52 protein-coding genes (1 of these 52 running past the window's edge) are annotated in these 57,671 nt (G+C 71.6%); 30 read left to right on the top strand and 22 right to left on the bottom strand.

Annotation, left to right across the window (positions count from 1 at the left end; all coding sequences use genetic code 11):
• Nucleotides 1–805, bottom strand: the 5' portion of a protein-coding gene (locus KZ829_RS32555; RefSeq protein ID WP_220147667.1) for an aldo/keto reductase. It extends 173 nt beyond the left edge of the window; the window shows 805 of its 978 coding nt (coding positions 1–805); it begins with the start codon at nt 803–805; its stop codon lies beyond the left edge, outside the window.
• 64 nt (nt 806–869) lie between these two features.
• Between KZ829_RS32555 and KZ829_RS32550 the strand changes: the two genes are divergently transcribed.
• Together KZ829_RS32550 and KZ829_RS32545 are read left to right on the top strand one after the other, a co-directional pair.
• The gene (locus KZ829_RS32550; protein WP_220147666.1) at nt 870–1,610 is read left to right on the top strand and encodes a methyltransferase domain-containing protein; all 741 of its coding nucleotides are present in this window, start codon (nt 870–872) and stop codon (nt 1,608–1,610) included.
• A gap of 12 nt (nt 1,611–1,622) precedes the next feature.
• Complete coding sequence (locus KZ829_RS32545) at nt 1,623–2,645, top strand: adenosine deaminase (protein WP_220147665.1); 1,023 nt, start codon at nt 1,623–1,625, stop codon at nt 2,643–2,645.
• Here the strand turns inward: KZ829_RS32545 and KZ829_RS32540 are convergent.
• From KZ829_RS32540 to KZ829_RS32525, 4 genes are all read right to left on the bottom strand, one after another.
• Nucleotides 2,636–2,782, bottom strand: a complete 147-nt coding sequence (locus KZ829_RS32540; protein WP_220147664.1) for a hypothetical protein — start codon at nt 2,780–2,782, stop codon at nt 2,636–2,638. The genes KZ829_RS32545 and KZ829_RS32540 overlap by 10 nt on opposite strands.
• Nucleotides 2,783–2,808: 26 nt before the next feature.
• Nucleotides 2,809–5,049: an RICIN domain-containing protein gene (locus KZ829_RS32535; RefSeq protein WP_220147663.1), complete on the bottom strand. Its 2,241-nt coding sequence runs from the start codon at nt 5,047–5,049 to the stop codon at nt 2,809–2,811.
• 218 nt (nt 5,050–5,267) lie between these two features.
• Nucleotides 5,268–6,689, bottom strand: coding sequence for a HAMP domain-containing sensor histidine kinase (locus tag KZ829_RS32530; protein ID WP_220147769.1), 1,422 nt, complete (start codon nt 6,687–6,689; stop codon nt 5,268–5,270).
• A gap of 2 nt (nt 6,690–6,691) precedes the next feature.
• On the bottom strand, nt 6,692–7,381 hold the full coding sequence (locus KZ829_RS32525) for a response regulator transcription factor (RefSeq protein ID WP_043525920.1): 690 nt from the start codon (nt 7,379–7,381) through the stop codon (nt 6,692–6,694).
• Nucleotides 7,382–7,478: 97 nt separating this feature from the next.
• Between KZ829_RS32525 and KZ829_RS32520 the strand changes: the two genes are divergently transcribed.
• From KZ829_RS32520 to KZ829_RS32505, 4 genes are all read left to right on the top strand, one after another.
• A complete protein-coding gene (locus tag KZ829_RS32520) occupies nt 7,479–8,396 on the top strand; it encodes an ADP-ribosylglycohydrolase family protein (RefSeq protein ID WP_220147662.1) in 918 nt (305 codons plus the stop codon).
• Between the two features lie 99 nt (nt 8,397–8,495).
• Entirely contained in the window at nt 8,496–10,493 is a 1,998-nt protein-coding gene (gene thrS / locus KZ829_RS32515) for a threonine--tRNA ligase (protein ID WP_220147661.1), read from the top strand.
• A gap of 122 nt (nt 10,494–10,615) precedes the next feature.
• The gene (locus tag KZ829_RS32510; RefSeq protein ID WP_220147768.1) at nt 10,616–11,086 is read left to right on the top strand and encodes an HIT family protein; all 471 of its coding nucleotides are present in this window, start codon (nt 10,616–10,618) and stop codon (nt 11,084–11,086) included.
• Between the two features lie 131 nt (nt 11,087–11,217).
• Nucleotides 11,218–11,616, top strand: coding sequence for an FAD-dependent monooxygenase (locus KZ829_RS32505; RefSeq protein WP_246636647.1), 399 nt, complete (start codon nt 11,218–11,220; stop codon nt 11,614–11,616).
• Here KZ829_RS32505 and KZ829_RS32500 read toward each other — a convergent pair.
• Nucleotides 11,609–13,771 (bottom strand): elongation factor G-like protein EF-G2, encoded by a 2,163-nt coding sequence (locus tag KZ829_RS32500; protein ID WP_220147660.1) that lies wholly within the window; start codon nt 13,769–13,771, stop codon nt 11,609–11,611. The two genes, KZ829_RS32505 and KZ829_RS32500, sit on opposite strands and share 8 nt — an antisense overlap.
• A gap of 176 nt (nt 13,772–13,947) precedes the next feature.
• Between KZ829_RS32500 and pgsA the strand changes: the two genes are divergently transcribed.
• The 4 genes from pgsA to KZ829_RS32480 are packed head-to-tail and all read left to right on the top strand — an operon-like array spanning nt 13,948 to nt 17,119.
• Complete coding sequence (gene pgsA, locus KZ829_RS32495) at nt 13,948–14,568, top strand: phosphatidylinositol phosphate synthase (protein ID WP_220147659.1); 621 nt, start codon at nt 13,948–13,950, stop codon at nt 14,566–14,568.
• Nucleotides 14,565–15,431 (top strand): phosphatidylinositol mannoside acyltransferase, encoded by an 867-nt coding sequence (locus KZ829_RS32490; protein ID WP_220147658.1) that lies wholly within the window; start codon nt 14,565–14,567, stop codon nt 15,429–15,431. The genes pgsA and KZ829_RS32490 overlap by 4 nt, the downstream gene beginning before the upstream one ends.
• An 8-nt stretch (nt 15,432–15,439) precedes the next feature.
• Nucleotides 15,440–16,576 carry a glycosyltransferase family 4 protein gene (locus KZ829_RS32485; protein ID WP_220147657.1) on the top strand — a complete coding sequence of 379 codons (1,137 nt, stop codon included), beginning with the start codon at nt 15,440–15,442 and terminating at the stop codon, nt 16,574–16,576.
• A 30-nt stretch (nt 16,577–16,606) separates the two neighbouring features.
• Entirely contained in the window at nt 16,607–17,119 is a 513-nt protein-coding gene (locus tag KZ829_RS32480; protein ID WP_220147656.1) for a hypothetical protein, read from the top strand.
• Nucleotides 17,120–17,165: 46 nt separating this feature from the next.
• On the opposite strand, the gene pdxS is transcribed toward KZ829_RS32480, so the two are convergent.
• Both pdxS and fliQ read right to left on the bottom strand, forming a co-directional pair.
• Nucleotides 17,166–18,062 carry a pyridoxal 5'-phosphate synthase lyase subunit PdxS gene (pdxS, locus tag KZ829_RS32475; protein ID WP_220147655.1) on the bottom strand — a complete coding sequence of 299 codons (897 nt, stop codon included), beginning with the start codon at nt 18,060–18,062 and terminating at the stop codon, nt 17,166–17,168.
• A 99-nt stretch (nt 18,063–18,161) separates the two neighbouring features.
• Entirely contained in the window at nt 18,162–18,431 is a 270-nt protein-coding gene (gene fliQ, locus KZ829_RS32470) for a flagellar biosynthesis protein FliQ (protein WP_183215336.1), read from the bottom strand.
• A gap of 116 nt (nt 18,432–18,547) precedes the next feature.
• On the opposite strand from fliQ, the gene pdxT reads away from it, so the two are divergent.
• Together pdxT and KZ829_RS32460 are read left to right on the top strand one after the other, a co-directional pair.
• Nucleotides 18,548–19,153: a pyridoxal 5'-phosphate synthase glutaminase subunit PdxT gene (gene pdxT / locus KZ829_RS32465; RefSeq protein ID WP_220147654.1), complete on the top strand. Its 606-nt coding sequence runs from the start codon at nt 18,548–18,550 to the stop codon at nt 19,151–19,153.
• A 15-nt stretch (nt 19,154–19,168) separates the two neighbouring features.
• On the top strand, nt 19,169–19,921 hold the full coding sequence (locus tag KZ829_RS32460) for a YebC/PmpR family DNA-binding transcriptional regulator (RefSeq protein ID WP_204295514.1): 753 nt from the start codon (nt 19,169–19,171) through the stop codon (nt 19,919–19,921).
• Nucleotides 19,922–19,970: 49 nt separating this feature from the next.
• Here the strand turns inward: KZ829_RS32460 and KZ829_RS32455 are convergent, their stop codons facing one another.
• Nucleotides 19,971–20,489 carry a SigE family RNA polymerase sigma factor gene (locus KZ829_RS32455; RefSeq protein WP_220147653.1) on the bottom strand — a complete coding sequence of 173 codons (519 nt, stop codon included), beginning with the start codon at nt 20,487–20,489 and terminating at the stop codon, nt 19,971–19,973.
• A 100-nt stretch (nt 20,490–20,589) separates the two neighbouring features.
• Between KZ829_RS32455 and ruvC the strand changes: the two genes are divergently transcribed.
• From ruvC to KZ829_RS32415, 8 genes are all read left to right on the top strand, one after another.
• The gene (gene ruvC / locus KZ829_RS32450; RefSeq protein WP_220147652.1) at nt 20,590–21,108 is read left to right on the top strand and encodes a crossover junction endodeoxyribonuclease RuvC; all 519 of its coding nucleotides are present in this window, start codon (nt 20,590–20,592) and stop codon (nt 21,106–21,108) included.
• Entirely contained in the window at nt 21,105–21,707 is a 603-nt protein-coding gene (gene ruvA / locus KZ829_RS32445) for a Holliday junction branch migration protein RuvA (protein ID WP_220147651.1), read from the top strand. The genes ruvC and ruvA overlap by 4 nt, the downstream gene beginning before the upstream one ends.
• Nucleotides 21,704–22,759, top strand: coding sequence for a Holliday junction branch migration DNA helicase RuvB (ruvB, locus tag KZ829_RS32440; protein WP_220147650.1), 1,056 nt, complete (start codon nt 21,704–21,706; stop codon nt 22,757–22,759). The genes ruvA and ruvB overlap by 4 nt, the downstream gene beginning before the upstream one ends.
• A 148-nt stretch (nt 22,760–22,907) precedes the next feature.
• Nucleotides 22,908–23,285, top strand: a complete 378-nt coding sequence (gene yajC, locus KZ829_RS32435) for a preprotein translocase subunit YajC (protein WP_308285751.1) — start codon at nt 22,908–22,910, stop codon at nt 23,283–23,285.
• A gap of 163 nt (nt 23,286–23,448) precedes the next feature.
• Nucleotides 23,449–25,359, top strand: coding sequence for a protein translocase subunit SecD (secD, locus tag KZ829_RS32430; RefSeq protein WP_220147649.1), 1,911 nt, complete (start codon nt 23,449–23,451; stop codon nt 25,357–25,359).
• A 1-nt stretch (nt 25,360) separates the two neighbouring features.
• The gene (gene secF, locus KZ829_RS32425) at nt 25,361–26,518 is read left to right on the top strand and encodes a protein translocase subunit SecF (RefSeq protein ID WP_220147648.1); all 1,158 of its coding nucleotides are present in this window, start codon (nt 25,361–25,363) and stop codon (nt 26,516–26,518) included.
• Between the two features lie 106 nt (nt 26,519–26,624).
• Nucleotides 26,625–27,188, top strand: a complete 564-nt coding sequence (locus KZ829_RS32420; RefSeq protein WP_183215318.1) for an adenine phosphoribosyltransferase — start codon at nt 26,625–26,627, stop codon at nt 27,186–27,188.
• 195 nt (nt 27,189–27,383) lie between these two features.
• Entirely contained in the window at nt 27,384–29,795 is a 2,412-nt protein-coding gene (locus KZ829_RS32415; protein WP_220147647.1) for a RelA/SpoT family protein, read from the top strand.
• A gap of 61 nt (nt 29,796–29,856) precedes the next feature.
• Here KZ829_RS32415 and KZ829_RS32410 read toward each other — a convergent pair whose 3' ends face one another.
• Nucleotides 29,857–30,681, bottom strand: coding sequence for a peptidylprolyl isomerase (locus KZ829_RS32410; protein WP_220147766.1), 825 nt, complete (start codon nt 30,679–30,681; stop codon nt 29,857–29,859).
• 35 nt (nt 30,682–30,716) lie between these two features.
• The gene (locus KZ829_RS32405) at nt 30,717–31,574 is read right to left on the bottom strand and encodes a peptidylprolyl isomerase (RefSeq protein ID WP_220147646.1); all 858 of its coding nucleotides are present in this window, start codon (nt 31,572–31,574) and stop codon (nt 30,717–30,719) included.
• Nucleotides 31,575–31,722: 148 nt separating this feature from the next.
• Here KZ829_RS32405 and KZ829_RS32400 point away from each other — a divergent pair, with 148 nt between their 5' ends.
• The 8 genes from KZ829_RS32400 to KZ829_RS32365 all read left to right on the top strand — a co-directional run bounded on the left by KZ829_RS32400 (nt 31,723) and on the right by KZ829_RS32365 (nt 42,343).
• Nucleotides 31,723–32,409 carry an MBL fold metallo-hydrolase gene (locus KZ829_RS32400; RefSeq protein WP_183215312.1) on the top strand — a complete coding sequence of 229 codons (687 nt, stop codon included), beginning with the start codon at nt 31,723–31,725 and terminating at the stop codon, nt 32,407–32,409.
• Between the two features lie 11 nt (nt 32,410–32,420).
• A complete protein-coding gene (hisS, locus tag KZ829_RS32395; RefSeq protein ID WP_220147645.1) occupies nt 32,421–33,731 on the top strand; it encodes a histidine--tRNA ligase in 1,311 nt (436 codons plus the stop codon).
• Nucleotides 33,732–33,773: 42 nt separating this feature from the next.
• Nucleotides 33,774–34,697: an acyl-ACP desaturase gene (locus KZ829_RS32390; RefSeq protein WP_220147644.1), complete on the top strand. Its 924-nt coding sequence runs from the start codon at nt 33,774–33,776 to the stop codon at nt 34,695–34,697.
• A gap of 82 nt (nt 34,698–34,779) precedes the next feature.
• Nucleotides 34,780–35,598 (top strand): cyanophycinase, encoded by an 819-nt coding sequence (locus tag KZ829_RS32385; protein WP_308285750.1) that lies wholly within the window; start codon nt 34,780–34,782, stop codon nt 35,596–35,598.
• Nucleotides 35,595–38,342, top strand: coding sequence for a cyanophycin synthetase (gene cphA, locus KZ829_RS32380; RefSeq protein ID WP_220147643.1), 2,748 nt, complete (start codon nt 35,595–35,597; stop codon nt 38,340–38,342). Before KZ829_RS32385 ends, cphA begins: the two co-directional genes overlap by 4 nt.
• Before the next feature lie 402 nt (nt 38,343–38,744).
• Nucleotides 38,745–40,727 (top strand): serine/threonine-protein kinase, encoded by a 1,983-nt coding sequence (locus KZ829_RS32375; RefSeq protein WP_246636644.1) that lies wholly within the window; start codon nt 38,745–38,747, stop codon nt 40,725–40,727.
• A gap of 243 nt (nt 40,728–40,970) precedes the next feature.
• Nucleotides 40,971–41,225 carry a hypothetical protein gene (locus KZ829_RS32370; RefSeq protein WP_183217104.1) on the top strand — a complete coding sequence of 85 codons (255 nt, stop codon included), beginning with the start codon at nt 40,971–40,973 and terminating at the stop codon, nt 41,223–41,225.
• A gap of 215 nt (nt 41,226–41,440) precedes the next feature.
• Entirely contained in the window at nt 41,441–42,343 is a 903-nt protein-coding gene (locus tag KZ829_RS32365) for a sigma-70 family RNA polymerase sigma factor (RefSeq protein WP_220147642.1), read from the top strand.
• A 181-nt stretch (nt 42,344–42,524) separates the two neighbouring features.
• Here the strand turns inward: KZ829_RS32365 and KZ829_RS32360 are convergent, their stop codons facing one another.
• Nucleotides 42,525–43,271 (bottom strand): DUF4386 domain-containing protein, encoded by a 747-nt coding sequence (locus KZ829_RS32360; protein ID WP_220147641.1) that lies wholly within the window; start codon nt 43,269–43,271, stop codon nt 42,525–42,527.
• A 47-nt stretch (nt 43,272–43,318) separates the two neighbouring features.
• Between KZ829_RS32360 and KZ829_RS32355 the strand changes: the two genes are divergently transcribed.
• Entirely contained in the window at nt 43,319–43,990 is a 672-nt protein-coding gene (locus KZ829_RS32355; RefSeq protein WP_220147640.1) for a TetR/AcrR family transcriptional regulator, read from the top strand.
• A gap of 29 nt (nt 43,991–44,019) precedes the next feature.
• Here the strand turns inward: KZ829_RS32355 and KZ829_RS32350 are convergent, their stop codons facing one another.
• The 8 genes from KZ829_RS32350 to KZ829_RS32315 form a co-directional block, all read right to left on the bottom strand.
• Nucleotides 44,020–44,745, bottom strand: coding sequence for an urease accessory protein UreD (locus KZ829_RS32350; protein ID WP_220147639.1), 726 nt, complete (start codon nt 44,743–44,745; stop codon nt 44,020–44,022).
• A gap of 139 nt (nt 44,746–44,884) precedes the next feature.
• Nucleotides 44,885–45,622, bottom strand: coding sequence for an urease accessory protein UreG (gene ureG / locus KZ829_RS32345; protein ID WP_246636643.1), 738 nt, complete (start codon nt 45,620–45,622; stop codon nt 44,885–44,887).
• A gap of 13 nt (nt 45,623–45,635) precedes the next feature.
• Complete coding sequence (locus KZ829_RS32340) at nt 45,636–46,280, bottom strand: urease accessory protein UreF (RefSeq protein ID WP_220147638.1); 645 nt, start codon at nt 46,278–46,280, stop codon at nt 45,636–45,638.
• Between the two features lie 49 nt (nt 46,281–46,329).
• Nucleotides 46,330–48,048 carry an urease subunit alpha gene (locus KZ829_RS32335; protein WP_220147637.1) on the bottom strand — a complete coding sequence of 573 codons (1,719 nt, stop codon included), beginning with the start codon at nt 48,046–48,048 and terminating at the stop codon, nt 46,330–46,332.
• Nucleotides 48,045–48,452, bottom strand: a complete 408-nt coding sequence (locus tag KZ829_RS32330; RefSeq protein ID WP_220147636.1) for an urease subunit beta — start codon at nt 48,450–48,452, stop codon at nt 48,045–48,047. The genes KZ829_RS32335 and KZ829_RS32330 overlap by 4 nt, the downstream gene beginning before the upstream one ends.
• Nucleotides 48,449–48,751, bottom strand: a complete 303-nt coding sequence (locus KZ829_RS32325; RefSeq protein ID WP_183215291.1) for an urease subunit gamma — start codon at nt 48,749–48,751, stop codon at nt 48,449–48,451. Before KZ829_RS32325 ends, KZ829_RS32330 begins: the two co-directional genes overlap by 4 nt.
• Before the next feature lie 138 nt (nt 48,752–48,889).
• Nucleotides 48,890–50,911, bottom strand: a complete 2,022-nt coding sequence (locus tag KZ829_RS32320; protein WP_220147635.1) for an acyltransferase family protein — start codon at nt 50,909–50,911, stop codon at nt 48,890–48,892.
• Nucleotides 50,912–51,115: 204 nt separating this feature from the next.
• Nucleotides 51,116–51,700, bottom strand: coding sequence for a TetR/AcrR family transcriptional regulator (locus tag KZ829_RS32315; protein WP_220147634.1), 585 nt, complete (start codon nt 51,698–51,700; stop codon nt 51,116–51,118).
• A 47-nt stretch (nt 51,701–51,747) separates the two neighbouring features.
• Between KZ829_RS32315 and KZ829_RS44685 the strand changes: the two genes are divergently transcribed.
• Nucleotides 51,748–54,909, top strand: coding sequence for a bifunctional cytochrome P450/NADPH--P450 reductase (locus KZ829_RS44685; protein ID WP_220147633.1), 3,162 nt, complete (start codon nt 51,748–51,750; stop codon nt 54,907–54,909).
• Nucleotides 54,910–55,041: 132 nt separating this feature from the next.
• Here KZ829_RS44685 and KZ829_RS32305 read toward each other — a convergent pair whose 3' ends face one another.
• Together KZ829_RS32305 and KZ829_RS32300 are read right to left on the bottom strand one after the other, a co-directional pair.
• Nucleotides 55,042–56,316, bottom strand: a complete 1,275-nt coding sequence (locus KZ829_RS32305; RefSeq protein WP_220147632.1) for a serine/threonine-protein kinase — start codon at nt 56,314–56,316, stop codon at nt 55,042–55,044.
• A gap of 32 nt (nt 56,317–56,348) precedes the next feature.
• Nucleotides 56,349–57,671, bottom strand: a 1,323-nt coding sequence (locus tag KZ829_RS32300; RefSeq protein ID WP_281428292.1) for an acyltransferase family protein, incomplete at its 5' end; no start/stop codon positions are given.

Genomic DNA, 57,671 nt, shown 5'->3' with positions numbered 1-57,671 from the left:
AGCGGAGTGCGAATTGCGCCATGGTGACGCCGGCCGGAACCAGCGGGCGCAGTCGGCCCACCGCCTCCAGCCCGGTACGGAAGTCCACTCCGGAGAACGTCTCGCCGACGTCGAACGCCTCACCGTGCCGGTTGTAGTTGCGGTGGTCGTCGGCGCCGAACGTGGTGCTCTCGTCGTACCGTCCGGAGAGCAGCCCGCTGGCCAGCGGGACCCGGGCGATGATGCCCACCCCGGCCTCGGCGGCGGCCGGCAGCACACGCTCCAGCGGCTTCAGGCGGAACGCGTTCAGGATGATCTGGACGCTGGCCACACCGGGCCGGGCGATCGCGGTGAGCGCCTCCTCGACCCGCTCGACGCTCACCCCGTACGCCGCGATGCGCTTCTCCTCGACCAGGGTGTCGAGCGCGTCGAACACCGCGTCCGAGGAGTAGACCGGAGTCGGCGGGCAGTGCAGCTGCACCAGGTCGAGGGTGTCCACACCGAGGTTGGCGCGGGACCGGTCGGTCCAGGCCCGGAAATTGTCCAGGTGGTAGTTGCCCGGCTCCTGCGGCAGGCGGCGGCCCATCTTGGTGAAGACGGTCAGGCCCGGACGGTCCTTCAGGAACGAGCCGATGATCTGCTCGCTGCGGCCGTCACCGTACACATCGGCGGTGTCGATGAAGGTGACACCGGCGTCCACGGCGGCCCGCAGGGTCGCGTGCGCGTCGGCCTCGCTGACCTGGCCCCAGTCGGCTCCGAGCTGCCAGGCGCCGAGGCCGACCACGCCCACGGTGCGCCCCAGCTTGCGAAAGCTTCGATTTTCCACGCCGTGACACTACCGCTCGTCTGTTAGCGTCAAACAATACGTACGTACGGTTTTGGAGGTCGGTATGTGGGACCCCGCTGTCTACCGCCGGTTCGGCGCCGAACGATCACGCCCGTTCTTCGACCTCGTCGGGCGGATCGGCGCCGACCGCCCGCGTGCCGTCGCCGACCTCGGCTGCGGACCCGGTGAACTGACCCGCACGCTCGCCGAACGCTGGCCGGACGCCCGGGTCACCGGTCTCGACTCGTCACCCGAGATGATCGCCAAGGCGACCGCCGAGCCCGGCCCGGTCGAGTTCCGGCTCGCCGACATCAGCGACTGGCGGCCCGGCCCGGACACCGACGTCGTGGTCACCAACGCCGCCCTGCAGTGGGTGCCGGGACACCCGGAGATGCTCGCCCACTGGGCGCGCGAGCTGCCGTCCGGCGCCTGGCTGGCGATGCAGGTGCCGGGCAACTTCGACAGCCCGGGCCACCGTGCGGCGCGCGAGCTGTCGCCGGTCGAGCTCCGATCAGATCCGGTCTACGACGCGGCGGGCTACGCCGAGCTGCTGACCGCCGCGGGCGCCGTCGTGGACGCCTGGGAGACCACCTACGTGCACCTGCTGCCGGCCACCCCGGAGGAGCATCCGGTGCTCCGCTGGATGGAGGGCACCGCGTTGCGGCCGGTCCGGGCCGCGCTCGACGACGCCGGCTGGGCGGCGTTCCGGGCCGCGTTCTCGGAACGGCTCACCGAGGCGTATCCGGAGCGGCACGGTCTCGTGGCCCTCCCGTACCGCCGTATCTTCGTGGTGGCTTCTATTTAGGGGGAACCTTCCTTGACCGACCTGACGTCGTTCATCGCCGGCCTGCCCAAGGCCGAGCTGCACGTCCACCACGTCGGCTCGGCGTCGCCGCGGATCGTCGCCGAGCTGGCCGCCCGCCACGAGGGCACCTCGCCGGTCCCGGCCGACCCGGCACGGCTGGCCGAGTACTTCGAGTTCCGGGACTTCGCGCACTTCATCGAGATCTACCTGAGCGTGGTCGACCTGATCCGCGACGACGAGGACGTCCGGCTGCTCACCTACGAGATCGGGCGCGAGCTGGGCCGGCAGAACGTCCGGTACGCGGAACTGACCGTCACGCCGTACTCCAGCGTGCGGCGGGGCATCCCGGCGAAGGCGTTCTGCGAGGCGATCGAGGACGCCCGCTCCGGCGCCGCCCGGGACTTCGGGGTGGACCTGCGGTGGTGCTTCGACATCCCGGGGGAGGCCGGCCTGCCCGCGGCCGAGGAGACCCTGCGGGTCGCCCTCGACGAGCGGCCCGACGGCCTGGTCAGCTTCGGGCTGGGCGGCCCGGAGATCGGGGTGCCACGGCCGCAGTTCAAGCCGTACTTCGACCAGGCCCGCGCGGCCGGCCTGCACAGCGTGCCGCACGCCGGCGAGACCACCGGCCCGGAGACCATCTGGGACGCGCTCCGCGAACTCGGCGCCGAACGGATCGGGCACGGCATCGCGGCCGCCCAGGACGAGCGGCTGATGGCCCACCTCGCCGAGAACGGCATCCCGCTCGAGGTCTGCCCGACCTCCAACCTGCGCACCCGGGCGGTCACCGACCTCGACCAGCACCCGATCACCACCCTGGTGGCGGCCGGCGTGCCGGTCAGTGTGAACTCGGACGACCCGCCCATGTTCGGCACCACGCTGGAGCAGGAGTACGCCACCGCCGCCCGGCTGCTCGGCCTGGACACCGCCGGTGTGGCCGACCTGGCCCGCGCCGCGGTCCGGCACAGCTTCCGGCCCGGCGACGGGAAGGCCGCCCTGCTCGCCGAGATCGACGCCTACCAGGCGGCTCAGGGGTAGAGCGGGTCCTGCCAGCAGGCGACCATCGTCAGCGTGCCGATGGTCAGGATCGCCAGCCAGCGAACCAGCCGCCGCCGGTTGAACCGGGCCGGATCCTCCTCCGGCCCGGTCTTCGCCTTGCTCAGCACATCAGGCATCAGCCTCTCCCGTCGTCCTCCGCCGGTTAGTCGGGAACCGCCGTCCAGCTCTGGTGCCGCTGGTCGGTGTCTTTCTGCAGAACCAGCACGCGGCGCGTGCCGAAGCGCTGGGCGCCCACGCCGATCACCAGGTCACCGGTGGTGGCCCGGATGGTGAAGCCGTACGCCGAGGCACGCAGCGTCCACCGGGCCGCCGCGCCGCCGGCCTTGCAGTCGCCCTGCACCAGCGGCGCCCCGGTGACCGCGGCCCCGCCGAGCGGGACCACACAGCGGTTGCTCGCCTTGGAGACCAGCGAGTAGGCGCCGCCCTCGGCGGGCACCAGCTGCCACTGCTGCTGGGTGCCGCCCTCGTCGCTGCCGAGGACGACCGGGGTGCCGTCGGCCGCGCGGGCCGCGTACAGGTCGGCCGCGCCGCCGGTCAGCGAGTTGGTCAGCACGAACCAGGAGTTCTGCACCGGGCTGGCCGACGGCGCCGTCTCGGCGGTGCCCTTGGCGTGGTAGCCCAGCCTCCGGTTGCGGACCTCGACCCGGTACTTCGCGTCCGGCCTCAAGCCGATCAGACGGGCCCGGGTGGCGCGGGTGGTGGCCACCGGCTCGCCGTCCACCGACACTTCGTACTCGGCGTCGTCGGCGGCCGCGCTCCAGATCAGCCGGACCGAGCCGCTGGTCGCCTCGCGGATCTCCAGCACCGCCTGCACACCGTCGCCGGTCACCTCGGGCGGCGCCGCCGGGACCCCGTTGCCGCCACCGGGCTGGTCGCCGGTGCCACCCCCCTTGGGCGGTTTGGTGTGGTGGGCGACCGGGGTGATCTCCACCTGCGGCAGCCCGGCGGAGACGCTGGGCTGCGGCGCCGGTCCGGTGCTCGCCGAGACGCTGGGCCCGGGCGTGGGCGTGGAGGCGCTCGGGTTCGGCTTCGCCGCGCTCGGCGCGGGAACCGGCGCGGACGGTTTCGCCGGCGGGGGGCCGGCCGGCGTCTCGGGGTCCGGCACGGTGGCGCCCGGGGCGTCCGGGATGTCGTCGCCGCCGTCGCTGCGCAGCAGGAACTCGCTGAGCGCCACGTTCCAGTGTTTGGCCAGGTAGCTGCCCGGCTTCGGGTTGGTGCTGAAGTAGTCGTCGTGACCGCAGTCGAGGCGGATCTCGTTCTTCTTCGGGCACACGTTCTTCACCGGCTTGCCGGTCCGGTCCGGGGCGCACAGCAGGTCGGACTCGTCCAGGCAACCGCCCGCCCCGGTGGCGTTCGGCGAGTCGGTGAGGACCGCGCCGAGCGAGCGGGTGAGCTGGTGGGCGGCCATCGCGGCGCTCCAGCAGCCGGAGTCGACCCGGGCGTACGACGGGCCGCCGTTGTTGCGGTTGCCGCGGCCGGACCGGGTGTCGTTGACGTAGGTCGAGATGCCGCAGTACAGGTTCGTGTCGGCGAACATCAGGTACTTGCGGTCGGTGCGGTTGTAGCCGAGCCCGCGCAGCGCGTCGATGGTCGCGGTGAACGTGCGCAGCGAGCCGTCCGGCAGTTCCACCTCGGCCACGTCGGCGCGGCACTCGGGCGTCGTCACGTACCGGATGTGGCGGGAGCCGCCGGTCTCGCCCGCGCTGGCGTCGTAGATGGCGTCCACCCCGGCGGCCCAGGTCCGGAACGAGTTCAGGAACTTCGGGTACCGGCTGGCGCTGCCCGACTCGTGCAGGTAGAGCAACTGCACCCGCTTGCCGGTACGGCCGTCGCCGGCGCAGGCCACGTCGTCCGGGCCGAGGATGAAGTCGGCCTGTCCGGGAGCGGCGTCCGGCACCAGCGCCGGGGCGTCCGCGGTGATCGCGCTGCCGCCCTCGTCGCGGGCGATCTCGGCGTCCCCGGGCACGTTTCCGGTCTCCCGCCGGACCGGGGTGATCTGGTCGCTGCCGGCGGTCACCGGGGCGACGTCACGGCGCACCGCGAGACCGGCCGGGGCCGGGTCCGGGCCGTGCGTGCAGACCTCCTCGTACAGCTGGTACGCCCCGGCGCAGACCGAGCCGGAGGAGGCCAGTTTGAGTCCGCTGTAGACCAGCCCCTGCTCCGGGGCGTCGCTCGGCAGCGAGGTCAGCGAGAAGTCGTCGGACGGCCCGGAGCCGATCACGCTGGGGCCGATCACGCCGCCGACACCGAGCAGAGCCAGGCCGAGGGCTACCGGAAGGAGCCGGAAGGTCGCGGAGCGTGTGCGCGCCGGTTTCGGGGGGCTCGCCGCGCGGCGCCGTCCTGGCGGCGACCCGCGGAACGTCGGCCGGCGATGCGCGGACACGGCGTCTCCTCGTCGAGCTGTGTGGCGGTGGGAGGGGTCCATGGGGTGACCGCCTCCCACCGCGCGGTGGCTTCGCGGTTCGCGGCGTAGGGGACGCGCTGCGGGTTGCGATCCGGGAAGCCGGATGGGATCGAGGGGAACCCTGCCAGCCTCGCGTCCCCAGGGGAACGTTCTTAAAACAGATATAAGCCAGGGCTGTTTCGTTCGGGGGATACGGCTCATTCCCGTCCTCGTTGCCAGCGACGTCGTCCCGGATCGCGGTCGCGTGCCGGTCGGCCTCGTCCGACCAGCCCGAACCTGCTCGGCTGCTTGGGGGTGGCATCCGCGTCGGCCAGCAACATGACCACGCTGGCGCCACCCATGGCGGCCCGGTCCAGGCTGAGCGACCCGCCGGTAGCCTGCGCCACCCGGCGGGCGATGTCCAGCCCCAGACCGGTGGAACCCTGATTGCTCTGCCCGCGCCGCAGCGCCCCCTGTGGATCGGGGATGCCGGGGCCGGCGTCGTCGATCCGCAGCGCCACCCAGCCGTCGCGCCGGGACAGCCCGACCTCGAAGGCGGTGCCCTGCGGGGTGTAGCGGAAGACGTTGCCGAGCACCGCGTCCAGTGCGGCGGCCAGCTCGGCCCGGGCCACCGGCACCGGGATCCGCAGGTGCGCGCCGACCACCCGGTACTGCCGCTCCTGGTCGCCGGCGAGCGCGGACCAGAACATCATCCGCTCGCGGACCACCTCGCTGGCGTCGCACAGCCCGTCCTCGGGCGTGGCGGCGACCCGGTCGGCGACGGCCTGCCGGGTGGTGTTGATCAGGTGGTTGACCTCGTCCTCCAGGGTGGTGATCGCCTGCCGGATGCGCCGGATGCCGCGGCGGCGATCGACCTCGTCCGCGGTGAGGTCGATGATCTGGGTGTCGTCCGGGTCGAGCGCCTCGGCGTCGAGCCGCAACGCGGTCAGCGGGGTACGCAGCCGGTGCGACAGGTCGGCGACCAGTTCCCGCTCGTCGGTCCGGGAGGTTACCAAGCGGTCGGCCATCCGGTTGAAGGCGTAGCCCGCCTCGGCGAGCTCGCGCGGCCCGGACGGGCTGATCCGTACGCCGAGGTCCCCGTCCCCCACCGCGAGCGCCGCGTCGACGAGGTTGCGGGCCGAGTCCACCGCGCCCCGGGCCAGCCGGTCCACCACCACGACGGCGCCACCGACCAGCACCACGGCGAGGCCCAGCAGCAGCCACCAGTCGCGGGCGGTGTTCCGGTTCAGCGCGGAGGCGGGCACGAACGCCTCGACCACCAGGATCCGGTCGCCGACGGTGACCGGTCGCAGGTGCACCACGCCGCCGTCGACGTCCTCGACGGTCGGCTCGGGCGTGGTCGCGGCCCGGTCGATCAGCGCGCCGTCGGCCCGCCCGCCGGTGGACGGGGCGAGGCCCGGGGTGTGCACCACCGGCGCGCCGCCGGCCAGCGTGGTCGCGGCGGCCAGGCCACGTTCGCCGGTTCCGGCCGCGATGGCGCCGGCCACCGTCGAGGTACGCGCGGCGGCGTCGGCGAGAGCGGCCTCCCGGTGATCGTTGCGCAGGCCCCAGCCGAGCGGGACGAGGAAGACGAGTGCGGCGACGGCGGTGGTGGCTGCGGTGGTGTACGCCAGCCGCAGCCTCAGTCCGGCGCCACCAACCGGAATCCGACCCCCCGCACGGTGCGCAGGTAGCGGGGCTTCGCCGCGGATTCGCCCAGTTTCCGGCGAAGCCAGTACAAATGCACGTCGATGGTCTGGTCCTCGCCGACCGATGGCTGTCGCCATACCTCCTCCAACAGCTCGCGACGGGAAACCACTCGGCCCGGACGGGCGGCGAGGTAGGCCAGCAGGTCGAACTCCTTGCGGGTCAGCGCCAGCGGCTGATCGCCGAGGGTGGCGCTGCGCTCGCCGACGTCCACCCGCAGCTCGCCCACCTCGTGGACGGCGGGTTGCGCGGCCCGGCTGGCCCGGCCGACGCGGCGCAGCACGGTGGCTATGCGCGCGTCCAGGTGGGCGCCGGTGAACGGCTTGACCATGTAGTCGTCGGCGCCGGCCCGCAACAGCCGCACGACGGTCTGCTCGTCGTCGCGCGCGGTGGCGATGATGATCGGCACGTCGGTGATGCCGCGCAGCATCCGCAGCGCGTCCGATCCGTCCAGATCGGGGAGTCCGAGGTCCAGCACGACGAGGTCGGGCGTCTCCGCGGCGACCCGCCGCAACGCTTCCAGGGCGGTGCCGACGGCGTGCACGGCGTGCCCTCGATCGGCGAGCGAACGGAGCATGGCGCCGCGCACGACATGGTCGTCTTCGACGAGCAACACCGTGGCCATGCGAAGACCGTAGCGTCCATGGCAAGGCAGAACCTAAAGGGTGATCGAGCGAGAGTCTTTGATGACTCTCAGTGATGGAATACGATCCGAAGTACCGATGTCTTTCACACTCTTTCCCGATACCCGCCGCACACTCGCACTGGGGTCCCTGGCCGGCCTGAGCGTCGGCGACGCTCTCGGCGCGCAGTACTTCGTGCCCGGCAACCGCCCCTCCGACCTTCTCGAGGGACGCCTCCCGGAACCACCCTGGGAGTGGACCGACGACACCGAGCAGGCCTGCTGCCTGGTCGCCACCCTGGCCGAGGGAGACTTCGACCGGGACGCCTTCGCCACCCTGCTCGCCGCCCGCTTCGAGCCGTACCGCGGCTACGGTCCCGGCGCGGTGACCATGCTGCGCGAGATCCGGAACGGCCTGCCCTGGCCGATCGCCGCGGCCGCCGCCTTCAACGGGCAGGGCTCCTGCGGCAACGGCGCGGCGATGCGCGCCGCGCCGCTGGGCGCCTGGCACGCGGATTCCCTGGCCCACGCGGCCGTCCAGGGGGTACGAGCCGCGGAGGTCACCCACGCGCACCCGGAGGGGATCGCCGGTGGCGCGGCCGTCACCGTGGCCGCCGCGGTGGCCGCCGCCGCCCGGCTCAACGGCCACCGGCCCGAGCGCGGTCAACTGCTGCGCGCCACGGCGGGGCACACCCCGGCCGGAGTGGTCCACGACGGCCTGATCGAGGCGGCCGGTCTGACCACGACGGTCGTGGAGGCGGCCCACCGGCTCGGCTCGGGCGGGCAGGCGACGGCTCAGGACACCGTGCCGTTCGCCCTGTGGGTCGCCGACCGGTTCCTGGACGACTATCCGGCGGCCGTGGCGGCGTGCGTGGTCGCCGGCGGGGACGTCGACACCACCGCGGCGATCGCCGGGGGAGTCGTGGCGGCGTACACCGGTGTGGAGGGCGTCCCGGCGGCGTGGCTGTCGGCCCGCGAACCGCTTCCCGCCTGGTCGGCGGAGGCCGGCGGGGAATAGCCGGGGCCGGTGGGGACTGGGGAGCCGGGCGAAACGGGGCGGATAGCATCAGGGTCGGCCCGGAGCAGCCGAGGCCGACCCACACGAATGGAGATCACCGTGTCTGCACCCCGTACACCCGCTGTGGCCGACCCCCTAGTCGTCCCGGCCGGGACTACGGCGGCCGACGCGGTGGCCGCCGCGGGGCTTCCCGCGCACGGGCCGAAGGCGATCGTCGTGGTCCGTGAGGCCGACGGCCGGCTGCGCGACCTGAACTGGGCGCCGGCGGCCGACGCCGAGGTGACCCCGGTCGCCGTCGACACCCCGGACGGCCTCGACGTGCTGCGCCACTCCACCGCGCACGTGCTGGCCCAGGCCGTGCAGGACGTGTTCCCGGAGGCGAAGCTGGGCATCGGCCCGCCGATCCGGGACGGGTTCTACTACGACTTCGACGTCGAGAAGCCGTTCCAGCCCGAGGACCTGACGAAGCTCGAGAAGCGGATGCAGGAGATCATCAAGGCCGGGCAGACCTTCAACCGCCGGGAGTACGGGACCCTCGACGAGGCCAAGGCCGAGCTGCACGCCGAGCCCTTCAAGCTCGAACTGGTCGACATCAAGGGTGACGTGGACGAGGAGGCCGCCGCCGTCGGTGCGGGCGAGCTGACCCACTACGACAACCTCGACAAGGACGGCAACCGCGTCTGGGGCGACCTGTGCCGCGGCCCGCACCTGCCGTCGACCCGGCTCATCCCGGCGTTCAAGCTGATGCGGTCGGCCGCCGCCTACTGGCGCGGCTCGGAGAAGAACCCGCAGCTGCAGCGGGTCTACGGGACGGCGTGGCCGTCGCGGGACGAGCTCAAGGCGTACCTCAACCGTCTCGCCGAGGCCGAGCGCCGCGACCACCGCAAGCTGGGCACCGAGCTGGACCTCTTCTCCTTCCCCGACGAGATCGGGTCGGGTCTCGTGGTCTTCCACCCGAAGGGTGGGGTGATCAAGCGCGAGATGGAGGACTACGTCCGGGCCCGCCACATCGAGGAGGGCTTCCAGTACGTGGGCAGCCCGCACATCACCAAGGAGGGCCTGTTCCACACCTCGGGACACCTGCCCTACTACAAGGACACGATGTTCCCCCCGATGGAGCTGGAGGGGGCGAACTACTACCTCAAGGCGATGAACTGCCCGATGCACAACCTGATCTTCAGGTCGCGCGGGCGGTCCTACCGTGAGCTGCCGATGCGGCTGTTCGAGTTCGGCACGGTCTACCGCTACGAGAAGTCCGGCGTGGTGCACGGCCTGACCCGGGTGCGCGGCCTGACCCAGGACGACTCGCACTCCTACGTCACCGCCGAGCAGGCCCCGGCCGAGATCAAGCACCTGCTGAACTTCGTCCGCTCGCTGCTCGACGACTTCGGCCTGGACGACTACTACCTGGAGCTGTCGACCCGCGACCCGAAGAGCGACAAGTTCATCGGTACGGACGAGCAGTGGGAGAAGGCCACCAAGGTCCTGGAGGACGTGGCTACCGAGTCCGGCCTGGAGCTGGTGCTCGACCCGGGTGGCGCGGCCTTCTACGGCCCGAAGATCAGTGTCCAGGCGAAGGACGCGATCGGCCGTACGTGGCAGATGTCGACCATCCAGTACGACTTCAACCAGCCCGCCGGGTTCGGTCTGGAGTACCAGGCGGCCGACGGCACCCGGCAGGAGCCGGTGATGATCCACTCCGCGAAGTTCGGCTCGATCGAGCGGTTCTTCGGCGTGCTGGTCGAGCACTACGCGGGCGCGTTCCCGGCCTGGCTCGCGCCGGTGCAGGTGGTCGGCATCCCGATCCGCGACGACCACGCCTCGTACCTCGAGGAATTCGTCACGAAGCTTCGTAAGGCAGGCATCCGGGCTGAGGTGGACCACTCCACCGAGCGGATGCAGAAGAAGATCCGTACCGCCCAGCAGCAGAAGATCCCGTTCATGGCGATCGCCGGCGACGACGACGTCAACGGCGGCACCGTGTCGTTCCGCTACCGGGACGGCTCCCAGCGCAACGGCGTCTCCATCGACGAGGCGGTCGCGCACGTGGTCGAGGTGGTTCGCTCCCGGGTCAACACCGGGCCCTCGGCGGTCTGACCGCGGTCCCCGGCCTCCACCGCCCGGCGCGATGTTCGGTGGAGGCCGGTTCCGCATAGGATGCGGACGTGGACGATCTGGGTGAGCCGGACGGGCTGGAGCGGCTCTGGACGCCGCACCGGATGACCTACATCTCGGGCGAGGACCGGCCCGAGGGTGGGTACGAGAAACCGGCCGGCTGCCCGTTCTGCCTGGCGCCCGGCCGGCCCGAGGCGGAGACGCTGGTGGTGGCGCGGGGCGAGCTGGTCTTCGCGGTGCTCAACCTGTACCCGTACAACCCGGGGCACCTGCTGATCTGCCCGTACCGGCATGTGGCCGACTACACCGACCTCACCGAGCGGGAGACGGTCGAGGTGGCCGCGTTCACCCGGACGGCGATGCGGGTGATCCGGGCGAGCAGCAGCCCGCACGGCTTCAACCTGGGGATGAACCAGGGCTCGGTGGCCGGCGCCGGGATCGCCGCCCACCTGCACCAGCACGTGGTGCCGCGGTGGGGCGGCGACGCCAACTTCATGCCGGTGGTCGGCCGGACCAAGGTGCTGCCGCAGCTGCTCTACGACACCCGGGACCTACTGGCCAAGAACTGGCCCTAGGGGTCTGTGTTGTGAGGGAGGGCTGGGCTGCGGCGTGGCCCAGCGGCCAGACGACACCTGGACCTCGCCTCGCTCCTGCCCTCCATCGAGCTGATCATCGCGGCTGGCGCAGCGACGCGTTCCTGGCGGCGATGGACACCTCCGCCGACTTCTACTTCGACTCACTCAGCCAGGTGGAGCTGCCGAGCTGGTCGGCCGGGCGGGTGACGCTGCTCGGCGACGCGGCGCACTGCCCGTCACCGGCCTCCGGGCAGGGCACCAGCTTGGCCCTGACCGGGGCCTACGTGCTCGGCCGGCATCTCGGCACCCCCGGCGGGCTCGCCGCCTACGAGGCCGAGATGCGGCCGTACGTGGAGAAGAACATGGCCTTCGGCCGGAAGATGGCCCAGGACATGGTGCCCGGCAGCCGCCTCGCCATCGCCTTCCGCAACTACGGGATGCGGACCCTGCGCTTCCACCCGCGCAAGGAGCAGGTGATCGACAAGGTGCTCGCGCCGATGCACGAGGCGGCCGACGCCATCGTCATCTAGCGACCGCGTGCTCCTTGCGGACGGCCTCGGCCAGGTGTGGGGGCATCGGCTCGTGCCGGATGTAGTGCCGGGTGAAGGTGCCGGTGCCCGAGGTGAGCGCGCGCAGCTCGACGGCGTAGCGGACCAGCTCGGTGGCCGGGACCTCGGCGCGGACCAGGCTGGCCTCGCCCTCGCCGCCGGACTCGCTGCCCATCGGGCGGCCGCGGCGGCCGGACAGGTCGCTCATCACCGCGCCGACGTACGACTCCGGCACCCGCACCACGATCTCGTCCACCGGCTCGAGCAGGGTGATGTGGCCCTGTTCGGCGGCGGCCCGCAGCGCCAGCGCCCCGGCCGTCTGGAAGGCGGCGTCCGAGGAGTCGACACTGTGCGCCTTGCCGTCGTAGAGGGTGACCTTGACGTCCACCACCGGGCAGCCGGCGGCCAGGCCGCGCTCGAGCTGGGCGCGGACACCCTTCTCCACCGACGGGATGTAGTTGTGCGGCACGGCGCCGCCCACCACCCGGTCGACGAACTGGAAGCCCTCGCCGCGGGGCAGCGGCTCCACCTCGATGTCGCAGACCGCGTACTGGCCGTGGCCGCCGGACTGCTTCACGTGCCGGCCGTGGCCCTTGGCCCCGCTGCCGAACGTCTCCCGCAGCGCCACCTTGACCGGCTCGGTGTCCAGCTCCACGCCGCCCGAGCGGAGCCGGTCGAGCACCACGTCCGCGTGCGACTCGCCCATGGTCCAGAGCACCAGCTGGTGGGTCTCGGCGTTGCGCTCCAGGCGCAGCGTCGGGTCACCGGCGACCAGCTTCGCCAGGTTCTTGGCGAGGGCGTCCTCGTCCGAGCGGGTCTTGGCCACCACGGCGATCGGCAGCAGCGGCTCGGGCATCCGCCACGGCTCCATGAGCAGGGGATCGTCCTTGCCGGACAGGGTGTCGCCGGTCTCCGCCGAGCCCGACTTGGTGATCGCGCAGAGGTCGCCCGCCAGGCAGGAGGGCACCTCGCGGAGCTGGGCGCCGAGCGGGGAGTAGACGTGCGCCACCCGCTCGTCGGCGTCGTGGTCGGGGTGCCCGCGCTCGGCCATGCCGTGCCCCGAGACGTGCAGCGTCTGATCGGGGCGCAGGGTGCCGGAGAAGACCCGGACCAGGGAGACCCGGCCGACGTGCCGGTCGATCGTGGTGCGGACCACCTCGGCCACCAGCGGGCCGGACGGGTCGCAGGTCAGCGGCGGACGGGGTGAGCCGTCCACCCCGGTGACGACCGGCAGATCGTGCTCCAGCGGCGACGGGAAGCCGCTGGCGATGACGTCGAGCAGCGCGTCCAGGCCGACGCCGGTGCCGGCGCAGACCGGGACGACCGGGTAGAAGTTCCCTCGTGCGACGGCCTTCTCCAGGTCCGGGACCAGGGCGTCCGTGCTGATCATCTCGCCGCCGAGGTAGCGGTCCATGAGGGTCTCGTCCTCGCTCTCCGCGATGATGCCCTCGATCAGCGTGTTCCGGTCGTCGGCGATCGGGTTCAGGTGCTCCGGTTCGGCCTCGCCCGCCCGCGGCGGGTAGCCGGCCGAGTAGTCCAGCACCCGCAGGGTGATCAGCCCGAGCAGCCCGGCGATGGCCTGCCCGTCGTCGGCGAGCATCGGCTGGTAGATCGGCATGACGTTCTCGCCGAACGCCTCCTGGCAGTCCTGGAGCGCCTGGTCGTAGTCGGCGCGCGGGTGGTCGAGGCGGGTGATGGCCACGGCGCGCGGCATGCCGACCGCGGCGCACTCCTCCCAGAGGGACACCGTGGAGTCGTCCACGCCGTCGACCGCGGAGACCACGAACAGCGCGCCGTCCGCGGCCCGCAGCCCGGCCCGCAGCTCACCGACGAAGTCGGCGTACCCCGGGGTGTCCAACAGGTTGATCTTCACATCGCCGTGCATCAGCGGCGCGCAGGCCAGCGCCACCGAACGCTGCTGCCGGATCGCCGCCGGATCGTGATCGGTCACCGTGGTGCCCTCGGTCACCCCGCCCGCCCGCGGAATCGTCCCGCTGGCCGAGAGCAGCGCCTCGACCAGGGTCGTCTTCCCGGAACCGGAGTGGCCGACGAGCACCACGTTACGAACTCTGCCGGGGTCGGTCACCGCCGGCGCACCGGCGCCGGCAAGCCCTTTCTCCGAAGTCTTCTGCGCCATGCCGAGCGCTCCCGTCGTTTCCCGTTTGTTACGCCGCTGTTGTTTGAATCCCACACCCGGCGCGGTAGTGGTCGCAAGGACTTCAGGCCTGTAACTGTGCCGGATGGTGACGATCCGGCCAACCCGCGGCCTGAGCCGTACCACCGCTGGTCGCACCCCGTTATGGTGGGACGGCCATGGCAAAGATCGTTCAAACAACGGCCCGCGCCGTCGTCGCCTATGTCGTCGACCCCGTCGCCCGTTATCTTCTCCGGATCGGCGTCTCACCCGACGCGGTCACCATCGCAGGCACGATCGGCGTGCTGTTCGGTTCGTACCTCGGTGCGCAGGGTCACCTGTTCTGGGCCACCGTGATCGTAACCGCCTGTGCCCTCACCGACGTGCTCGACGGCACAATGGCCCGGATACGGGGTGGTTCCTCCAAGTTCGGGGCGTTGCTCGACTCGTCCATGGACCGGATCGCCGACGGCGCCGTGTTCGGGGCCGTCGCCTACTACCTCGCCACCGAGGGCAACCCGTACGGCGGTGTCGTCGCGGCCCTGATCAGCCTGGTCTTCGGGCAGGTCGTGTCGTACGTCAAGGCCCGTGCCCAGAGCCTCGGCCTGAACGCCGACGTCGGCATCGCCGAGCGCCTGGAACGGCTGCTCATCGTCGGTGCGGGCGGCCTGCTCGGCGCGGCCGGCCTGGAGTGGGGCCTGCCCGCCGCGCTCTGGGTGCTGGCCGTGCTCTCCGTGATCACCGCCTTCCAGCGGCTGCTGCACGCGCGGCGCACCGAGCCGAAGGCGCCGGCCGAGTGAAGGACCGGCTGATCGAGCTCGGCTACCTGGCCGGGTGGCGGGTGGTCCGTGCGCTCCCGCTGCCGGTCGCCCGGAGCCTGTTCCGGACGGCGGCCGACCGGGCCTGGAAGGGCGACGGCCCCGGCACCCAGCGGCTGCGGCGCAACCTGCGGCAGGTCGTCGGCGAGGACATGCCGGAGACCCTGGTCCGTGACGCGCTGCGCTCCTACGCGCGGTACTGGATGGAGGCGTTCCGCCTGCCGACGCAGGACCGTGCGCAGTTCCTCGACGGATTCTTCATGGTCCCGGAGAGCTACCAGAAGCTGAAGAAGGCGGCCACCGACGGCAATGGCGTGATCCTGGCGCTGCCGCACGTGGCGAACTGGGACGCCGCCGGCGCCTGGGTGTGCTCGCACGACTGGCCGTTGATCACGGTGGCCGAGCGGCTCAAGCCCGAGGGCGTGGCCCGGGCGTTCCTGGCGTACCGGGAGAAGCTCGGCATGAAGGTGCTCCCGCACACCGGCGGCGAACGGTCACCCCTGGAAGTGCTCACCGAGCACCTCGGGAAGGGCTGGGTGGTGGCCCTGCTCGGCGACCGGGACCTGTCCCGCTCCGGCGTCGAGGTGGAGTTCTTCGGCGGGCGGACCCGGATGCCGGGCGGGCCCGCGCTGCTCGCCATCCGTACCGGGGCGCCGCTCTTCGCGGTCGACTGCTGGTACGACGAGCGGCGGGTGATGGCCCGGATGCGCGAGATCACCCCACCCGCCGACGGGCCGCTCGACGAGCGGATCAAGCGGACCACCCAGCAGCTCGCCGACGCGTACGCGGCCGGCATCGCCGACCACCCGCAGGACTGGCACATGCTCCAGAAGCTCTGGCTCTAGGAGGCGCCGTGCGGATCGGGATCGTCTCGCCCTACTCGTTCGACGTCCCCGGCGGCGTGCAGAACCACATCATGGACCTGGCGGAGGCGCTGCTCGGCCTCGGTCACGTCGTCAGCGTGCTCGCGCCCGCCGACGACGACGCGGAACTGCCGGACTACCTGGTGCCCGCCGGGCGCGCGGTGCCGCTGCCGTACAACGGGTCGGTGGCCCGGATCGCGTTCGGGCCGGTCTCCACGGCCCGGGTCCGGCGCTGGCTCAAGAACGGCGAGTTCGACGTGCTCCACGTACACGAGCCGTTCTCGCCCAGCCTGTCGTTCCTGGCCGTGGTCTCCGCGCGCGGCCCGGTGGTGGCCACCTTCCACACCGCGATGACCCGGTCCCGGGCGCTCTCCGGGTTGCAGCCGTTCCTCCAGCCGGTGGCGGAGAAGATCACCGCCCGGATCGCGGTCAGTGAACTGGCCCGGAAGGTGCAGGTCGAGCATCTCGGTGGCGGCGCCGTCGAGATCCCCAACGGGGTCGCGGTGGTCAAGTTCGCCTCGGCTTCGCCATTGCCGGGATGGCCCGGCCAGGGTGGGACGCTGGGCTTCCTGGGCCGGTTCACCGAGCCGCGCAAGGGCTTCCCCCTTCTGCGTACGGCGTACGTGTCGCTGGCTCGCGAACGTCCCGGGCTGCGGCTGCTGGTGGCCGGCCCGGGCGACCGCGACGAGCTGTACGACGGCATCCCCGCCGACCTGCACGACCGGGTGGAGTTCCTGGGCCTGGTCTCCGAGGCGGACAAGGCCCGGATGCTGCGCAGCGTCGACGTCTACGTGGCGCCGAACACCGGCGGCGAGAGCTTCGGCATGATCCTCACCGAGGCGATGGCGGCCGGCTCGACGATCGCGGCGAGCGACCTGGACGCGTTCCGCCGGGTGCTGGACGGCGGCCGGGCCGGCGCGCTGTTCCCCAACGGCGACCAGGCCGCGCTCACCCGGCTGCTCGGCGAACTGCTGGACGACCCGGCCCGGCGGGCCGCCCTGGCCTCCTGCGCGCGTCAGGTGGTCGGGACGTTCGACTGGCCGAGTGTGGCCAACCGGGTGCTCGAGGTGTACGCGACCGCGATCGAGGCCACCGACGGGAGGGTTTTCGACGACGAGTGGTCCTGACCACCACCGCGGTGACAGACGGGCACTACGATGCCCGGCATGTGGTGGGTGGTGGGAGTCGTCGTGCTGGCCGCGATCTTCTCGGCGTACCTCGGCTGGACCGCCCAGCGGGTGGAACGCCTGCACGCGCGGGCCCGGTCGGCCGAGCGGGCGCTGGACGCGCATCTGTTGCGCCGGGCCGCGGCCGCCGCGGTGGTCGCCGAGCAGGCCGAGTCGGTGGAGCTGTACGCGGCGGCCCGGCTGGCGCTGGACGCCGAGCCCGGCGAGCGGGAGACGGCGGAGAACGACCTGACCCGCCAGTTGCAGAACGTGGCCCTGGACCCGGCCGACCCGGCGGCGCGCACCCTGGTGGCCACCAGCCGGCGTGTCGTGCTGGCCCGCCAGGTGCACACCGACCAGGTGCGGGACGCGCAGAACGCCCGCCGCCGGGTGGTCGTCCGCCTGCTCCGGCTGGCCCGCCGCTACCCGCGGCCGGAGTACTTCGACATCGTCGAGCCGGTGCTGCCCGAACTCCCCCCGGCCCCACTGCCCGCCACGATCTGAACGGGCGAGGGGCCCCGCTTTCGCGGGGCCCCTCGTCTCAGCTCATCTACCAGCCGCGCTCGGAGAGGCGGTGGGGGACCGGCTCGTCCTCGACGTTGATGCCGACCATGGCCTCGCCCAGGCCGCGGGAGACCTTGGCGATCACGTCCGGGTCGTCGTGGAAGGTGGTGGCCTTCACGATGGCGGCGGCGCGCTGGGCCGGGTTGCCGGACTTGAAGATGCCGGAGCCGACGAAGACGCCCTCGGCGCCGAGCTGCATCATCATGGCCGCGTCGGCGGGGGTGGCGATGCCGCCCGCGGTGAACAGCACGACCGGCAGCTTGCCCAGCTCGGCGACCTCCTTGACCAGCTCGTACGGCGCCTGGAGCTCCTTGGCGGCGACGTACAGCTCGTCCTCGGGCAGGGTCTGCAACCGGCGGATCTCGGCCCGGATCCTCCGCATGTGGGTGGTGGCGTTGGAGACGTCACCGGTGCCGGCCTCGCCCTTCGACCGGATCATGGCGGCGCCCTCGGTGATCCGGCGCAGCGCCTCGCCCAGGTTGGTGGCCCCGCAGACGAACGGCACGGTGAACTGCCACTTGTCGATGTGGTTGGCGAAGTCGGCGGGGGAGAGCACCTCGGACTCGTCCACGTAGTCGACGCCGAGCGCCTGGAGCACCTGGGCCTCGACGAAGTGGCCGATGCGGGCCTTGGCCATCACCGGGATGGAGACCGCGCCGATGATCCCCTCGATCATGTCGGGGTCGGACATGCGGGAGATGCCACCCTGGGCGCGGATGTCGGCCGGCACACGCTCCAGCGCCATGACCGCGACGGCGCCCGCGTCCTCGGCGATCTTCGCCTGCTCGGCGTTGACCACGTCCATGATCACGCCGCCCTTGAGCATCTCCGCCATGCCGCGCTTGACGCGGGCGGTTCCGACGGCGGGCTGGTTCTCAGACATGGGGATTCGGCTCCTCGTGCGGGTTATCGGATGAACGGGATACTACGAACGCGCAGTACGTGTTCCGATAGCCAATCGGCTCCCCGGTGGCCTGCTTTACTACGCCAGCAGGCTCGGGACCTTCTCGAAGAGCTCGGTGGTGAAGGTCATCATCGAGTGGAGCATCCAGTTGCCGGCCAGCAGCAGGGCCGCGCCGATCGCGATCGCCTTCGGGACGAAGGAGAGCGTGGCCTCCTGGATCTGGGTGACCGACTGGAAGAGGGAGACGGCGAAGCCGACCACGAGGGCGGTCAGGAGCACCGGCGCCGCCATCTTCGCCGCGATCGTCAGGGCCTGCATCGCCAGCTCAACCACCATCGTGTCCGTCATGCCCATCAGTTCGGGAACTTGAGGAAACGCCGGAGTGCGCGACGGGGGCCCCTCGGTTGCCGTCCGGTTGACGCCTCGAGTGGGCCCGGTTCCCCCTCGTGCCTATTGTGGGGGCCGTGAACATCGGAGTGCTGGCCCTGCAGGGCGACGTACGTGAACACCTGGCCGCGCTGGCCGAGTCGGACGTCCTGGCCCGGCCGGTCCGCCGGCCGGAGGAGCTCGCCGACGTCGACGGACTGGTGATCCCCGGCGGGGAGTCGACCGCGATCAGCAAACTGGCGGTCTCCTTCGGGCTGCTCGACCCGATCCGCAAGCGGATCGCCGACGGCATGCCGGTGTACGGCTCCTGCGCCGGCATGATCATGCTGGCCGGGACCGTGCTGGACGGCCGTCCGGACCAGGAGTCGTTCCACGGCATCGACATGACCGTCCGGCGCAACGCGTTCGGCCGGCAGGTCGACTCGTTCGAGGCGTCGGTGGAGATCGATGACATCGAGGGCGGCCCGTTCCACGCGGTCTTCATCCGCGCGCCGTGGGTCGAGGAGATCGGCGGCGACGTGCGGGTGCTGGGGCGCGTGGCCGAGGGGGCCGCCGCCGGTAGGATCGTGGCAGTTCGGCAGGGGAACCTGCTCGCCACGGCTTTCCACCCGGAGCTGACCGGCGACCTTCGTGTCCACCGGTACTTCGTCGAGATGGTCCGCCAGGCCGTACCCGTACGGTAGACACGGAGGTTACGCATGTCCGGCCACTCCAAGTGGGCGACGACCAAGCACAAGAAGGCCGTCATCGACGCCAAGCGCGGCAAGATGTTCGCCAAGCTGATCAAGAACATCGAGGTCGCGGCCCGGACCGGTGGTGGTGACCCGGCCGGTAACCCCACGCTTTACGACGCCATCCAGAAGGCGAAGAAGTCGTCGGTTCCGAACGACAACATCGACCGCGCGGTCAAGCGGGGCTCCGGCCTCGAGGCCGGCGGCGCCGACTGGCAGACGATCATGTACGAGGGGTACGGCGCGAACGGCACCGCCATCCTTATCGAGTGCCTCACCGACAACCGCAACCGGGCGGCCACCGAGGTGCGCACCCGGCTGACCCGCAACAACGGCACGTTCGCCGACGCCGGCTCGGTGTCGTTCCTGTTCAACCGCAAGGGCGTGGTGATCGTCCCCAAGGGTGAGCTGACCGAGGACGACATCATGCTCGCCGTGCTCGAGGCGGGCGCCGAGGAGATCAACGACCTCGGCGAGGAGTTCGAGGTGGTCAGCGAGCCCGGTGACCTGATCGCCGTGCGGACGGCGCTGCAGGGCGCCGGCATCGAGTACGACTCGGCCGAGTCCTCCCTGGTCCCGAGCATGACGGTCGAGCTGGACGAGGACGCGGCACGCAAGGTGCTCAAGCTCATCGACGCCCTGGAGGACTGCGACGACGTGCAGAACATCTACTCCAACGCCGACATCTCCGACGAGGTCATGGCGACCATCGACGCGTGAGCGATGCGCTGCGGGAGGCCGGCCCGGTCGGGCCGGCCTCCCGGCGTTCTCAGAGCGGATCGGTGCTCAGCGAGGCCATGTACTGGATCAGGCCGAGCACCAGCAGGAAGCTGCCGATCGCGTAGCCGAGCGTGCGGCGCAGCCGGCTGCGCAGGCTGGCGTGCACCCAGGCGATCTCGGCGTCGGCCAGCGCGTCCAGGGAGGCTCTCGCCGTACCCCCGATGATCGCGGCCTTGCGCAGCGCCAGGCTGCCACCGGACCGCGGAAGCGCGACCACCGGTTCCGGAGGGCGCAACACGCGCACCTCGACCTCGTAGACCTGGTCCTCGCGCCACTGCGCGGTCCGTGCCAGCAGGCGCTTGCGCACGTAGCCGCCGGTCCGGCGCAGCCAGCGCATCCGGCGCCAGTGCCCGGCCAGGTCGGTGAGCACGGCCAGATAGATCTCCTCGGACACCGGCGCGCCACCGACCAGGCGGAACGCCTCGGCGCGCAGTTCGGGGGCGTGCAGCGTGACGAAGGCGACGTACTCCGGTGGCGGCTCGTCGTCCATCGGCGGAATGAGGCGCATAGCGGACCTCCCGTCCCCATCGTCGAGGCGTGTCGGCGGAGGCCGCAAGTGGCCCGGGTACTAGGGTGTCGAACACACGTACGCGAGGGGGAGGCAGTCTGTGCGCGTGCTCGGCATCGATCCGGGGCTGACGAGATGCGGCGTCGGCGTCGTCGAAGGGGTGCCGGGACGGCTCGGGAAACTGGTCGCCTACCAGGTGGTCCGCAGCGAACCGGACGAGGACATCGCCCACCGCCTGCTGCACCTGGACCGAACGCTTGCCGAACTGGTCGAGCAATACCAGCCGGACAGCGTCGCCGTCGAGCGGGTGTTCTCCCAGCACAACGCACGGACCGTGATGGGCACGGCGCAGGCCAGCGGGGTCGCGATCCTGGCCGGGGCGCGGGCCGGGCTGCCGGTGCAGACCTACACCCCGAGCGAGGTGAAGGCGGCCGTCACCGGCTCCGGCACAGCCGACAAGGTCCAGGTCACCGCCATGGTGACCCGGTTGCTGAGACTGGCCGCGCCACCGAAGCCGGCCGACGCGGCCGACGCCATCGCCATCGCCATCTGCCACATCTGGCGCGGGGGCACCCGTGCGAAGATCGAGGCCGCAGCAGCCCGCAGGAGTAACCGATGATCGCCAGCGTGCGCGGTGTGGTCACCGCGATCCTCCATGACAGCGCCGTGGTCGAGGTCGGCGGTGTCGGCATGCGGGTGCTCTGCACGCCGAACACGCTGGCCGGGCTGCGCACCGGCACCGAGGCCCGGCTCGCGACCACGCTCATCGTCCGGGAGGACTCGCTCACCCTCTTCGGCTTCGCCGACGAGGACGAGAAACAGCTCTTCGAGCTGCTCCTGACGGCCAACGGCGTCGGTCCGCGGATCGCGCAGGCGGTGCTCGCCGTTCATCAACCCGATGTCGTACGCCGTGCGCTGTCCGGTGGCGAGGTCGCGGTCCTGACAGCCGTCCCGGGTATCGGCAAGCGCGGCGCGGAGAAGATGATCGTCGAACTCAAGGACAAGATCGGCCCGGTCGGGCCGGCCGGCGCCGGCTCGGCCGGCCTGCTCAACGGCGCGTGGCAGGAGCAGGTCCGCCAGGGTGTGCTGGCGCTCGGCTGGACGGCGTCGCAGGCCGATCAGGCGGTGACCGCGGTCGGCGAGACGATCGACGGCGAGACGCCCCCGGTCCCGGTGCTGCTGCGCCAGGCCATCCGGCTGCTGGGCAAGACCCGATGACCACCCCGGAGGACGGTCTCGTGTCGCCGGACCCGTTCGACGAGGAGCTGGACGCCGAGGCCAGCGTCCGGCCCCGCCGGCTGGCCGACTTCATCGCACAGCACCGGGTCCGCGACCAGCTGGAGCTGCTGCTGAAGGCGTCGATGGGCCGGGGCACGCCGCCCGACCACATCCTGCTGTCCGGCCCGCCCGGCCTGGGCAAGACCACCCTGGCCAACATCGTGGCCGCCGAGCTGGGCACCGGCATCCGGACCACCAGCGGCCCGGTGATCGAGCGGTCCGGCGACCTGGCCGCCATCCTGACCGGGCTGGCCCCGGGCGACGTGCTCTTCATCGACGAGATCCACCGGATCGCGAAACCGGCCGAGGAACTGCTCTACAGCGCCATGGAGGACTTCCGGGTCGACGTGGTGGTCGGCAAGGGCCCGGGCGCCACCGCCATCCCGCTGGACGTGGAGCCGTTCACCCTGGTCGGCGCCACCACCCGGGCCGGTCTGCTGTCCGGGCCGATGCGTGACCGGTTCGGTTTCGTGGCGCACCTCGACTTCTACTCCCACGAGGACCTGGACGCGCTGCTGCACCGCTCGGCCCGGATCCTCGGCGTGCGGATCACCGCGGAGGGGTCGGCGGAGATCGCCCGCCGGTCCCGGGGCACGCCGCGTATCGCCAACCGGCTGCTGCGCCGGGTCCGGGACTTCGCCGAGGTGCGGGCGGACGGCGTGATCACCGAGGAGGTGTCGAAGGCGGCCCTCCAGGTGTACGACGTCGACGCCCTCGGGCTGGACCGGCTGGACCGGGCGGTGCTGCGGGCGCTGATCGAGTCGTTCAAGGGCGGCCCGGTCGGCCTGTCGACGCTCGCCGTCGCGGTGGGCGAGCAGAGCGACACGGTCGAGGAGGTGTGTGAGCCGTTCCTGGTCCGGGCGGGACTGCTCGCCCGGACCCCGAGGGGCCGGGTCGCCACCGAGGCGGGCTGGGCGCATCTGGGCAGAACGCCACCCGCCGACGGTCGCCCGGGCGTCTTTCAGGGTGACCTGTTCGCCCGGGAAGCCTGATTCTCCCTCGTGATGCGAACGTGACGTGTGCCGCATTCGTTATCTCAAGGTTGACCGATTAGACTCGCCGCCGTTCCAACCGAACTCTCTGCATATCGCCACCGGCGCCCGCCCACGATGCGCCGGCGGCTGACGGAAGGCTTTCTAGGTGCTCAACGCAGCTGACCCAGCGAGCGGTGGCGGAAATTTCTCGTTCCTGCTGATCCTCGTCCTGCTCTTCGGGTTCATGTATTTCGTCATGATCCGTCCGCAGCAGAAGCGGCGCCGGGAAGCGGCGGACATGCAGAACTCGCTCGCCCCGGGTGACGAGATCGTCACCATCGGCGGCCTGCACGGCATCGTCACCGGGATCGTCGACGACCAGGTGGCGCTCGAGATCGCGCCTGGTGTCGAGGTCCGGTTCGCGCGTCCCGCGATCGCCCGGGTCGTTCAGAAGGCGGGCGAGGCCATCCCCGAGCCCGACGAGGCCCCACCGGTCGCGGACGAGCCGGAGAGCCCCGTCACCGAGACGCGCAAGCAGGACTGACCCGAAGCACGCCCATCGCGCCGGTCCGGGGTGACGCCCCCGGCCCGGCGCGTCCGCCCGCCGTTCGACCGTCGACGGCCGGTCACAGACAAAGAGCGCCGCGCCGTCGCGCGGCCGAAAAACAGGGAGACCTAACGCCGTGGCACGACCACCACAGGGACAGATGCATCCTGGACGCCAGCTAGGCGTGCTCGGTCTGGTCTTCGTCGTCCTGTATCTGTGTGTCTTCTTCGCCGCCGGTGCGGAGGGCAGCTGGAAGCAGCGGCTCGAGCCGAAACTCGGCCTGGACCTGATCGGTGGCACGCAGGCCACCTACATCGCCTCCCAGCAGGGCGCCCCGCCCCGCCCGGAGGACATGGAGCTGGCCCGCGAGATCATCCAGAGCCGGGTCGACGCTCTTGGCGTCTCCGAGGCCGAGGTGGTCATCCAGGGCAACAACACCATCGTCGTCTCCCTCGCCGGCAAGGCCGATGAGCAGCTCAAGGGACTGGAGCAGGCCGCGAACATGCGGTTCCGCCTGGTCACCGGCGTGACCGGGGACGTCTCGTCGGTCGCCCTCAACCCGCCGAGCCCGGCCCCGAGCGCGTCGGCCAGCGGCAGCGCCGCCCCGTCGCCGTCCGCCGGCGCCAGCAGCGCCCCGGCCCCGAAGGTCGGCGACGCGAAGCCGTCCGCCACCCCGTCGACCGGCGGTCAGGGCGGTGGCGCGGCCGCGCCGAGCCCGAGCGCCACGCCGTCGGCCACGCCGTCCGCGACCCCGTCGCCCGCCGCGTCCGCCGCGGCGCCGGCCCCGGTCAGCGCGGACATCGAGGAGCAGCGCGCGGCCATCAAGAAGAAGGTCGGCGCCGACGCCTGGGCCGCGGCCGAGAAGCTGACCGCGCCGGTGGACCTCAGCGCCGACCCCAAGGCCGGCCTGCCGTTCAAGGCGTTCGCCGACCTGAGCGGCACCGAGGTGGCCGCGCTCAGCCCGCAGATGCAGTTCAACGTCCCGACGATCGGCTGCGAGCAGCTGAACGCGCGGCCGAACGGCTCGATCGACGGCGTCGAGAGCGAGGTCGTCGCCTGCCAGGACGGCGTCTACAAGGTGATGCTGGACAAGGCCGAGGTCGTCGGCGACGACATCGACGAGGCCAGCCCGCAGCTCGACACCCAGCAGAACCAGTGGGTCGTCTCGCTCGACTTCAAGAGCGAGGGCCAGAAGAAGTGGACCGCCCTCACCAAGAAGGCGTACGAGGCCGGCCCCAGCGAGCCCTGCTACGTCGCGGTCACCTCGATGTACGCCGACGCCGACCACTGCGCGGTGGCCGTGGTCCTGGACAAGGAGATCATCTCCGCGCCGCAGATCCAGGGTGTGCTCACCGGCCAGTCGCAGATCACCGGTGACTTCAACGGGGCCAGCGCCAAGAAGCTCGCCGACCAGCTGAACTTCGGCGCCATCCCGGTGACCTTCGACGCCGGCCCGGCGCAGACCGTCTCGGCGACCGTCGGTGACCAGCAGCTGCAGGCGGGTCTGCTCGCCGCGGCGATCGGCCTCGGCCTGGTCGCGGTCTACGCGTTCTTCTACTACCGGCTGCTCGGCCTGGTGATCTTCCTGAGCCTCGGCCTCTCCGCGCTGCTCACCTTCGGCGCCCTGGTCTTCCTGGGCCGCTCGATCGGCTTCACCCTGACGCTGGCCGGCATCGTCGGCTTCATCGTCTCGCTGGGTGTCGCGGCGGACTCGTTCGTCATCTACTTCGAACGTCTCAAGGACGAGATCCACGAAGGCCGGAGCCCGCGCAGCGCGGTTCCCCGGGCATGGCAGCGGGCCAAGCGCACGATCATCTCGGCGAACGCCATCACGATCATGTGTGCCGTGGTTCTCTACATCGTGTCGATCGGTCAGGTGCAGGGCCTCGCCTTCGCGCTCGGCCTCTCGACGATGCTCGACCTGCTCGTGGTGTTCCTCTTCCGGCACCCGATCATGTCGCTGCTCGCCAGCACCCCTGCGTTCATGTCGCCCAGGGTCAGCGGCCTCGGCCGCGCCCTGCGCAGCGGCCAGACCGAGGAGTCCGGCTCCTCGCGCGTGAAGGAGGCCTGACATGGCCCGACCCGGTTTCGCGACCCGCCTGTACCAGGGCGAGGCGAACCTCAACATCGTGGGCCGCCGCAAGATGTGGTTCACCATCGCGGCGGCGCTGGTGGCGATCGCCATCGGCAGCTTCGCGATCAACCGCTTCCACCTGGGCATCGAGTTCGCCGGTGGCAGCGAGTTCAGCGTCCCGGCCCAGGTGGACGGGAAGACCCTCCAGCAGTCGGAGATCCAGCAGGCGGTGGAGACCGCGGTTCACGGGGTGGACCCGGAAGCTCAGGTCAACGCGGCGCAGCAGGTCGGCGACGGGGCCGACGCCAACTACAAGATCCGTACCTCCGAGCTCTCCGCCGCCGAGATGGCGGAGGCCAAGACCGCGCTCGCCGAGGACCTCGGCATCGAGGTGACCGCGATCAGCGACCAGCAGGTCTCCTCGGCCTGGGGCGGGGCGGTCATCGACAAGGCGATGCTCGGCCTGGTGATCTTCCTGGTGCTGGTCTCGGCGTACCTGGTGGTCCGCTTCGAGTGGCGGATGGCGGTGGCGGCGCTCACCTCGCTGCTGTTCGACCTGATCTTCACGGCCGGTGTCTACTCGCTGGTCCAGTTCGAGCTCACGCCGTACACCGTGATCGGCTTCCTGACGATCCTCGGTTATTCGCTCTACGACGTGGTGGTGGTGTTCGACAAGGTCCAGGAGAACACCCGCGGCATCACGGCGAGCAGCACCCGGACGTACGGCGAGGCCACCAACCTCGCGGTGAACCAGACCCTGATGCGCTCGCTGAACACGGGCCTGGTGGCGCTGCTGCCGGTCGGCGGCGTGCTCTTCATCGGCGCCGGCCTGCTCGGCGCCGGCACGCTCAAGGACCTGGGTCTGGTGCTCTTCGTCGGTATGGGCGTCGGTGTCATCTCCTCGATCGTGTTCGCCGCCCCGGTGCTGAGCTGGCTCAAGGACCGGGACCCGAAGATCAAGGCGCACAATGCCCGGGTGCTGGCCCGCCGGGCGCAGCGGTCGGACGACGTGGCCCGTGGCGAGCGGTCCCGCTCGGCCGGCGCCACCGAGGGCGACGAGGTGTCGGTGCTGGCCGGCACCAGCACCCCGCGGCCCGGTGCCCGTACCACGCAGAAGCGTGGCGGCACCAACCGCCCGGGGGCCAAGCGCCGCTGACGTACATCGTTGACGGAACGGCCCGCCACCCTCCGGTGGCGGGCCGTTCCTTCTGCGCCGGTTTCGGCCGGGCACCCCGTCCGGGGCAGACGCTAAGCTGTCCGCCGTGAGTAGCGAGATCCCACCGGTCACCGGTGACAGCGGACCCGAGCTGGCGGCGCTGGTGGCCGGCGGCGCGGTCGATGTGCGGGACTTCCCCAAGCCGGGCATCGTGTTCAAGGACCTGATGCCGTTCTTCGGTGACGGCCCGAGGTTCCGGCGGGTCGTCGACGGGATCGTGGCCCACTACGGGGCCGGCTCGTTCGACGTGGTGGCGGGTGTCGAGGCGCGCGGGTTCGTGGTGGCGGCGGCGATCGCGTACGCGACCGGGGTCGGTGTCGTCCCGGTGCGCAAGGCCGGCAAGCTTCCCAGGCCGGGCTTCTCCGCCTCGTACGCGCTGGAGTACGGCGAGGCCACGCTGGAGGTCAGCGAGGACGCGTTCGTGGCCGGACAGCGGGTTCTGGTGGTCGACGACGTGCTCGCCACCGGCGGCACGGCGGCCGCGACCATGGACCTGGTCGAGCGGGCCGGCGGCGTGCTCACCGGGTTCACCGTGTTGATGGAGCTGGCCTTCCTGAACGGCCGGGAGCGGCTCAGCCCGCGTAAGGTACACGCTCTGTTGACCGTTTGATCCTGCTTCGATGTTCTTCGCCCGGCCAGGCCTGCTTATTCGTAGGTTCGGCCGGGGTACTCGGTAGGGCGGTGCGGGTAGGATGGGCGTTCCAAGGTGACCAACCCTGGTTTTGATCCCGGCAAACCTCTGGATCCCGGCAAACCTTTGGATGCTGGCGAACCTTTGGATCTCGGCGATTTGGTGAGGAGGCCGGTGTCCAGCGACGTCGCCCCTCCGGCGGAGGGCACGGTGCAACCGACCCAGAATTCGGGCGATGCTACGCCCGGCGACAAGATCGCTGGTGGCGATCTGGAGAACACCCAGCCGCTCTCGCCCGTGGACGAGCCGGGCAGCGGTTTCGGCCTGGCCAGCGCTCCCACCGGGCGGCGGGTGCGGGCCCGTCTGGCCCGCTTCAACGCCCCATGGCAGAGCACGCAGGTCAGCGAGGTCCTCGAGCCGCTGATCGCGACCCACCGGGCCAGCCACCCGAAGGCGGATGCCCGGGCGCTGCAGAAGGCGTTCGACGTCGCGGCCCGCTGGCACTCCGGCCAGTACCGCAAGTCCGGCGATCCGTACATCACGCATCCGCTGGCCGTGGCGACGATCCTGGCCAACCTGGGCATGGACACCACGACGCTGGTGGCCGCCCTGCTGCACGACACCATCGAGGACACCGACTACTCGCTGGAGAACATGCGCAACGACTTCGGCGCCGAGGTGGCGCTGCTGGTCGACGGCGTGACGAAACTCGACCGGGTCAAGCTCGGTGACGCGGCCAAGGCCGAGACGATCCGCAAGATGGTCGTGGCGATGGCCAAGGACCCGCGGGTGCTCGTGATCAAACTGGCCGACCGGCTGCACAACATGCGCACCCTGACCTTCCTGCCCCGCGCCAAGCAGGAGCAGAAGGCCAAGGAGACGCTGGAGATCCTGGCTCCGCTGGCCCACCGCCTCGGTATGAACACGATCAAGTGGGAGCTGGAGGACCTGGCCTTCGGCACCCTGTTCCCCAAGCGGTTCGAGGAGATCAACCGCCTGATCGGGGAGCACCAGCCGCAGCGTGAGGCGCTGCTGCGCCAGGTGACCAACCGGGTCCAGCTGGACCTGAAGTCGGCGAAGATCAAGGCCGAGGTGACCGGCCGCCCCAAGCACCTGTACTCGATCTACCAGAAGATGATCGTCCGGGGCCGCGACTTCAACGACATCTACGACCTGGTCGGCGTCCGCATCCTGGTCGACACGGTCCGCGACTGCTATGCCGCGCTGGGCGTCATCCACGCGAACTGGCAGCCCGTGCCGGGCCGGTTCAAGGACTACATCGCGATGCCGAAGTTCAACATGTACCAGTCGTTGCACACGACGGTCATCGGCCCGACCGGCAAGCCGGTCGAGATGCAGATCCGCACCTTCGCCATGCACCGCACGGCGGAGTTCGGCATCGCCGCGCACTGGAAGTACAAGGAGCAGAAGGGCGCGACGATCGTCGGCCCGCCGGCGCACATCGACGAGATGACCTGGCTGCGGCAGTTGCTCGACTGGCAGCGCGAGGCGAGCGACCCGTCCGAGTTCCTGGACGCGCTGCGGTTCGACCTCTCCAGCCAGGAGGTCTACGTCTTCACGCCGAAGGGCGACGTGATCCCGCTGCCGACCGGCTCGACGCCGGTCGACTTCGCCTACGCGGTGCACACCGAGGTCGGGCACAAGTGCATCGGCGCCCGGGTCAACGGCAAGCTGGTGCCGCTGGAGTCCCCGCTGTCGAACGGCGACGTGATCGAGATCTTCACGTCCAAGTCCGCGACGGCCGGCCCCACGCAGGACTGGCTCGGCTTCGTGAAGAGCCCCCGCGCCCGGACCAAGATCCGGCAGTACTTCAACAAGGAGCGGCGCGAGGAGGCGATCGAGGACGGCAAGGAGGCGATCGTCAAGGCGATGCGCAAGCAGGGCCTGCCCCTGCAGCGCATGCTGACCAGCGAGAACCTCATGACGATCGCCCGCGATCTGCACCTGGCCGACGTGGCCTCGCTGTACGCCGCGGTCGGGGAGAGCGCCGTCTCCGCCCAGTCGGTCGTGCAGAAGCTGGTCGCCGGCTTCGGCGGCGAGGAGGGGGCGGTCGAGGACATCGCCGAGACCGCCGTCGCCACCCGGCCCCCGCGTAACCGCAGTTCCGCGCAGGATCCGGGCGTCGTGGTGAAGGGCGTCTCGGACGTCTGGGTGAAGCTGGCCCGCTGCTGCACCCCGGTGCCCGGCGACACGGTGTTCGGCTTCGTCACCCGCTCCGGCGGCGTGAGCGTGCACCGGGAGGACTGCGCCAACGCGGAGGACCTGCGCGAGCAGGCCGAGCGGATGGTCGAGGTCAGCTGGAAGCCGACGTCGGCGTCCACGTTCCTGGTGGCCATCCAGGTGGAGGCGCTGGACCGGCACAAGCTGCTGGCCGACGTCACCCGGGTGCTGTCCGAGGAGCGGGTGAACATCCTGTCCGCGACGGTCACCACGACCCGGGACCGGGTGGCGGTCAGCCGCTTCACCTTCGAGATGGCCGACCCGAAGCACCTGGGTCACCTGGTGGCGGCGGTCCGGAAGGTGGACGGCGTGTTCGACGCCTACCGGGTCACGTCGGGCGCGTAGCCCGTACCGAAGCAGAAAAAGGGCGACCCCCGCGGGGGCCGCCCTTTTCGCTGAGCTCAGGTCAGGAGACCGTCATGGTCTTGATGAGGAGCTCCTTCTTCGGGCGACCGCCGCCGGGGCTCGGCTCGAACTTGCCGTCGTCGCCGGCCTTGACCACGTCCTTCACGATGTCGAGGCCCTTGGTGATGGTGCCGAGCAGCGTGTAGTTCGCCGGGAGCTGGGTGTCCTCGGCGACGATGAAGAACTGGCTGCCGGTGCTGTTCGGCATGCCGGTGTTCGCCATCGCGATCGAGCCCGCCGGGTACGGCTTCTCGGTGTCGGTCGGCAGGTTCTCCTCGGCCATGGTGTAGCTCGGGCCGCCCTGGCCGTCGGTGTCGCGGTAGCCCTCGCCGGTGGCGAACGGGTCACCGCACTGGAGAACCCGGAAGCCCTCCTTGTTCACCAGGCGGTGGCACTTGGTGTTGTCGAGGAACTTCTGCTCGGCCAGGTGCTTGTAGCTGGCACCGGTGCACGGGGTCTTGGCGAGGTCGATGTCGGCCGCGATGACACCCAGGCCGGTGTCGAGGGTGAGCACGGCGGAGCCGGTGTTCGGCACGTTGGCCGGGGGCAGGCCGACGTCCTTCACCTTGCCGCCGCCGGCCTCGTCGACCGGGGTCCAGGTGCAGTTCACCGTGCCCGCCGGCGGGCCGGCCGCCTCGGTCTTCTCGTCCTTTTTCAGGGCGCGGATGACGAAGAACGCCGCTCCGGCGATGAGGATCACCGCGGCCGCCGAGCCGAAGATCGCCTGGCGCTGCCGGCGCTTGCGTGCGGCCGCCGAGCGCTCGGCCATCTCCTTCTCGAGCCGGGCCCGCGCTGCCGCGCGCTGCCGGTCCTTGATCGACGACACGGTCTCCTCCATGCTGCTGCTCTCGTCCTTCGAAGTCACGACTGGGCGCTCGCCGAGGGAGCCGCGCTGGCGGCCGCACCGATGGTCAGCGTCTTGATGGTGATCTTGTCCTTGGGCTTGACCTTGTTACCGGCGGAGTCGTCGACCGTGGGGATCTTGGCGATGGCGGCGAGCGTGTCCAGCCCGCCGGTCACCTGGCCGATGATCGAGTACTGCGGCTCGTCGGTGGGGGTGAAGTCCTTGTGGAAGATCAGGAACTGGCTGCCGTTGCTGCCCTTGGGGTTGCCGATCAGAGCGACCGTGCCCTTCGGGTAGACCACCTGGGCTGCCGGGGCGGCGCTCGCGCTGGGCGCGGGCTCCGGCAGCACCGGAAGATTCTCGTCGTAGAAGCTGTAGGTCGGCCCGCCCTGACCGGTGCCGCTCGGGTCGCCGCAGCGCAGCGCGCCCTCGGTGGTGAGCTCGTGGCACTGGGTGTTGTCGAAGAAGGTCTTCCCGGCCAGGTGGGTGAAGCTGGCCGCGGCGCACGGGGCGCTGGCCACGTCGAGACTCACCACGATCGGCTCACCCTTGTCGGTGGTGACCGTCATCGTCTCGGTGCCCTCCTGGGGCAGGTCCTTGGTGGGCGGGGTGCCGACCTCTTTGAGGTCGGGGTTGGTCTGCGCGTTCTGTGGAGTCCACAGGCAGACGTCCGCGGCGGTGGTGTCGGCCGGCTCGTCGCTGTCGAACGCGCCACCGATCCAGGCGCCGCCGACGGCGATGAGGAGCACTGCCAGAGTGGCGCCGACGCCCGCCGAGATCCGGCGACGACGGCGCTCGCGGTCAGCCCGGCGGGCCTGTTGCCGATCGTATTTCGCCCGCGCGAGTTTGCGCTGCCGGTCCTTGCTGGAAGCCACCGAACGCTGTCCCTTCCCGGTACATGTCAAGGGGTGCGGCACGCCACACGACCCGCAAGAGTGTACGGGTACCTCCTGAGAAAGTGGCGTGCGCCCGCCCGGCTACTCTCGTTACGATTCGCACCCACCCCCGCGAGAGGCTGACCCCGTGCTCGTCACCGGCTTTCCGGCCCAGGCCTTCGGCACCAACTGTTATGTGGTCGCCGCCGGTCCGGGGGAGCAGTGCCTGATCATCGATCCGGGGATCGGCGTGCTGGATCAGCTCGAGGAGATCCTCGCCGAGCACCGGCTGTCACCGGCCGCGGTGCTGCTCACCCACGGCCACCTGGACCACACCTTCTCGGTGGCGCCGGTCTGCGGGGCCCGTGGCATCACGGCCTACGTGCACCCCGATGACCGGGAGATGCTCGCCGATCCGGCCAAGGGGCTGAGCACCGACCTGACCGCCCTGTTCGGCGGCCGCCTGCCGTACACCGAACCCGACGACGTCGCGGAGCTCACCGACGGCGCGACCCTGACCATCGCGGGCGTCGAGGTGACGGTCGACCACGCGCCCGGCCATACCGGCGGGTCGGTGCTGTTCCGCCTGCCGGGCGAGTCGTCGGAGGAGATCTGCTTCTCCGGGGACGTGCTCTTCGCGGGGTCGATCGGGCGCACCGACCTGCCGGGCGGCAGCACCCCGACGATGATGGCCAGCCTGCGGGACAAGATCCTGCCGCTGGCCGACGAGACCGTCGTGCTGCCCGGCCACGGACCGGCCACCACCATCGGCCGTGAGCGCGCGTCGAACCCGTACCTGCGGGAACTGATCGCCGCGCCCGGCCGCTTCCTGTAGGAGATTCTCACGTGCCTATTTCCGGTTTCCCCGAGTGGCTGCCGTCGCAGCGGATCATCGAGCAGCGGGTGCTCGACCGGATCCGGTCCACCTTCGAGCTGTACGGCTTCGCTCCCCTGGAGACCCGCGCCGTCGAGCCGCTGGACATCCTGCTGTCCAAGGGCGAGACGTCGAAGGAGGTCTACCTGCTGCACCGGCTCCAGGAGGAGGAGGGCGCCAAGCGGGAGGACCAGCTCGGCCTGCACTTCGACCTGACCGTCCCGTTCGCACGGTTCGTCACGGAGAACCACGGCAAGCTCCAGTTCCCGTTCCGGCGCTACCAGATCCAGAAGGTCTGGCGCGGCGAGCGCCCGCAGGAGGGCCGCTACCGCGAGTTCCTCCAGGCCGACATCGACGTGGTGAACCGGGACACGCTGCCGTTCCACTTCGACACCGAGATGCCGCTGGTGATCGGGGACGTGTTCCGGTCGCTGCCGATCCCGCGGGCCACCATCCTGGTCAACAACCGCAAGATCTGTGAGGGCTTCTACCGCGGCCTCGGTCTCGAGGACACGGCGCAGGTCCTGCGTACGGTCGACAAGCTCGACAAGATCGGCCCGGAGAAGGTGGCGGCCGCCCTGGTGGAGACCGCCGGCGCCACCGACTCCCAGGCCGCGCAGTGCCTGCGGCTCGCGGAGATCTCGGCCACCGACGGCTCGTTCGCCGACCGGGTCCGGGCCCTCGGCGTCACCGACCCGATGCTCGACGAGGGTCTCGCCGAGCTGCTCCAGGTGGTGGAGACGGCCAACGAGCACTCGCCGAGCCTGGTCCGCGCCGAACTCAAGATCGCCCGTGGGCTGGACTACTACACCGGCACGGTCTACGAGACCCTGCTGGAGGGCTACGAGCGGTTCGGTTCGATCACCTCCGGCGGGCGCTACGACAACCTGGCGTCGGTGGGCAACACCCGCTTCCCCGGCGTCGGCATCTCCATCGGAGTGTCCCGCCTGCTCGGCCTGCTCTTCGGCCAGGACGCGCTGACCGTCTCCCGGTCGGTGCCGACCTGCGTCGTGGTGGCCCTGCCCAGCGACGACCGGCGCGCCGAGTGCGACCGGATCGCGGCGGCCCTGCGTGGGCGGGGGATCCCGACCGAGGTGGCGCCGTCCGCCGCGAAGTTCGGCAAGCAGATCCAGTTCGCCGACCGGCGCGGGATTCCGTACGTGTGGTTCCCCGGCGAGCCGGACACGGTGAAGGACATCCGCTCAGGTGAGCAGGTCGAGGCGGATGCGGGGACCTGGCAGCCGGCGCCCGACGACCTCCACCCGAACGTGTCCGCGCGCTGACTAAGAGTCATATCAGGACGGTCCGGCGGCTACCTTGAGGGGATGCCGCTGGACCAGACCGCCCTGCTCCTCGAGTTGGAGCCCGTCGTCGCCGCGAACCTCGACCGGCATCTGGCGCTCGCCAAGGAGTGGTTCCCCCATGAGTACGTGCCGTGGAGCGAGGGCCGCACCTTCGACGGTCTCCTCGGTGGCGAGGCGTGGCGGCCGGACGACTCGAAGCTGCCGGACGCCGCCCGTACCGCGCTGATCGTCAACCTGCTCACCGAGGACAACCTGCCCTCGTACCACCACGAGATCGCCACCCTGTTCGGCCGGGACGGCGCCTGGGGCACCTGGGTGCACCGGTGGACCGCCGAGGAGGGCCGGCACGGCATCGCGATCCGTGACTATCTGACCGTCACCCGTGGTGTGGACCCGGTGGAGCTGGAGCGCGCCCGCATGGAGCACATGCAGTCCGGCTACGTCAACCGGCACGACGGCGACGTGCTGCACTCCATCGCGTACGTCGCCTTCCAGGAGCTCGCCACCCGGATCTCGCACCGCAACACCGGCCGGGCCACCGGCGACCCGATCGCCGAGCAGTTGCTGACCCGGGTCGCCGCCGACGAGAACCTGCACATGGTCTTCTACCGCAACCTGCTCAGTGCGGCCTTCGAGCTGGAGCCGGACCGGGCCATGCGGGCGGTCGCCGACGTCGCCGCCGGCTTCCGGATGCCGGGGGCGAACATCGCGGGCTTCGGGCGCAAGGCGGTGGCCATCGCGCTGGCCGGCATCTACGACCTGCGCCAGCACCGGGACGAGGTGCTCGCGCCGGTGCTGCGCCAGTGGAACGTCTGGGACCGTACCGATCTGCGTGGTGACGGTGAGCGGGCACGCGAGCAACTCGCGGCGCAGATGAGCGAGCTGGAGGCGCAGGCCGCGCGCTTCGAGGAGAGGAGAGAGGCCCGAAACCACCGGTACGCCTAGGCAGGCTCCTGGATTAGGCGGTTGTTTCGGATTTGTTCCGATTAACCTCAACAGTAGCTCGAGGCTCTGTTGAGGAGGGGCGGTGGACGCAGACGCCGATCCGCGCCACGGGCGGCTGCTGATCATGGGTGGCGCGGCCGGTTCCGAGCTGCTCGGCAGGTTCGTGGAGCTCGCCGGATCGGGGGCCGCGCGCATCGTGGTCATCGCCACGGCCAGTGAGTCCCCGGAGAGCACCGAGTCCGCCTACCGGGAGAGATTCGCCGGCCTCGGCGCGGGGGACGTCCGCGCGCTGAGGTTGGCTCACCGGGCCGCCGCCAACGCGCCGGAGACCGAGTCCGTCCTGCGTGCCGCGACCGGTGTCTTCTTCACCGGCGGGGACCAGGAGCGGATCACCGGCGTGCTGGGCGGCACCGCGACCGACACGTTGCTGCACGCCCTGGTCGGTGAAGGGCGGGTGGTGCTCGCCGGAACCAGCGCGGGCGCCGCGGTGATGTCCGCCACCATGATCATCGGCGGGGAGCGCCCCGGCGTGGCCGCGGACAGCGTGCGCACCGGCCCGGGGCTCGAATTCCTGCCGTGCGTGCTGATCGACCAGCACTTCGCCGAGCGGGGGCGGCTCAACCGGCTGCTCAGCGCGGTGGCCCGCTACCCGCACGAACTGGGCGTGGGCATCGACGAGGACACCGCCATCCTGACCGGGGGCGACACCTTCGAGGTCCTCGGCAGTGGAGCGGTGACGGTGGTCGACGCCGGCGCCGCGACCGACATCCGGGTTCCGCCGGCCGGGCCGATCACGCTCGCCGGCGCCCGCATCCACGTGCTGCCGGCCGGCTGCACCTTCCACCTCTCGGGCCGCCGACCCGGCACCGGCCCGCCCCCAGAACGGGAACCAGCCGCATGAAGATCGAAAGCCTCCGCCGCCTGCGCGGACCCAACGTCTACCTGTCCCGGCCCGCCGTGGTGGCCCGGGTGGACCTCGGTGAGCTCGCCGGCGAGGAGACCACCGACGTCACCGGGTTCACCGAACGCCTGTTGCGGGCGGTGCCCGGCCTGGCCGAGCACCACTGCGCCGCCGGAGTGCCCGGCGGGTTCGTGAGCCGGCTGCGCAACGGCACCTACTTCGGCCACGTCAGCGAGCACGTCTGCATCGAGTTGTCCCAGCTCATCGGACGGGACATCAGCTTCGGGCGGACCGTCGCGGCGGACCGGCCCGGGGTCTACGACGTGATCATCGAATGTCCGGTGGACGAGTCGCCCGAATCGTCGGTGCCGGGTGAGCTGCTGGAGGCCGCGATCGGGCTGGTCCTGGAGGTGCACAGCGGCTCCGGGCCGTCGGCCCGCACCCTGGCCGAGCGGCTCTCCGGGCTGGCCGAGCTGGCCGAACGGGAGGCCACCGGGCCCAGCACCCGGTCGATCATCGCGGCCGCCCGCCTTCGAGGCATCCCGGTGGAACGGTTCGACGATCTCAGCCTGGTGCGGCTGGGCTGGGGCCACCGCCGCCGGCTGGCCTGGGCGGCCATGACCGACCGGACCAGCGCCGTGGGCGTGGACATCGCCGGGGACAAGCACGTCACCCGGCGGCTGCTCGACGAGGCGGGCATCCCGGTCGCTCCCGGCGGGGTGGCCGCCACCGCAGGCGACGCTGTTCGACTCCTCGGTGAACTGGGCGCCCCCGTGGTGGTCAAGCCCCGGCACGGCCGGCAGGGGCACCTCGTGGCGCTGCACCTGGACACCGCCGACGCCGTCGAGCGCGCCTGGGCCGCGATCGGCGGCGAGGTGGTGGTGGAGCGGCACCTCGCCGGCCGCGACTACCGCGTGCTGGTGGTGTCCGGCGAGGTGGTGGCGGCCGCCGAACGGGTCGCCGCGCACGTCGTCGGCGACGGCCGGGCCACGATCGCCGAGCTGGTCGGGCGGGTCAACGCCGATCCGCGCCGGGGCGCCGGCCACTCCCGGGTGCTGACCCGGATCGTCCTCGACGAGGCGGTGGAGGAGGTGCTGCGCCGTACCGGGCACACACCGGAGTCGGTTCCGGAGGAGGGCCGGGTCGTCCGGCTGCGCGATGCCGCGAACCTGTCCACCGGCGGCACCAGCCGGGACGTCACCGATCAGGTGCACCCGGACGTGACCCGGCTCTGCCGGCGGGTCGCCGCCCTGGTCGGCCTGGACATCGCCGGGATCGATCTGCGTCTGCCGGACATCGCGGCGCCGGTGCCGCCCACCGGGGAACAGGCCACCGCCGGGGTGATCGAGGTCAACGCCGTACCCGGGTTGCGGATGCACCTGGCGCCGGTGCACGGCCGGGCCCGCGACGTGGGCGACGCGATCGTCCGGGCCATGTTCCCGGGCGGTTCGGACGGGCGGATCCCGGCCGTCGCGATCACCGGCACCAACGGCAAGACGACGGTGACCCGGCTGACCGCCCACCTGCTCAGCGGCAGCGGCATGCGGGTCGGCATGACCAGCACCGACGGGGTCTCCATCGACGGCCGGATCATCCAGGTCGCGGACGCCACCGGGCCGCGGTCGGCGCAGATGGTGCTCGGCGACCCACAGGTCGAGGTGGCGGTCCTGGAGACGGCCCGGGGCGGGCTGCTGCGGCGCGGGCTCGGCTACGACTGGTCCGACGTCGGGGTGATCACCAACATCACGGCCGACCACCTGGGCCAGGACGGGCTCGACTCGATCGAGGACCTGGCGCACGTCAAGGCGGTGGTGGCCGAGCGGGTCCGGGACGGCGGGACGCTGGTCCTCAACGCCGACGATCCGTGGGTGCGCAGCCTGGCCGGCCGGCCCCGGGTACGGGCGGACCGCAAGCGCCTGATCTGGTTCGGTCTGGACGCCGGGAACCCGGTGCTCGGGGAGCATCTGGCCCGTGGCGGGGCGGCGTACGTGCTGCACGACGGCTGGCTGGTGCAGGCGACCGGCGCGCGGCGGACGCCGCTGATGCGGTTGGCCGAGGTGCCGGGGGCGTACGGCGGTGCGGCCCTGCACGTGGCCGCCGACACGCTCGCCGCGATCGCCGCGGCCCGGGCCCTCGGCGCCCGTCCGGAGAACCTGGCCGACCGGCTCGCCGAGTTCGACCCGAGTGTCGAGAACCCCGGGCGGGGCACCCTGTTCCGGGTCGGCGACGTCTCGGTGTTCGTCGACTACGCGCACAACCCGGCCGCGCTGGCCGCCACGCTGCGGACGCTGCACCGGCTGTGGGGCGCCGAACGCTGCGTGGCCGCGGTCACGCTGCCCGGGGACCGGCGCGAGGACCTTCTGGCCGCCTCGGCGCAGGTTCTGGCGGACGGCCTGACCCGGGTGGTGCTCTACGAGGACGAGGACCGGCAGGGCCGGCCGGCCGGCGAGGTCGTGGCGCTCATCGAGCGGGAGATGCGGGCCCGCCGCCCACAGTTGACCGCGGTGCGGGCGGACGGCTACCGCTCGGCGGTCGCTGCGGCGCTGCGGCTGGCCGGGCCCGGCGAGGTGGTCCTGGTGATCTACGAGAAGTGGGAGCCGATGCGGGCCCACCTCGCCGAGCTGGGCGCGGTGCCGGGCGGCGGGGCGCCGGTGCTGAGCGGGGTCACGTCACTGTCGTCGCGGGCCGCCGGGGCGGTTCCGCACGTGACCCGCGAGCTCACCGGACTCCCGGCGCGAGGGTGACGACATTGACAGATCAAGGACAGACTTGATCTCTCTCTGTAGTGAAGTGTTGACCGATCGTGAACGCCTCCGGAGTGGACTCACCCGGAAGGTTGAGAGTGAAAGTTCCGACGAAGCGGGCATTCGCTGCCCATCGTCGTGGCGCTATGTGGCGGCCTGGTGGCGGAAAGCCCTTTCCCGCACGGTGCGGTAACCCGTACGAGCGGCTTCCGTGACCGAACTGACGGTAATGATGCGCAGGTAGATCGCCTGGTGATGGGTCGAACTGGTGACCGATTGGGACTAACATCCTCGCCGTCGATGGGGGATGCTCGGAGTCCGATGGTGGGCCCGACTCGCCCGGCGTCGGGCAGCATGGCGGTGCGGTCCGGCGATCTTCTCGAAGCGCGCATGTGGGGGCACATGAGCACGACGGACCTGCCCGGTTCGGGGTTGCTCGCCGGTCGTTACCGACTGGTCGAGCGCCTCGGTGCCGGCGGGATGTCAGTGGTTTGGCGAGGGTTCGACGAAGTGCTGGGGCGGCAGGTCGCGGTGAAGGTCCTGCCGCCGTCGACGAGCGCGGACCCCTCGTTCCGGCGCAGGCTGCGCGCGGAGGCCCAGGCCGCCGCGCGGCTGACGCATCCCAACATCACCAATGTGTACGACTACGGCGAGGCCACCACGGTGGATGGCGAGCCGGTGCCCTATGTCGTGATGGAACTCGTCGACGGTGAGTCCCTGGCCGCCGTCCTGGCCCGGGTGCGGATGCTGAAGTGGCCGACCGCCGTGCGGATCTCCGCGGAGGTCGCGGCGGCCCTGGCGGCGGCGCACGCCCGGGGCATCGTGCACCGCGACGTCACCCCGGCCAACGTGATGCTCACCCCGAGCGGCGCCAAGGTGGTCGACTTCGGCATCTCGGCGCTGATCGGGGAGAACGACACCGACCCGGACGGCAGCCTGATGGGCACCCCGGCCTACCTGGCGCCGGAGCGCCTGGAGGGCGGCGTGGTCAGCCCGGCCACCGACGTCTACGCGGTCGGCCTGCTGATCTACCGGATGCTGATCGGCCAGCTGCCGTGGGACGTCGGCACCACCACGGCCCTGCTGCGCGCCCATCAGTACACCGAGCCCGACCCGCTGCCGCCGGTCGACGGCCTGCCGTCCGGGGTGGAGGCGCTGGTCGCCCGCTGCCTGGAGAAGCACCCGGCGGACCGGCCGTCCAGTGCCGAGCTGGCGCACGTGCTGGCCGGCGCCTCGGCGAGCGCCCCGATGGTCACCTCCGGCTTCGAGGCGGGCTGGGAGGACGGCGAGGACACCTTCATCCTCCCGTCGGGGTACCCGTACTCCGGCTTCGGCCCGGCGGCCGCCGCGGCGGCCTCGGCGGCCGGTGAGGTGACCGACCCGGATTCGCCCGGCCCGACCGTCCCGGCGGGCCCCACCGAGCCGTCGTCGAAGCCGTTCGAGAGGATGCCCGCCCGGGCCTCCTCCGCACCGCCGTTGCGGCCCGGCGCCGGCGGCCCACCGCCGGTCCCGGCCGGCGGCCGTCCCACCAACCGCAACCACGTCCGGCTGCGCCGGGTCGTGGTGGTGGCCGGCACGGTCGCCGTGCTGAGCGGCCTCACCTACGGCTGGACGGCTATCGGCCAGTCCGAGAAGACCCCGGCCGGCGCGTCGACGCCGCAGCCCACCGTGGTGCCCCCGGCCGGTCAGTGCGTGGTGAGCTACGCCGTCTGGTCCGACACCGGCGGAAGGTTCAAGGCCCAGGTGACGCTCGCCAACCGGGACGACACCCCGGTCCAGGGGTGGAGCCTGTGGTTCCTGATGAACGGCGACCAGATCCTGTCCGGCAACGGGAAGGTCCTGCTCAAGCAGGACGACCGGGAGGTCCGGGTCGCCTCGACCACGGTGATCGCCCCGCAGCGCACCACCACGATGCAGATCACCGGGCGCTACACCGAGAGCAACCAGGCGCCCCTGGTCTTCAAGCTCAACAACCAGACCTGCGAGACGTACGTGTCGTCCGAACCCGGCGAGCCGTCCCGCCCGGTGGAAATCCTCTCCGACGGTCAGGTGCGCCTCGGCGACCCGACCACCTCGCCGGGCATCTCGATCGGGCCCAGCGGCAGCGTGCACATCACCACCACGCCGACGCCGACGCGGACCACCTCGAAGCCGGCGACGGTCAAACCGGACCCGGGCGCCAGCACCACGAAGACGTCGGCCCCGGGCGGCACCGACCCGTCGGACACCATCGAGCCGTCGGTGCCGTCGTCCGAGGGCCCGTCGAACCCGGGCGGCATCGTCGACCCGACCGACCCGACCAAGCCGCCCGCCCCGGGCACGTCGCTCGACGAGGATTGCGACTCGGCGGATCCGGATTGCGCCGGAGGAACCGGGGGCGGATGACCGAAAGACGGGCCGTTCGGCCCGTTCGGCCCGGAAAACCACAGGCCGGCGAGCCGGCGACCGCGTTACGGTGAACGGGACCGACAGGCGCTTCTGCTCCACTCCGGTCATCCGGATTGCGGCATTTTGGCGCGGCGTGGCTGCCGGCCCATGTGGCACCCGAGTGGATGATGGGCGAGAGTCCGGCTACCACGTGGTGTCAGCCGATTCCAAGCAGGTCGTCGACATCGGGGAGTTCGACAAATGTTCAGCACAGTGAAGGACCTGGCCGCCGAGGCGCTGTTCGTCTCGTACCTGCAGCCGTCCGAAAGCCCGACGCGGGCGTCCGTGGAGCAGGCGATCACCATGATGATCCTGCGCCACGGCAGTGACGGCTGTGCTGCCGGTGTGGCAACCGAGTTCGGCGACCACCCGGAGGCCGCGGTGCGGCGGATGGCGTGGGTGCACGCGGCGCTGGCTGAGGTGCTGGCCCCGCCGCGCATGCCGGTGCTGCACTGAAGCCGCCCCCTCGTTGTTCCTGAACCCGGCCGTGATCGCGGCCGGGTTCCGTGTTTAAACCTCGCCGGTCCGTCATGGTCCCCACCGGGCTGAGGTTTTTCGTGAAAAAACTCCACAAATGCAACCGAGTTCGGCCGCCGCTGCACCCTACGGCGGCCACTGTTCTCCTTGTCAGCTGGTTTCACCAGCCGGTTAGTACAAGCGAGGAGGACTACGTGACCGCCACGACCGAACTCCCCGCCACCATCGGCACCGGCCACGATGCGCCGTCGGGGCACGACATCGAGGACCTGATCCGCGAAAACATGCCGATGGTTGGCCATCTGGTCCGGGAGCTCCTTAACCGGGTGCCCGGCCATGTCCACGCGGACGACCTCTCGTCCGCCGGTTTCGCGGCCCTGCTCAGCGCCGCCCGCTCGTTCGATGTGACCCGCGGCATCCCGTTCCACCGCTTCGCCGCCGTCCGGATCCGGGGCGCCCTGCTCGACGAACTCCGCGGACAGGACTGGGCCAGCCGATCGGTACGGGCACGGGCCCGGCGCGCCACCACCGCACGTCAGGAACTCACCGCCGCTCTGGGGCGCACCCCCAGCGACGCCGAGGTCGCCGAGATGCTCGGCATCGGCATCTCCGAGCTGGCCAGCGTCGAGGACGACGTCCAGAAAGCCTCCCTGCTCAGTCTCCAGGGCTTCCCCACCGGCGCGGCCGAGGAGATGGTGCCGGAGACCTCCGAGGGGCCCGAGGACCTGCTGCTCAAGCGGGAACGCCTCGGCTATCTGCACCAGGCCATCCAGGCGCTGCCCGAGCGGCTGCGCCAGGTGGTGGAGGAGTCGTTCCTCCAGGAGCAGCCGCTGAGCGAGGTGGCCGCCCGGCTCGGGGTCACCGAGTCGCGGATCTCGCAGCTGCGCACCGAGGCGCTGCGGTTGCTGCGGGAGGGCCTCAACTCCTCGCTCGCGCCGGAACTGCTCACCGTGGCCGCGGGAGGACCCCGGACGCGGAAGGGCTGCCTCCAGCGGCGGCGCAGCGAGTACTTCGCGAAGGTGGCCCAGCAGGGGAGCCTCCACACCCGGCTGGCGCTGACCGACAGTCACGGCGTGCCGATCGCGGTCGCCGCCTGACCTCGCCGACGGGCGCGGATCCGGCCACGCCGGAATTCCGCGCCCGATCCGCTCCGAACTCGACGGAGCGTCGTTGGGCCGACCCACCGACATCTCCGGCTCCTGTGATCGTTCGGTCCGGGACTGCCGGCCGGCCGCGCGACGAAGTGGACGGCAGCCTTCTCCTCGTGCCGGCCGGGGCCTATCCGGCGTACCGGGCGGCGCGGATCGAGCCGACCGAGGCGCCGCGCCGCTGAACGATCAGAACCACCCCGACGGCGGCGAGCCACAGGCCCCAGGCGGTGCTGCCGATCAGTCCCGCCGGCTCCCACACCGGGAAGCCCGGCACCGCGGTGGCCAGCACGTCACCCTGGTTGAACAGGTAGAGCGCCGACGCGCTCAGCCCCGACCAGCCGATCCAGCGGGGCAGCACGCCGGACCGCAGCGCCACCACGCTCACCGTCGCCGACCACACGATCGCCAGCACCTGCCCGAGATGCTCGCCGAGCAGCGCGCCGCCGAACTGGTGCTGTGCCGTCCAGGCCGCCTCCAGCGCCGGCCGGGTCGCCGCGTCGCCCTCCGCCCACGGGCCGGCCAGCGCGGGCACCACGAACACCCAGCGCAGGAAACCGATCAGGGACAGCAGCGCGGAGGCCGCACCGATCGCGCCGGCCGTCCGCAACGCCGGGTCCGTGCCGCGCCCCAGGGCCGCCGACATCATCGACATGGGTACGCCCACCAGCGCGTACGTCCATGCGACAGCGAACCACGTCCAGACCAGCGACGGGCCCCCGGCGTGGAACGAGGCGAGCACCACCGGAGCCGGTTCGCGCAGGATGTCCGGCCAGTCGAAGGTGGCCGACAGCACGCTGGAGGCCACCGTGAAACCCGCCGCCGAGGCCAGCAGAAGGACGCCGGTCCAATTCTGTACGCCGTGCAGAGTCTTCATGCAGCGAATGCTGTACGGTGTGCGGAGATAAGTCAAGGGGGTGGCCAGTGACCGAGCCCAGACGCCGGCCCGGACCGAAACGCGCGCTCACCGAACAGGCCGTGCTCGACGCGGCGCTGACCCTGCTGGACACCGACGGGCCCGGCGCGGCCTCGATCCGGCGGATCGCGGCGGTCCTCGGAGTGTCGCCGAACTCGGTCTACACGTATCTCCCGGACAAGTCGGCCATCGAGCAGGCTCTGGTGGAACGGCTGCTCGGCGACCTGAACCGGGCCGCACCGGGCGGCGGTGACTGGCGGACCGACCTGGAGGCGCTCGCCCTCGACCTGCGGCGGCGGCTCACCGCCCATCCGGGAGCCGTTCCACTGCTGCTCGGCGGCGCGATGAACGGGCCGGAGGCGCTGCTGCTCGGTGAGCGGCTACTCGACCTGCTGGCTCGCGCGGGGCTCTCCGCGGCGGAGGCGGCGCGCGGCGCGTACCTGATCATGGTCTATGTCCTGGGCGCGATCGCCCTGGAGGTGGCCGACGTGCCGCGGGCCGGCGCGCTGGCCCCCGAAGAGGACCGCATCGCCGCCCGGCGTGCGGCGATGTCCCAGGTCCCGGCGGCGATGTTCCCGCGCACGGCGGCCGCCGTCGACGTCACCGCCACCTGGATCGGCACCGACCAGTACCTCTGGGGCCTGCACCGGGTCCTCGACGGCCTGCCCACCCACGCTTGACCGGCCGCGCAGCTGGTGTTTCGTGCCCCTCAGCGGTGGCAGAGCGGATCGAGGGCGGCCTGCACCTCGCGGATGTCGGCGCCGACCGCCGTGGCCAGCACGCCCGGCCCGGCCAGCGGCATCACCGCCGCGTTCGGGCCGGCCACGCCCGGCTCCGGGAGGCCGGAACCGGCGGCCACCAGCGTGCCCACCGCGCGGCCGCCGCCGAGCACGGCGGCGCCGTCCCAGCCCGGAGCGCCCGGCCCGACCGCGAGTTCGTGCCGGTAGAGGGTGACCCCGGCGTACCGGATCGTGGTGTCCGCCCGGACCGCGCCGGACGGCTCGTCGTGCCGCCCGCAGACCAGGTCGTCACGCCAGAGGAGCGTGCCGCCGTCGGCCACGTCGACCCTGGTCACCGCGATGTGGTCGCACCCGGCCGCCGCGATCAGCGGCTCCGGCAGCCAGCGCAGCGCGCCCCCGGCCGCGACCGTCGCGGTGACGGTCAGCCGGGACGGCGGCCCGGGCCGGCCGGGGAGGGCGAGCGAGGCCGCCACGCTGAGCATCTCCAGCACGGCTCCCGGCCCCACCTCGATGTCCAGCCGCAGGCCGTCGCCGCGCAGCGGCCCGGCCGCCCCGCCGACCAGGTGCACCGTCGTGCCGCCGGCGCTTCGTGGCCCGGTGCGGCGCAGCAGCAGCGGCGACTCACCCCGCAGCACGGCGAGCCGCGTCCCGCCCCGCCCGTCCGCCTCGGCCACGACGGTCGCGCTCGCCCGCATGAAGCGGCTCGCCCCCGCAGGCCCGGCCCCGGCCTCAGCCCTGGCCCCGGCTCCAGCCCCGGGTTGGCGTGGGAGGTGGAGGAGCGAGTTGGCCCCGGCCCCGGATGGGGACCCGGGGTGGAGGCCCGGGTCGGCGAGGTCAGGCACCGGCGACGGCGGTTCGGGTCGCCACCAGGGCGCGGATCCAGTCGGCCACCGGAGTGGCCCGCCGGTCCTCGGCCAGGGACAGGAAGACCGTCGGCAGGTCGTGACGCCGGGCCTTCGCGTCGCGGTCCATCACCGACAGATCCGCGCCGACCAGCGGGGCCAGGTCGGTCTTGTTGATGACCAGCAGATCGGCGGTGGTGACACCGGGGCCGCCCTTGCGCGGGACCTTGTCGCCGCCGGCCACGTCGACCACGAAGATCTGCTGGTCGATCAGGCCCTTGCTGAAGGTCGCGGTCAGGTTGTCGCCGCCGCTCTCCACCAGTACCAGGTCCAGTGGCCCGAGTGCCGCCTCCAGGTCCTCGACCGCGTCCAGGTTGGCCGAGATGTCGTCGCGGATGGCGGTGTGCGGGCAGCAGCCGGTCTCCACGGCCCGGATCCGCTCGGCCGGGAGCACGCCGTTGCGGAGCAGGAAGTCGGCGTCCTCGGTGGTGTAGATGTCGTTTGTCACGACGGCCAGCCGCAACTCCTCGCCGAGGGCCCGGCACAGCGCAGCGACCAGGGCCGTCTTGCCCGACCCGACCGGCCCGCCGATGCCGACGCGCAGCGCCCGGGCGCCGGTGTGCAGCGGCTCGTGCGGGTCCACGCCGGGTTCCGGGTGGGTGTGGGGGACCTCGTCGGGGCCATGTTCGTGCAGGTCAGGGTGCAATTTCTCCTCCAGGTCAGGGTGCATTTTCTCCTCCGGGTCAGGATGCGAAGAGACGCACCTCCCAGGTGGCGTGGTGCTCGGCGCCGATGTCGGGCAGGGGAGCGCCCGCGGCCGGCAGGTCGTCGACCGGGTCGCCGTGCCGTTCCGCGGCGAGCGCCGCGATCCGGTCACATTCGGGGGCGAGCCGCGCCAGAAGCGCGTGCACCGCGTACGGATCAAGACCGAGAAGCCGGACCGCCGCGCTGGCCGAGCCGGTGACCGTGCCGTGCGCCGCCGCGACCGCCGCCTCGACGGGCGAAAGCCCGGCAGCCGCAGCGAGCGCACCCAGCGCGACCGGCTGATGGGGTTCCCTCCCGATGTCCACGAGCCGCCACATCGCCCGCCCGGCCCGCAGCAGCGCACGTCCCTGTGCCCGGGAGGCCCTGCGCAGTGCGGGCGAGGGAGTCCGTGCGTCGAGCCCGGCATCCAGTTCGGCGGCCCGCCCGACGTCCCCGCAGGCCGCGGCCGCGAACGCCGCCGACACGAGCCCACCGGTGGCGAGTCTCCCGCGCAGAAACCCGTCGAGTTCCCGGATGTCACGCACCCGCCCGGCGGCGATCTGCGGCTCCAGCCCGCCGGAATGCGCGTGCCCACCGGAGGGCAGGCGCCCATCCGCAAGCAGCAACAAGGTGGCCAGACTCATACCGCGCACTCGCCCCGAGAGGACCGGCCCACCTGGCGTGGCCCCGCCATCAGAAGAGGAAGTAGCGCTGGGCCATGGGCAGTTCGGCGACGGGCTCCGGCTCGATGACGGCGCCGTCGATGCGTACCTCGAAGGTGTCCGCCGAAACCTCGATCCGTGGCATCGCGTCGTTGAGCGGCATGTCCGCCTTGCCCACCGACCGGGTGTCGCCGACCGGCACCAGCGCCCGTTTGACGCCGATCCGGTCGGTCAGCAGCGCGTCGATGGCGGCGGGGGCGACGAACGCCAGGGACGTCTGGGCCGGGACCACGCCGTACGCGCCGAACATCGGCCGGGGCAGCATCGGCTGGGGGGTCGGGATGGAGGCGTTCGCGTCGCCCATCTGGGCGTACGCGATCATGCCGCCCTTGAGGACGAGCGCCGGCCGGACCCCGAAGAATGCCGGATCCCAGAGGACCAGATCGGCCAGCTTGCCCGGCTCCACCGAGCCGATCTGCGCGGCCATGCCGTGCGCCACCGCCGGACAGATCGTATATTTCGCGACATAGCGTTTCGCGCGGTTGTTGTCCGCGGCCCCATCGCCCGGCAGGGCCCCGGTGCGCGCCTTCATCACGTGCGCGGTCTGCCAGGTACGCATGACGACCTCCCCCACCCGCCCCATGGCCTGCGAGTCCGACCCGATCATCGAGATCGCCCCGAGATCGTGCAGGTGGTCCTCGGCGGCCATGGTGGACGGCCGGATCCGGCTCTCGGCGAAGGCCAGATCCTCCGGTACGGCCGAGTTGAGGTGGTGGCAGACCATCAGCATGTCGAGGTGCTCGCTGAGGGTGTTGCGGGTGTACGGCCGGGTCGGGTTGGTCGACGACGGCAGCACGTTGGGGTGCGAGGCGACCGTGATGATGTCCGGCGCGTGCCCACCGCCCGCGCCCTCGGTGTGATAGGCGTGGATGGACCGCCCGGCGATGGCCCGCAGCGTCTCCTCGACGAAGCCGGCCTCGTTCAGGGTGTCGGTGTGGATCGCCACCTGTACGCCGGACGCGTCGGCCACGCCCAGGCAGGCGTCGATCGCGGCCGGGGTGGTGCCCCAGTCCTCGTGGAGTTTGAAGCCGCCGGCCCCGCCCCGCAACTGTTCCCACATCGACTCGGTGGACGTCGTGTTGCCCTTGCCGAGCAGTAGCACGTTGACCGGCCAGGCGTCGAGGGACTCCAGCATCCGGGCGAGGTACCAGGCGTTCGGGGTGACCGTGGTGGCCTTGGTCCCCTCGGCCGGGCCGGTGCCGCCGCCGATGATCGTGGTGATGCCGGACGCCAGCGCGGTGTCCAGGATCGTCGGGCTGATCAGGTGCACGTGGCTGTCGATCGCCCCGGCCGTGAGGATCTTGCCGTTCCCGGCGATGATCTCGGTGCCGGCGCCGATGACCAGGCCGGGGTGCACGCCGTCCATGGTGTCCGGGTTGCCGGCCTTGCCGATGGCGACGATCCGGCCGTCGCGGATGCCGACGTCGGCCTTGACGATGCCCCAGTGGTCGAGCACCACGACGCCGGTGATGACGGTGTCCGGGGTGCCCTCCGCGCGGGTGGCGCGGGACTGGCCCATCGACTCGCGGATCACCTTGCCGCCGCCGAAGACGACCTCGTCACCGGGCCGGGGCCCGGCGCTGCGGTCCTCCTCGATCTCGATCAGCAGGTTGGTGTCGGCGAGCCGGATCCGGTCGCCGGCGGTGGGTCCGTACAGGGCGGCGTAGCGGCCGCGCGAAAGATTGCTCACCGCGGGCTCCCGTTGTGCTCGCCGTCGCCTTCGTCCTCGTCGAGGGAACCGGCCGGCTCGATGTCGGTGGGGTCGATCTCGGGAGCGGCCGGCGGCCGGTCGAGCGGTCCGCCGGCGAGGCCGCGCAGGCCGGGCACGACCCGCTCGCCGGCCAGCGCCACCAGGGTCACGTCGCGGGGGATGCCGGGCTCGAACCGGACCGAGGTGCCGGCCGGGATGGCCAGCCGGTGCCCCCAGGCGGCGGCGCGGTCGAACTCCAGGGCCGCGTTGGACTCGGCGAAGTGGTAGTGCGAGCCGACCTGGACGGGCCGGTCGCCGGTGTTGCGAACGGTCAGGGCCACCGTGGGACGGCCGGCGTTGATCTCGATGTCGCCTTCGCCGTACAGGACCTCGCCGGGGATCACGAGATCGGCCCGTGCACGGTGACGAGCTTGGTGCCGTCCGGGAAGGTGGCCTCCACCTGCACCTCGGCCAGCATCTCGGGCACCCCGTCGAGGACGTCGTCGCGGGTGAGCACGCGGCGCCCGGAGTCCATCAGCTCGGCGACGGTCCGCCCGTCCCGGGCGCCTTCCAGCAGGAACGCGGTGATGACGGCCGTCGCCTCCGGATAGTTGAGCCGCAGGCCCCGCTCGCGGCGGCGCCGGGCGACATCGGCCGCGACGTGGATGAGCAGGCGTTCCTGCTCGTGCTGGCTGAGGAACAAAGGGAACCTCCTGTTAGCGCTCCGGAATGCTCGCAGGTGGAAGTTTCGGACGTGTGAACCTAGGAGGATCAAAACACGGAACGGCCACGCCTTCCGTGCTTCCGCACGGTGGCGTGGCCGTTCCGTTCGTTTACCGGACTACTTCGGCAGGCGTGCTCCGAGCAGCGGGGCCAGCATGGCGGAGTACCGGGTGGTGATGTGGTCGTCGTCGCGCCACACCAGGAGGTTGCCGACCACGTTGGGGCAGTCCTCGGCGGTGCAGAACCAGGCGGTCGGGTCGATCACCTGGACGCCGTTGGCCTTCGCGGCCTGGTCGACCAGTTGCTGCCGGGCGGGGATCTGGACCGCGGCGCCGGCCGGGGCGGCGCACCGGGAGATGTTGCGGGAGTGCTCGGCGAGGCACTCCGGCGCGTTGTGCCCAGGCCACGGGGTGTCCCGGATCTGCACCAGCTTCGTCCTCGGCGCCTTGATCGTACGGAAGGTGGCCGCCCACCCGTCCGCCCAGCGCTGGTCGGCGCCGGACGTCACCCTCTGGCCGTCATCGTCCAGCAGCGGGTTGCCGTCGTTGCCGCTCGACGAGATGAGCACGAGGTACGGCCTGGTCTTCTTGATCTCGGCGAGCGCCTGGTCGCGCCAGACCGGGCACTCGGTGTAGGTGCGCTTGAGGGCGGTGCTGAAGGTGTGGACGGAGGCGGCGTGGCAGGCGCTCTTGGTGCGGACCAGCAGCTTCCAGCCGCGCTCCTTCGCGATCGCGTCGACGGCCGGGAACCAGTGCGCGGCGTGCGAGTCGCCGAGCAGGTAGACGGTCCGCTTGCCGGCCGGGTCGCCGAACACGCACGGCCCCGGCACCTTGGTCTCCAGGTATTCCAGGTGGCAGTTGGTGCTGTAGTAGGACGGCTTGTCCTTGCGCGCGTTCTGCACCCGCGGGGTGGTGTTGGCCGGCAGCTTCCCGGTGTCCATCGACGCCTCGATGATCCGGCGCAGCTCGCTCTCCGGGTCGGCGGCGGCCGCCACGACCTGGGTGGTGTCGATCGCCGGGTCGCCCTTGGCCAACTGCGGCGGCTTCATGGCGCCGGCCTGGGCGACCAGGGCGGCCAGCGAGGACAGGGCCAGGCCGACGGCGAGGCCGCGGCGGGACCGGGCCTTCACCCAGGACTGGTTCCGGGCCGGGTTCTCCACCAGGTGGTAGGAGCCGATCGCCAGCACCAGCGCGCCGGCCGACAGGCCGAGGTTGAGCGGGATGTTCGGCTCCACGTCCAGCATGTGCGGGACGATCATCAGGACCGGCCAGTGCCACAGGTACCAGCTGTAGGAGTATTTGCCGATCTGCTGGAACGGCCAGGTGCCGAGCAGGGCCACGGCGCCGCCGCGGGGTGCCGCGCAGCCGCCGGCGATGATCGCCGCGGCGCCGAGCACCGGCAGGGCGGCGGCCGAGCCGGGGAACGGGGTCTCCTCGTCGTAGAGGAACGCCGCCACCAGCACGGCGGCCAGTCCGGCCCAGGTCAGGGCGGCGGCCAGGGCGCGGGGGAGCCCGGCGAGCCGGGCCGCGCCGACCGCGATCAGCGCGCCCACGGCCAGTTCCCAGGCGCGGGTGTGCGCTCCGAAGTAGGCCCACGGGGCGGACGACGCGGTCTGCGTGATGCTCACCGTGAGTGAGGCGGCGACCACCAGGACGAGGGTGACGATCACCGGGGTACGGCGTTTGCCCCACGCCAGCGCGAAGATCAGCAGGAGCAGCGGCCAGACCAGGTAGAACTGCTCCTCCACCGCCAGTGACCAGAAGTGCTGGAGGGGGGAGGGCTCGGCGTCGGCGTTGAGGTACTGCACGCCCTCGTTCGCGAGCCGCCAGTTGATCCCGTAGAAGGTCGCGTAGATCGCGTCGGCGGCGATCGACTTGAACCGGGTGGCCGGCATCCACAGCCAGCTCGCCGTCACGGTGACGAGCAGCACCACTGTGGAGGCGGGCAGCAGCCGGGTGGCGCGCCGGGCGTAGAAGGTGGCCAGCGAGATCCGGCCGGTCCGGGTCAGCTCCTTGAGCAGCAGCGTGGTGATCAGGAAGCCGGAGATCACGAAGAACACGTCGACGCCGACGTAGCCGCCCGCCAGGCCGGAGAGCCCCGCGTGCGACAGGACGACCAGGGTGACCGCGATCGCTCGCATTCCCTCGATGTCCGGTCGGAATCCTGGGTGTGAGCGCGCGGGTGCCCCCGGAGAGGATTCCGGGCGGGCACTGTGGAGTTGTGTGTCGTACGAAACCGACATGTCCTACCTAAGCCTGCTGAAGGGCGACGGCACCCGCCGGGTAATCGGTCGCCGATCGTACCCGTGATGCCATAGGTGATCCACAGCCGGTTCATCACGCTTTCATGGCGAGGAAACCTCACAGCGCGCGGCGACCCCGTCGATCAACAGATCCACGGCCAGCGCGAACCCGGCGTCGTCCGCCTCGCCGACCCCGATGAGCCGGCCCATGGTGCCGTTGACCTCGGTGTGCAGGAGCCCGCCGACGAGCACCGCGAGCACCGCGCCGGTCCGCTCGACCTCACTCTCCAGGAGTCCCGCGGTGCGCAGGACGGCGCAGAGGGAACGCCACATCGGGCCGTCGCTCCGGATGAAGTCGTCGGAGGCGAAGGCGTGCCGGATCAGGTTGCGGTGGGCCAGGCTGAGCGACCGGAATTCGTACGCCAGGCGGCGCAACTGCTCCTGCCAGGTGCCCTCGGCCACCATGATGTGCCGGGCCCCATCGGTCACCAGGCGGGTGACGCCGTCCAGAAGGGCGGCCTTGTTGTCCACGTGGTGGTAGAGCGACATCGGATTGACGCCCAGGTCAGCCGCTAGTCGGCGCATGCTCAGCGCCGCCACGCCCTCGGCGTCGATGATTCTGAGCGCGCTCAGGAGGATCCCGTCCTTCGTTAGACGTTGATCACCCTGCCTTCCGTTTCCAGCCATACGCCGTATGGTAGCGCCATACACCGTATGGCTGAGGAGGATCCCCTGTGACCGCCCCGATTCCCACCCCGCGCGGACTGCCGATCGTCGGCAATGGACTGCAGGTTCCGGTGGAGGGCACACACCGGTTCTTCGCCGACCTGGCCGCACAGCACCCCGGCGGCCTCTTCAAGCTCAACCTGGCCGGCCGGCACGTCGTCTTCGTCTACGACCCCGACCTGGTCGCCGAGGTCTGCGACGAGAGCCGCTTCTACAAGCCGATCGACCCGCCGCTCGCGCACGTCCGCGACTTCGCGGGTGACGGCCTGTTCACCGCCCGTGAGGGTGAGGAGGTGTGGGGCCAGGCACACCGCATCCTGCTGCCCGCGTTCAGTCAGCGGTCCATGAAGGCGTACTTCCCGCAGATGCTGGAGATCGCCGAGAACCTGACGACCGCGTGGGCCGGCCGCACCGAGGTCGACGTCACCGACGACATGACCCGGCTCGCCCTCGACACCATCACGCTCGCCGGGTTCGGGCAGCGGTTCCGCTCCTTCGAGCAGCCGGAGCTGCACCCGTTCCTGCAGGCCATGGGCAGCGCGCTGACCGAGGCGATGAACCGGACCCGCCAGCTCCCGATGGTCACCGGCCTGAAGAAGAAGGCCGACGCGGCCTATCGGGCCGACATCGCGATCATGCAGGAGACGGTCGACGAGGTGGTCCGGGCCCGGCGGGCCTCCGGTCTCTCCGACACCCGCGACCTGCTCGGCCTGATGCTCGAGGCGTCCGACCCGGTCACCGGCGGGCGGCTGTCCGACGAGAACATCCGCAACCAGGTGCTCACCTTCCTGATCGCCGGGCACGAGACCACCAGCGGAACCCTCTCCTTCGCGCTGCACCACCTGATGCGCAACCCGCACGTGCTGGCCCAGGCCTACGCCGAGGTCGACCGGATCCTGCCCGGCGACACCGTGCCCACCTACGAGCTGATCATGAAGCTCGACGTGATCCCGCGGATCCTCGACGAGACGCTGCGCCTGCACTCGCCGATCACCGCGATCGGCCTCGCCGCCCGGGAGACGACCACGCTGGGCGGGCGCTACACCATCGAGGCGAACCAGAAGATCGCGGTGGTGCTCAAGCCGCTGCACACCAACCCGGCGGCCTGGACCGACCCGGAGACCTTCGACATCGACCGGTGGCTGCCGGAGAGCAAGGCGTCGCACCACCCGCACGCGTACAAGCCGTTCGGCAACGGTGAGCGGGCCTGTATCGGCCGCCAGTTCGCCCTCACCGAGGCCCGGCTCGCGCTCGCCATGATCCTGCAACGGTTCGCGCTCTCCGACCCGCAGGGCCACGAGCTGACCATCAAGCAGACCCTCACCATCAAGCCCGAGGACTTCCGGCTCCGGCTGCGCCTCCGCCACGAGCACGAGCGCATCGCCACCTCCGCGCCGTCGGTCGCCGCCGTCACCGACGAGGTCGAGGTTCAGGCCTCGGGGGTACGGATGAGCGTCGCCTACGGGTCCAACCTCGGCACCTCCGAGGACCTCGCCCAGCAGGTCGCCGACCGGGCCCGGCGCTCCGGGTTCGAGGTGACCGTGCAGACCCTCGACGAGCTGGCCGCCGGCCTGCCCACCGAGGGACTGCTGACCGTCGTCACGTCCAGTTACAACGGCAAGGCGCCGGACAACGCGCAGGCCTTCGACGACCTGGACATCCCGGCCGGGGCGCTCGACGGCGTCAGGTTCGCCGTCCTCGGCAACGGCAACACCCAATGGGCCACCTACCAGGCGTACCCGAAGCGGGTTTTCGAGAAGCTCGCGGCGGCAGGCGCGGAACCGGTCGTCGAACGTGGCGAGACCGACGCCTCCGGCGACTTCGACGGCATGGCCACCACCTGGTTGGAGGGGCTGTGGACGGCACTCGCCGCCGCCTACGGGACCGCGACGGCCGCCACCACCGGGCCGCGCTACTCGGTCGAGGTGCTCGGCGAGGACCAGATCCGGCCCGCCGTGGTCTCCGGGCAGGCCCACCCGGTCATGATCATGTCGGTGGAGGAGCTGGTCGGCGACCCCACCGGGCTGTGGGACTTCACCCGGGAGGCGCCCCGGCCGGGCGTCAGGGCGATCACCGTCCAGCTGCCCGAAGGGGTCGAGTACACCGCCGGTGACCACCTCGCCGTCTACGCCAAGAACGACCCGGAACTCGTCGACTGGGCGCTGCACACGCTCCGGGTGTCCCGCGACCTGGTGATCCGTCTCGGCCAGGACGGTGAGCGGCCCAGCGGCCTGCCGATCGGGATCCCGGTCACCGCCGGTCTGCTGCTCACCGACTTCGTGGAACTCCAGGAGCCGGCCACCCGCGGTCAGATCGGGGTCCTCGCCGAGCACACCCAGTGCCCGTGGACGACCCGGCAGCTGGCCGTCTGGACCGCCGACGCCCCCGAGGCGCGCCAGGCGTACACCGACGAGATCCTCGCGAAGCGGGTCTCGGTGCTCTCCCTGCTGGAACGGTTCCCCGCGGTCGAGCTGCCGTTCGGGGTGTTCCTCGAACTCGTCGGCACGATCCGGCCGCGGTTCTACTCCATCTCGTCGTCGCCCGCCGTCGACCCGTCACTCGTGACGATCACGGTCGGCCTGGTGGACGGCCCGTCCCGCACCGGCAACGGCCGGTACCGGGGCATGTGCTCCCAGTACCTGGCCCGCCTGTCGCCCGGTGACGTCTTCTACGGCCACGTCCGGGTGCCGGCACCGCCGTTCCGGCTGCCCGCCGACCCGGCCACCCCGATGATCCTGATCGGTCCGGGCACCGGCTTCGCCCCGCTGCGCGGCTTCCTCCAGGAGCGGGCGCTGCTACCCGATCGCGGTCCCGCCAAGCTGTTCTACGGCTGCCGGCACCCCGAGCACGACTGGCTGTACCGCGAGGAGATGGAGCGGTGGGCCGCCGACGGGGTGGCCGACCTGCACCTGGCCTTCTCGGCGGTGCCGGACCATCCGCACCGGTTCGTCCAGGAGGCCCTCGCCGAACAGGGCGACGCCGTGTGGGAGCTGCTGGAACGCGGTGGCCACATCTACCTGTGCGGCGACGGGGCCCGGATGGCGCCGGCCGTCCGCGACGAGCTCTACGGCATCTTCCGCCGCCACACCGGTGGAACGGCCGAGCAGGCGGAGTCGTGGCTGAGGTCCCTCGAGGCGGTGGGCCGCTACCAGCAGGACGTCTTCGCCTAGCCCCGCTCAGTGGCGCCGGGCCGGTCCGGTCCGGCGCCACGAATCGCCTTCTGGTCCCCGTACCCTCGCCGGGTTTTGATCCGCATGCGGCCGTGACCGCCGCGGTTGATCTTGTCCGGCCGGCCGGGCAGTTCAACCCGCGTCAGCGGACGGGCCCGCGGGCGTGGGGCTCGTGGGGTCGTCGGGGGACTCGCCGGCGGACGCGGAGGGCGAGACGCCGCCGCTGGCGGAGGGGCTGGTGGCCGACGGGCGCGGGGAGCGCGGGCGGGTCGCCGGTGGCGGTTTGCGGACGGTAGAGGCCGACGGCGACGGGGTCGGGGACGCGCTCGGGAAGCCGGTCGGGCTCGGTGAGCCGGCCGGGGTGGGCGAGGGCGACGCGGGCCCGACCGGGAACCAGCCGAGCGCATCGGCCACGGTGAGCGCGATCATCGAGACGGCGAGCACCGTCAGTGCGACCGTGAGGATCGGCAGCCAGCGTGCGGGTCGCGCGGGAATCGCCGGGCTCTCGTCGACCGGTGTCCGGATGGGCGGCCGGCGCGGGATCGGGGCGGTGACCGGCTCGGTGGCCAGAAGTGCGGCACGCACCACCTCATCGCCACCGGCCGCGTCCGTCGCCGCGGCGGCCATCGCGGCGGCGGAGGGGGCGCGGGAGGCCGGATCCTTCGCGAGGGCCTGCTCGACCAGTTCGCGGACCGCCGCCGGGACGGCCGGGGGCAGCGGCGGCGGCTCCTCGGAGACGTGGCGCAGCGCGATCGTGACGGCGTCGTCGCCGGTGAACGGGGGAGCCCCGGTCAGGCAGTGGTAGGCGACGGCGCCCAGCGCGTACAGGTCGGCGGCCGGACCGACCACCTGCTTGGACACCTGCTCGGGGGCGATGTAGCAGGCCGTCCCCACGACGTTGCGGGCTCCGGTCAGGGTCTGCGACGTCGCCGACCGGGCCACCCCGAAGTCGACGAGCACCACGTTGCCGTCCGGCTCGATGATCAGATTGCCGGGCGTGACGTCCCGGTGCACGATGCCCGCCCGGTGCGCGGCGTGCAGGGCCCGGCCCGCCTGGGCGACCACCGCCATGGTCTCGCCGGGAGACAGCGGGCCGCGCTCGTTCAGCCGCTGGTCCAGGGACTGACCGTCGATGCGGGCCATCACCAGGAACGCGCCCTCGCCGGTGCTGCCGTAGTCGTACACCGCGGCGACACCCGGATGCCGCAGCGCGGCCATCGCCCGCGCCTCGTGCTCGAACCGCTGGCGGAAACTCGCCTCCCCGGCAGGCCCGGCCAGCAGCATCTTCACCGCGACCGGGCGGTCCAGGACGGTGTCGACGGCCCGCCAGACCTCGCCCATGCCCCCGGCGGCGATCCGGTTCTCCAACCGGTATCGCCCGCCGAGTGACTCTCCCGGTCCGGGCATGGATTCATCTTCTACGATCCATGCCCGTTCGCCTAGATCGGGAGACGGGCCTCCAGCAGCGGGGCCAGCATCGTCGAGTACCGGGTGGTGATGTGGCTGTTGTCCCGCCAGGTCAGGATGTTGCCGACCACCATCGGGCAGACGTTGTCGTCGCAGAACCACGGCCGGGTCTCGATCACCGTGACGCCGCTCGTACGGGCCTGCTGCGACACCAGCGCCTGCCGCGGCGGGAAGGCGAACGACTCGTTCGCCGGGCGGGCGCACCGGGACGCCCGGTTCGAGTGGGACGCCACACACTCGGGGGCGTCCTTGCCCGGCCACGGGGTGTCCTCGATCATCGCGAGCCTGGTGCCCTTGACCTTGAGCGCCTTGAAGGTGGCGGCCCAGCCGGCCACCCACAGCGCGTCCCGCTCCTCGGCGGTGCCCTCGTCGATCCGGTTGCCGGCCGCGTCCAGGAGACCGCCGTTGTTGTTGCCGTTCGAGGAGATCACGATCATCTTCGGCCGGGCCTGCCTCATCTCGGCGAGGACGGCGTCGCGCCACTGGCTGCACTCGTCGTAGGGGCGCTTGAAGACGGCGGCGAACGTCCGGACCACCGGGGCCTGGCAGGCGCTCTTGGTGCGGACCATCAGCCTCCAGCCATGTTCCTTGGCGATCGCGTCCATCGCCGGGTACCAGTGCGCGGCGTGCGAATCGCCGAACAGGTACACCGTCTCCTTGCCGGCCGGATCACCGAAGACGCACTCGCCGGGGGCGGTCACGTCCTCGAAATCCAGGTGGCACTTGCTCGAGTAGTACTTCGGCAGGTCCCAGTGGGCGCGCTGCACCTTCGGCGTGACGTTCACCGGCAGCTCGCCGAGACGGGCCGACTCGCTGATGATCCGCTGGAGTTCCGCCTCCGGGTCGGCGGCGGCCGCCACCGCCTTGGCGGTGTTCACGGCCGGGTCACCCTTGGCCAGCTGCGGCGGCTTCATGGTGCCCACCTGCGCGACAAGTGCGGCGGTCATCGACAGGGCCAGGCCGACCGCGATGCCGCGGCGGGCGCCCTTCTTGACCCACGCGTGGTTCCGGACCGGGTTCTCCACCAGGTGGTAGGAGCCGATCGCCAGCACCAGCGCGCCGGCCGACAGGCCGAGGTTGAGCGGGATGTTCGGCTCCACGTCCAGCATGTGCGGGACGATCATCAGGACCGGCCAGTGCCACAGGTACCAGCTGTAGGAGTATTTGCCGATCTGCTGGAACGGCCAGGTGCCGAGCAGGGCCACGGCGCCGCCGCGGGGTGCCGCGCAGCCGCCGGCGATGATCGCCGCGGCGCCGAGCACCGGCAGGGCGGCGGCCGAGCCGGGGAACGGGGT

Source organism: Actinoplanes hulinensis, assembly GCF_019429605.1.
GTDB lineage: Bacteria > Actinomycetota > Actinomycetes > Mycobacteriales > Micromonosporaceae > Actinoplanes > Actinoplanes campanulatus.
This window is presented reverse-complemented; position numbering and strand designations above follow the sequence as displayed.

Bases quoted from the DNA above. Each gene is read 5' to 3' on its own strand.
- KZ829_RS32550 (WP_220147666.1), top strand. From the start codon at position 870: ATGTGGGACCCCGCTGTCTACCGCCGGTTCGGCGCCGAACGATCACGC.
- KZ829_RS32540 (WP_220147664.1), bottom strand. From the start codon at position 2,782: ATGCCTGATGTGCTGAGCAAGGCGAAGACCGGGCCGGAGGAGGATCCG.
- KZ829_RS32525 (WP_043525920.1), bottom strand. From the start codon at position 7,381: ATGGCCACGGTGTTGCTCGTCGAAGACGACCATGTCGTGCGCGGCGCC.
- KZ829_RS32520 (WP_220147662.1), top strand. From the start codon at position 7,479: ATGTCTTTCACACTCTTTCCCGATACCCGCCGCACACTCGCACTGGGG.
- KZ829_RS32510 (WP_220147768.1), top strand. From the start codon at position 10,616: ATGACCTACATCTCGGGCGAGGACCGGCCCGAGGGTGGGTACGAGAAA.
- KZ829_RS32505 (WP_246636647.1), top strand. From the start codon at position 11,218: ATGGACACCTCCGCCGACTTCTACTTCGACTCACTCAGCCAGGTGGAG.
- KZ829_RS32500 (WP_220147660.1), bottom strand. From the start codon at position 13,771: ATGGCGCAGAAGACTTCGGAGAAAGGGCTTGCCGGCGCCGGTGCGCCG.
- pgsA (WP_220147659.1), top strand. From the start codon at position 13,948: ATGGCAAAGATCGTTCAAACAACGGCCCGCGCCGTCGTCGCCTATGTC.
- KZ829_RS32480 (WP_220147656.1), top strand. From the start codon at position 16,607: ATGCCCGGCATGTGGTGGGTGGTGGGAGTCGTCGTGCTGGCCGCGATC.
- pdxS (WP_220147655.1), bottom strand. From the start codon at position 18,062: ATGTCTGAGAACCAGCCCGCCGTCGGAACCGCCCGCGTCAAGCGCGGC.
- fliQ (WP_183215336.1), bottom strand. From the start codon at position 18,431: ATGACGGACACGATGGTGGTTGAGCTGGCGATGCAGGCCCTGACGATC.
- KZ829_RS32460 (WP_204295514.1), top strand. From the start codon at position 19,169: ATGTCCGGCCACTCCAAGTGGGCGACGACCAAGCACAAGAAGGCCGTC.
- KZ829_RS32455 (WP_220147653.1), bottom strand. From the start codon at position 20,489: ATGCGCCTCATTCCGCCGATGGACGACGAGCCGCCACCGGAGTACGTC.
- ruvA (WP_220147651.1), top strand. From the start codon at position 21,105: ATGATCGCCAGCGTGCGCGGTGTGGTCACCGCGATCCTCCATGACAGC.
- ruvB (WP_220147650.1), top strand. From the start codon at position 21,704: ATGACCACCCCGGAGGACGGTCTCGTGTCGCCGGACCCGTTCGACGAG.
- secD (WP_220147649.1), top strand. From the start codon at position 23,449: ATGCATCCTGGACGCCAGCTAGGCGTGCTCGGTCTGGTCTTCGTCGTC.
- secF (WP_220147648.1), top strand. From the start codon at position 25,361: ATGGCCCGACCCGGTTTCGCGACCCGCCTGTACCAGGGCGAGGCGAAC.
- KZ829_RS32390 (WP_220147644.1), top strand. From the start codon at position 33,774: ATGCCGCTGGACCAGACCGCCCTGCTCCTCGAGTTGGAGCCCGTCGTC.
- cphA (WP_220147643.1), top strand. From the start codon at position 35,595: ATGAAGATCGAAAGCCTCCGCCGCCTGCGCGGACCCAACGTCTACCTG.
- KZ829_RS32375 (WP_246636644.1), top strand. From the start codon at position 38,745: ATGAGCACGACGGACCTGCCCGGTTCGGGGTTGCTCGCCGGTCGTTAC.
- KZ829_RS32370 (WP_183217104.1), top strand. From the start codon at position 40,971: ATGTTCAGCACAGTGAAGGACCTGGCCGCCGAGGCGCTGTTCGTCTCG.
- KZ829_RS32360 (WP_220147641.1), bottom strand. From the start codon at position 43,271: ATGAAGACTCTGCACGGCGTACAGAATTGGACCGGCGTCCTTCTGCTG.
- KZ829_RS32350 (WP_220147639.1), bottom strand. From the start codon at position 44,745: ATGCGGGCGAGCGCGACCGTCGTGGCCGAGGCGGACGGGCGGGGCGGG.
- ureG (WP_246636643.1), bottom strand. From the start codon at position 45,622: ATGCACCCTGACCTGGAGGAGAAATTGCACCCTGACCTGCACGAACAT.
- KZ829_RS32340 (WP_220147638.1), bottom strand. From the start codon at position 46,280: ATGAGTCTGGCCACCTTGTTGCTGCTTGCGGATGGGCGCCTGCCCTCC.
- KZ829_RS32320 (WP_220147635.1), bottom strand. From the start codon at position 50,911: ATGCGAGCGATCGCGGTCACCCTGGTCGTCCTGTCGCACGCGGGGCTC.
- KZ829_RS32315 (WP_220147634.1), bottom strand. From the start codon at position 51,700: ATGGCTGGAAACGGAAGGCAGGGTGATCAACGTCTAACGAAGGACGGG.
- KZ829_RS32305 (WP_220147632.1), bottom strand. From the start codon at position 56,316: ATGCCCGGACCGGGAGAGTCACTCGGCGGGCGATACCGGTTGGAGAAC.